This window comes from Providencia rettgeri (assembly GCF_041075285.1).
In the GTDB taxonomy this organism is placed as follows: Bacteria; Pseudomonadota; Gammaproteobacteria; order Enterobacterales; family Enterobacteriaceae; genus Providencia; species Providencia rettgeri_G.
The window spans coordinates 1,843,433-1,901,103 of record NZ_CP163512.1; the positions used below are offsets into that span (position 1 = coordinate 1,843,433).

55 protein-coding genes, 1 other RNA gene and 1 other annotated feature (2 of these 57 running past the window's edge) are annotated in these 57,671 nt (G+C 41.5%); of the genes, 14 read left to right on the forward strand and 42 right to left on the reverse strand.

Translation table 11 applies throughout. The annotated features are described in order from the left end of the window. The 9 genes from AB6N04_RS08375 to AB6N04_RS08415 all read right to left on the reverse strand — a co-directional run. Positions 1-235 carry the start of a L,D-transpeptidase family protein gene (locus AB6N04_RS08375; protein ID WP_369311424.1) on the reverse strand. The gene continues 830 nt to the left of window position 1, outside the view, so only the first 235 of its 1,065 coding nucleotides appear in the window; its start codon is at positions 233-235; its stop codon lies beyond the left edge, outside the window. A 218-nt stretch (positions 236-453) separates the two neighbouring features. Continuing rightward, complete coding sequence (gene sufE, locus AB6N04_RS08380) at positions 454-870, reverse strand: cysteine desulfuration protein SufE (RefSeq protein WP_369311425.1); 417 nt, start codon at positions 868-870, stop codon at positions 454-456. A 36-nt stretch (positions 871-906) separates the two neighbouring features. Next, positions 907-2,145, reverse strand: coding sequence for a cysteine desulfurase SufS (gene sufS, locus AB6N04_RS08385; protein ID WP_369311426.1), 1,239 nt, complete (start codon positions 2,143-2,145; stop codon positions 907-909). A gap of 5 nt (positions 2,146-2,150) precedes the next feature. Then, entirely contained in the window at positions 2,151-3,458 is a 1,308-nt protein-coding gene (sufD, locus tag AB6N04_RS08390) for a Fe-S cluster assembly protein SufD (RefSeq protein WP_369311427.1), read from the reverse strand. Then, positions 3,433-4,179, reverse strand: coding sequence for a Fe-S cluster assembly ATPase SufC (gene sufC / locus AB6N04_RS08395; protein ID WP_369311428.1), 747 nt, complete (start codon positions 4,177-4,179; stop codon positions 3,433-3,435). The genes sufD and sufC overlap by 26 nt, the downstream gene beginning before the upstream one ends. Before the next feature lie 45 nt (positions 4,180-4,224). Next, on the reverse strand, positions 4,225-5,724 hold the full coding sequence (sufB, locus tag AB6N04_RS08400) for a Fe-S cluster assembly protein SufB (RefSeq protein WP_369311429.1): 1,500 nt from the start codon (positions 5,722-5,724) through the stop codon (positions 4,225-4,227). Positions 5,725-5,740: 16 nt separating this feature from the next. Beyond that, positions 5,741-6,109: a Fe-S cluster assembly scaffold SufA gene (gene sufA, locus AB6N04_RS08405; protein WP_369311430.1), complete on the reverse strand. Its 369-nt coding sequence runs from the start codon at positions 6,107-6,109 to the stop codon at positions 5,741-5,743. 407 nt (positions 6,110-6,516) lie between these two features. Then, complete coding sequence (locus AB6N04_RS08410; protein WP_369311431.1) at positions 6,517-6,933, reverse strand: hotdog fold thioesterase; 417 nt, start codon at positions 6,931-6,933, stop codon at positions 6,517-6,519. Next, entirely contained in the window at positions 6,933-9,995 is a 3,063-nt protein-coding gene (locus AB6N04_RS08415; RefSeq protein ID WP_369311432.1) for an FAD-binding and (Fe-S)-binding domain-containing protein, read from the reverse strand. The genes AB6N04_RS08410 and AB6N04_RS08415 overlap by 1 nt, the downstream gene beginning before the upstream one ends. A 255-nt stretch (positions 9,996-10,250) precedes the next feature. Here AB6N04_RS08415 and ydiK point away from each other — a divergent pair, with 255 nt between their 5' ends. Both ydiK and rprA read left to right on the forward strand, forming a co-directional pair. Then, positions 10,251-11,366, forward strand: a complete 1,116-nt coding sequence (gene ydiK, locus AB6N04_RS08420; RefSeq protein WP_369311433.1) for an AI-2E family transporter YdiK — start codon at positions 10,251-10,253, stop codon at positions 11,364-11,366. Positions 11,367-11,588: 222 nt separating this feature from the next. Next, an RNA gene (gene rprA / locus AB6N04_RS08425) (antisense sRNA RprA) lies at positions 11,589-11,702 on the forward strand. 403 nt (positions 11,703-12,105) lie between these two features. Here the strand turns inward: rprA and ppsA are convergent. Beyond that, a complete protein-coding gene (ppsA, locus tag AB6N04_RS08430) occupies positions 12,106-14,484 on the reverse strand; it encodes a phosphoenolpyruvate synthase (protein ID WP_369311434.1) in 2,379 nt (792 codons plus the stop codon). A gap of 292 nt (positions 14,485-14,776) precedes the next feature. Between ppsA and AB6N04_RS08435 the strand changes: the two genes are divergently transcribed. The 6 genes from AB6N04_RS08435 (at position 14,777) to AB6N04_RS08460 (ending at position 21,801) form a co-directional block, all read left to right on the forward strand. Next, the gene (locus tag AB6N04_RS08435) at positions 14,777-15,610 is read left to right on the forward strand and encodes a pyruvate, water dikinase regulatory protein (protein ID WP_369312045.1); all 834 of its coding nucleotides are present in this window, start codon (positions 14,777-14,779) and stop codon (positions 15,608-15,610) included. Between the two features lie 124 nt (positions 15,611-15,734). After that, a complete protein-coding gene (locus tag AB6N04_RS08440) occupies positions 15,735-16,784 on the forward strand; it encodes a 3-deoxy-7-phosphoheptulonate synthase (protein ID WP_369311435.1) in 1,050 nt (349 codons plus the stop codon). Positions 16,785-17,016: 232 nt separating this feature from the next. Further along, positions 17,017-17,211 (forward strand): hypothetical protein, encoded by a 195-nt coding sequence (locus tag AB6N04_RS08445; RefSeq protein ID WP_369311436.1) that lies wholly within the window; start codon positions 17,017-17,019, stop codon positions 17,209-17,211. A 125-nt stretch (positions 17,212-17,336) separates the two neighbouring features. Then, positions 17,337-19,487 (forward strand): TonB-dependent receptor, encoded by a 2,151-nt coding sequence (locus AB6N04_RS08450; RefSeq protein WP_369311437.1) that lies wholly within the window; start codon positions 17,337-17,339, stop codon positions 19,485-19,487. 103 nt (positions 19,488-19,590) lie between these two features. After that, on the forward strand, positions 19,591-20,640 hold the full coding sequence (locus AB6N04_RS08455) for a hemin-degrading factor (protein ID WP_369311438.1): 1,050 nt from the start codon (positions 19,591-19,593) through the stop codon (positions 20,638-20,640). Between the two features lie 789 nt (positions 20,641-21,429). Further along, positions 21,430-21,801, forward strand: a complete 372-nt coding sequence (locus AB6N04_RS08460; protein WP_369311439.1) for a helix-turn-helix domain-containing protein — start codon at positions 21,430-21,432, stop codon at positions 21,799-21,801. Positions 21,802-21,886: 85 nt separating this feature from the next. Here AB6N04_RS08460 and AB6N04_RS08465 read toward each other — a convergent pair whose 3' ends face one another. From AB6N04_RS08465 to btuC, 11 genes are all read right to left on the reverse strand, one after another. After that, positions 21,887-22,903 carry a lipoate--protein ligase A gene (locus AB6N04_RS08465; protein WP_369311440.1) on the reverse strand — a complete coding sequence of 339 codons (1,017 nt, stop codon included), beginning with the start codon at positions 22,901-22,903 and terminating at the stop codon, positions 21,887-21,889. A 63-nt stretch (positions 22,904-22,966) separates the two neighbouring features. Then, complete coding sequence (locus AB6N04_RS08470) at positions 22,967-23,455, reverse strand: C40 family peptidase (protein WP_369311441.1); 489 nt, start codon at positions 23,453-23,455, stop codon at positions 22,967-22,969. Between the two features lie 87 nt (positions 23,456-23,542). Further along, the gene (gene arnF / locus AB6N04_RS08475) at positions 23,543-23,944 is read right to left on the reverse strand and encodes a 4-amino-4-deoxy-L-arabinose-phosphoundecaprenol flippase subunit ArnF (protein WP_369311442.1); all 402 of its coding nucleotides are present in this window, start codon (positions 23,942-23,944) and stop codon (positions 23,543-23,545) included. Beyond that, positions 23,941-24,288, reverse strand: a complete 348-nt coding sequence (gene arnE, locus AB6N04_RS08480) for a 4-amino-4-deoxy-L-arabinose-phosphoundecaprenol flippase subunit ArnE (protein WP_369311443.1) — start codon at positions 24,286-24,288, stop codon at positions 23,941-23,943. Before arnE ends, arnF begins: the two co-directional genes overlap by 4 nt. Continuing rightward, the gene (gene arnT / locus AB6N04_RS08485; protein ID WP_369311444.1) at positions 24,285-25,943 is read right to left on the reverse strand and encodes a lipid IV(A) 4-amino-4-deoxy-L-arabinosyltransferase; all 1,659 of its coding nucleotides are present in this window, start codon (positions 25,941-25,943) and stop codon (positions 24,285-24,287) included. The genes arnE and arnT overlap by 4 nt, the downstream gene beginning before the upstream one ends. A gap of 7 nt (positions 25,944-25,950) precedes the next feature. Next, entirely contained in the window at positions 25,951-26,844 is an 894-nt protein-coding gene (gene arnD, locus AB6N04_RS08490) for a 4-deoxy-4-formamido-L-arabinose-phosphoundecaprenol deformylase (protein WP_369311445.1), read from the reverse strand. After that, entirely contained in the window at positions 26,844-28,829 is a 1,986-nt protein-coding gene (gene arnA / locus AB6N04_RS08495; protein ID WP_369311446.1) for a bifunctional UDP-4-amino-4-deoxy-L-arabinose formyltransferase/UDP-glucuronic acid oxidase ArnA, read from the reverse strand. The genes arnD and arnA overlap by 1 nt, the downstream gene beginning before the upstream one ends. Beyond that, a complete protein-coding gene (gene arnC / locus AB6N04_RS08500; protein WP_369311447.1) occupies positions 28,829-29,821 on the reverse strand; it encodes an undecaprenyl-phosphate 4-deoxy-4-formamido-L-arabinose transferase in 993 nt (330 codons plus the stop codon). The genes arnA and arnC overlap by 1 nt, the downstream gene beginning before the upstream one ends. Next, complete coding sequence (gene arnB, locus AB6N04_RS08505) at positions 29,821-30,966, reverse strand: UDP-4-amino-4-deoxy-L-arabinose aminotransferase (protein WP_369311448.1); 1,146 nt, start codon at positions 30,964-30,966, stop codon at positions 29,821-29,823. Before arnB ends, arnC begins: the two co-directional genes overlap by 1 nt. Positions 30,967-31,094: 128 nt before the next feature. Continuing rightward, a complete protein-coding gene (btuD, locus tag AB6N04_RS08510; RefSeq protein WP_369311449.1) occupies positions 31,095-31,862 on the reverse strand; it encodes a vitamin B12 ABC transporter ATP-binding protein BtuD in 768 nt (255 codons plus the stop codon). Positions 31,863-31,867: 5 nt separating this feature from the next. Beyond that, entirely contained in the window at positions 31,868-32,869 is a 1,002-nt protein-coding gene (btuC, locus tag AB6N04_RS08515) for a vitamin B12 ABC transporter permease BtuC (RefSeq protein ID WP_369311450.1), read from the reverse strand. Positions 32,870-32,985: 116 nt separating this feature from the next. Between btuC and AB6N04_RS08520 the strand changes: the two genes are divergently transcribed. Then, positions 32,986-34,143, forward strand: a complete 1,158-nt coding sequence (locus AB6N04_RS08520; protein WP_369311451.1) for a hypothetical protein — start codon at positions 32,986-32,988, stop codon at positions 34,141-34,143. 70 nt (positions 34,144-34,213) lie between these two features. Here the strand turns inward: AB6N04_RS08520 and ihfA are convergent, their stop codons facing one another. The 18 genes from ihfA to AB6N04_RS08610 form a co-directional block, all read right to left on the reverse strand. Further along, positions 34,214-34,510: an integration host factor subunit alpha gene (gene ihfA / locus AB6N04_RS08525; RefSeq protein WP_004263721.1), complete on the reverse strand. Its 297-nt coding sequence runs from the start codon at positions 34,508-34,510 to the stop codon at positions 34,214-34,216. 4 nt (positions 34,511-34,514) lie between these two features. After that, on the reverse strand, positions 34,515-36,902 hold the full coding sequence (gene pheT, locus AB6N04_RS08530; RefSeq protein ID WP_369311452.1) for a phenylalanine--tRNA ligase subunit beta: 2,388 nt from the start codon (positions 36,900-36,902) through the stop codon (positions 34,515-34,517). A gap of 14 nt (positions 36,903-36,916) precedes the next feature. Beyond that, complete coding sequence (gene pheS / locus AB6N04_RS08535; RefSeq protein ID WP_048606990.1) at positions 36,917-37,900, reverse strand: phenylalanine--tRNA ligase subunit alpha; 984 nt, start codon at positions 37,898-37,900, stop codon at positions 36,917-36,919. Positions 37,901-38,021: 121 nt separating this feature from the next. Continuing rightward, positions 38,022-38,149 (reverse strand) — a sequence feature (Phe leader region). Further along, on the reverse strand, positions 38,099-38,143 hold the full coding sequence (pheM, locus tag AB6N04_RS08540; protein WP_369312047.1) for a pheST operon leader peptide PheM: 45 nt from the start codon (positions 38,141-38,143) through the stop codon (positions 38,099-38,101). It overlaps the preceding feature by 45 nt. Before the next feature lie 88 nt (positions 38,150-38,237). Continuing rightward, on the reverse strand, positions 38,238-38,594 hold the full coding sequence (gene rplT, locus AB6N04_RS08545; RefSeq protein WP_004263714.1) for a 50S ribosomal protein L20: 357 nt from the start codon (positions 38,592-38,594) through the stop codon (positions 38,238-38,240). 45 nt (positions 38,595-38,639) lie between these two features. Next, positions 38,640-38,837: a 50S ribosomal protein L35 gene (rpmI, locus tag AB6N04_RS08550; RefSeq protein WP_004263702.1), complete on the reverse strand. Its 198-nt coding sequence runs from the start codon at positions 38,835-38,837 to the stop codon at positions 38,640-38,642. A 95-nt stretch (positions 38,838-38,932) separates the two neighbouring features. Continuing rightward, positions 38,933-39,472 carry a translation initiation factor IF-3 gene (infC, locus tag AB6N04_RS08555; RefSeq protein ID WP_369312049.1) on the reverse strand — a complete coding sequence of 180 codons (540 nt, stop codon included), beginning with the start codon at positions 39,470-39,472 and terminating at the stop codon, positions 38,933-38,935. 371 nt (positions 39,473-39,843) lie between these two features. Beyond that, on the reverse strand, positions 39,844-40,383 hold the full coding sequence (gene infC, locus AB6N04_RS08560; RefSeq protein WP_206084385.1) for a translation initiation factor IF-3: 540 nt from the start codon (positions 40,381-40,383) through the stop codon (positions 39,844-39,846). A 3-nt stretch (positions 40,384-40,386) separates the two neighbouring features. Beyond that, complete coding sequence (thrS, locus tag AB6N04_RS08565) at positions 40,387-42,315, reverse strand: threonine--tRNA ligase (RefSeq protein ID WP_369311453.1); 1,929 nt, start codon at positions 42,313-42,315, stop codon at positions 40,387-40,389. Positions 42,316-42,502: 187 nt separating this feature from the next. Beyond that, entirely contained in the window at positions 42,503-42,715 is a 213-nt protein-coding gene (locus tag AB6N04_RS08570) for a hypothetical protein (protein WP_369311454.1), read from the reverse strand. A 10-nt stretch (positions 42,716-42,725) separates the two neighbouring features. Further along, the gene (locus AB6N04_RS08575; RefSeq protein WP_369311455.1) at positions 42,726-43,040 is read right to left on the reverse strand and encodes a DUF1983 domain-containing protein; all 315 of its coding nucleotides are present in this window, start codon (positions 43,038-43,040) and stop codon (positions 42,726-42,728) included. Then, complete coding sequence (locus AB6N04_RS08580; RefSeq protein WP_369311456.1) at positions 42,970-43,446, reverse strand: tetratricopeptide repeat protein; 477 nt, start codon at positions 43,444-43,446, stop codon at positions 42,970-42,972. Before AB6N04_RS08580 ends, AB6N04_RS08575 begins: the two co-directional genes overlap by 71 nt. A gap of 107 nt (positions 43,447-43,553) precedes the next feature. Next, positions 43,554-43,829, reverse strand: coding sequence for a hypothetical protein (locus AB6N04_RS08585; protein ID WP_369311457.1), 276 nt, complete (start codon positions 43,827-43,829; stop codon positions 43,554-43,556). 82 nt (positions 43,830-43,911) lie between these two features. Continuing rightward, a complete protein-coding gene (locus tag AB6N04_RS08590; protein ID WP_369311458.1) occupies positions 43,912-44,061 on the reverse strand; it encodes a hypothetical protein in 150 nt (49 codons plus the stop codon). Then, positions 44,049-44,282, reverse strand: a complete 234-nt coding sequence (locus AB6N04_RS08595) for a hypothetical protein (protein WP_369311459.1) — start codon at positions 44,280-44,282, stop codon at positions 44,049-44,051. The genes AB6N04_RS08590 and AB6N04_RS08595 overlap by 13 nt, the downstream gene beginning before the upstream one ends. 10 nt (positions 44,283-44,292) lie before the next feature. Continuing rightward, entirely contained in the window at positions 44,293-44,688 is a 396-nt protein-coding gene (locus AB6N04_RS08600) for a hypothetical protein (protein ID WP_369311460.1), read from the reverse strand. 117 nt (positions 44,689-44,805) lie between these two features. Further along, positions 44,806-45,255 (reverse strand): isoprenylcysteine carboxylmethyltransferase family protein, encoded by a 450-nt coding sequence (locus AB6N04_RS08605; protein ID WP_369311461.1) that lies wholly within the window; start codon positions 45,253-45,255, stop codon positions 44,806-44,808. A 98-nt stretch (positions 45,256-45,353) separates the two neighbouring features. Beyond that, a complete protein-coding gene (locus tag AB6N04_RS08610; protein WP_369311462.1) occupies positions 45,354-45,752 on the reverse strand; it encodes a hypothetical protein in 399 nt (132 codons plus the stop codon). 697 nt (positions 45,753-46,449) lie between these two features. Here AB6N04_RS08610 and AB6N04_RS08615 point away from each other — a divergent pair. Further along, a complete protein-coding gene (locus tag AB6N04_RS08615) occupies positions 46,450-47,154 on the forward strand; it encodes a MarC family NAAT transporter (RefSeq protein WP_369311463.1) in 705 nt (234 codons plus the stop codon). On the opposite strand, the gene AB6N04_RS08620 is transcribed toward AB6N04_RS08615, so the two are convergent. Then, on the reverse strand, positions 47,148-47,807 hold the full coding sequence (locus AB6N04_RS08620) for a transglycosylase SLT domain-containing protein (RefSeq protein ID WP_369311464.1): 660 nt from the start codon (positions 47,805-47,807) through the stop codon (positions 47,148-47,150). The genes AB6N04_RS08615 and AB6N04_RS08620 overlap by 7 nt on opposite strands. A gap of 282 nt (positions 47,808-48,089) precedes the next feature. Between AB6N04_RS08620 and AB6N04_RS08625 the strand changes: the two genes are divergently transcribed. Genes AB6N04_RS08625 through AB6N04_RS08640 form a run of 4 tightly spaced genes read left to right on the forward strand, consistent with a single transcriptional unit; the run spans position 48,090 to position 51,639 of the window. After that, positions 48,090-49,001: a metal ABC transporter substrate-binding protein gene (locus AB6N04_RS08625; RefSeq protein ID WP_369311465.1), complete on the forward strand. Its 912-nt coding sequence runs from the start codon at positions 48,090-48,092 to the stop codon at positions 48,999-49,001. A 1-nt stretch (position 49,002) separates the two neighbouring features. Further along, entirely contained in the window at positions 49,003-49,893 is an 891-nt protein-coding gene (locus AB6N04_RS08630; RefSeq protein WP_369311466.1) for a manganese/iron ABC transporter ATP-binding protein, read from the forward strand. Beyond that, a complete protein-coding gene (locus AB6N04_RS08635; RefSeq protein WP_369311467.1) occupies positions 49,890-50,780 on the forward strand; it encodes a metal ABC transporter permease in 891 nt (296 codons plus the stop codon). The genes AB6N04_RS08630 and AB6N04_RS08635 overlap by 4 nt, the downstream gene beginning before the upstream one ends. Beyond that, the gene (locus tag AB6N04_RS08640) at positions 50,773-51,639 is read left to right on the forward strand and encodes a metal ABC transporter permease (RefSeq protein ID WP_369311468.1); all 867 of its coding nucleotides are present in this window, start codon (positions 50,773-50,775) and stop codon (positions 51,637-51,639) included. Before AB6N04_RS08635 ends, AB6N04_RS08640 begins: the two co-directional genes overlap by 8 nt. Positions 51,640-51,722: 83 nt before the next feature. On the opposite strand, the gene AB6N04_RS08645 is transcribed toward AB6N04_RS08640, so the two are convergent. Both AB6N04_RS08645 and AB6N04_RS08650 read right to left on the reverse strand, forming a co-directional pair. Next, positions 51,723-53,072 carry a hypothetical protein gene (locus AB6N04_RS08645; protein ID WP_369311469.1) on the reverse strand — a complete coding sequence of 450 codons (1,350 nt, stop codon included), beginning with the start codon at positions 53,070-53,072 and terminating at the stop codon, positions 51,723-51,725. Beyond that, on the reverse strand, positions 53,069-57,671 hold the 3' portion of the coding sequence (locus tag AB6N04_RS08650; RefSeq protein ID WP_369311470.1) for an AAA domain-containing protein. 1,682 nt of this gene lie beyond the right edge of the window; the window shows 4,603 of its 6,285 coding nt (coding positions 1,683-6,285); its start codon lies beyond the right edge, outside the window; the stop codon is at positions 53,069-53,071. The genes AB6N04_RS08645 and AB6N04_RS08650 overlap by 4 nt, the downstream gene beginning before the upstream one ends.

Sequence of the window (57,671 nt, forward strand, 5' to 3'; positions counted from 1 at the left end):
CCGCTTCAGGTAAGTAAGGATCTGTGCCAGGATTTGCTTCAAGCATCCCTAACAAACCGATTTCGTGTTCACTTGCAATCGCTTCAAGAGGACGACCATCATTTGGCACGATATAGGTGTAATTTTCCCCGATTAGGCGGGTGTTACTGTCAGGTAATGGGTACTCTTTTGCCTGAGCTGGCGATAATAACGCACTCATGACAAATAAACTTGCCACCGTTAAAACTCTCTTCATACCTACTCCAAGGAAAATAGTGTTCTTACAATAACGCATTAATTATTGCTCATAATAGCAACTATTCTTGATATCTTTAATACTTAATGAATATTTTAATTAACTCATATTATTGAGCCAATCTTTATACGATAGTCAGATTTTAACGGACGACTTAATTAAGCGCGAAGTTAAGGCGGGGAAATAGACGAGGGAACAGAATGGTTCCCTCACTAAGGCTAAATTAGCGCGTTTGCACGCCCTAAGATTGTACGGATCATGGCATTTAACCCTTGCGTTCGTGAAGGTGTTAAATGTTGTTCTAATGCTAATTGCTCAAAAAAGGATTTCACGTCTAAGGCTAATATTTGCTGAGCTGTTTTACCTTGAAAGAGAATAATGACAATCGCCACCAGCCCTTTAACGATCGCAGCATCGCTATCCCCTGCAAAAGTAATTGTGCCATCGGATTGTAACTGCATATCAATCCACACTTGGCTTTGGCAGCCCGCAATTAAGTTACTATCATTTTTTTGCTTTTCATTGAGCTCAGGTAAACGCCCACCAAGCTCAATCATATACAAATAGCGTTCTTCCCAATCCTGACAGCGCGCAAAATTACGTAATAGTTTATTTTCATCGGGTAATGCCGGCATACTCACTTCCTTTACCATTGACTTATTTCTTGCTACTTAGCCTAACAATTTTTTAATGCGCTGTAATGCATTGAATAGCGCATCAATATCTTCTTTCGTGGTGTAGATCCCCACAGATGCTCGGCACATAGCAGGAACATGGTAATGTTCCATTAAAGGTAAAGCACAGTGATGCCCTGTTCGAATAGCAATACCATATCTATCTAAAAATGAACCAACATCATAGGCATGGTGCGCACCAAGGTTAAAGGCTAACACACCTTCACGCTGTTCATTGCCATATAACGTGATGGATGGATTATCTTTAAGCTTTTGCGATGCATACGCCATGATTTGTGCTTCATAGGAGAAAACATTGGGTAAATTTAACGCCGTCAAATAGTCAAATGCCGCACCTAACCCAATAATTGCACTCACATTTGGCGTACCTGCTTCAAAACGCCAAGGCGCATCAGCAAAGGTAATTCCTTTCGTTAAGCTCACTTGGCGGATCATCGCCCCACCGCCTTCCCATGGCGGCATCACATCTAAGATAGCCTTTTTACCATACAAGATCCCTATACCGGTTGGGCCGTATAATTTGTGCCCTGAGAACACATAGAAATCACAGTCCAGATCCCGTACATTAACCTGCTGGTGCATCGCACCTTGTGCACCATCCACTAAAATTGCCAGTTCACTGCCTTTTTGTGCGGCAATAGCTCGCGCTTGTTGGATAATTTCTTTAACTGGATTTACAGTACCTAACACATTTGAAATATGCGTGAAGCTCAGTAAACGTGTCCGCTCATCGATGAATTCATTGAGCTTATCTAACTGCAATGTCCCATCATCAGAAATAGGGATAACGCGTACTTCAAAACCGATTTCTTCAGCTAATATAAACCAAGGTACGATATTGGCGTGGTGCTCCATTTCGGTGATAACGATGTTATCACCCTCAAAGAAATGCTTGCGTCCGTAGCTATTTGCAACAAGATTGATGCCTTCAGTTGTGCCTTTGACAAAAACGATTTCTTCATTAGAACCCGCATGGATGAAATTCGCTGCTTTTTGGCGCACGTCTTCCATCATCGTGGTTGCATTGGCACTGAGTGTATGAATGCCGCGATGAACCGCGGCATACTGATGTAACGTAAACTCACTTTCGCGCTCAATAACTTGCAACGGTTTTTGTGCACTCGCCGCACTGTCTAAATAGACTAAGGGATGGTTATTTACTGATTGTGATAAGGCAGGAAAATCCTGCCTGACTAACGTAACATCAAATGACATGGGGATTAAACCTCCGCTAAGCGCTGGCGGATGTTTGCCATCACAGCGTGTTTTAATTCTTCTGACTCAATAGATTCAGTCAACTCTGCCGCAAATGCAATGATGATCATATGCTTAGCCGCTTTACCATCAATTCCCCTTGAGCGCAGATAAAATAGTTGCTCATCATCGATTCGACCCACTGTCGCGCCATGACCACATTTAACATCGTCTGCATAAATCTCAAGCTGTGGCTTAGTATCGATTTCCGCTTTATCACCGAGCAACAAGGTATTATTGGTCATTTGACCATCAGTCTTTAGCGCATTTGGCGCGACTTTAATCATCCCATTAAATACCGCTTTGCTGCTATCCATCGCAATCACTTTATGCAGTTGGCGGCTATTACAATACCCTGTGTTGTGCTCTAAATATGTCCGTGTATCTGCAATTTCGCTATCTTTTGGCAACAATAAACTATTGAGTTCAAGTTCGCTATTTTCGCCATCAAGACGTGCACTGGTGTGGTTACGTGTTAATCCTGCACCTAATAAGAAACTGGTGCTTTTAACACGACCATCACGACCAACCACAATATCGTTATGGGCAAAGTGTTGCGCCTGCGTATTTTCCACATTGAGTTTAAAGTGACTCAACTCTGCGTTATCTCCCACCTCAACGGTTAAACGGCTTCCTGTCATATGCGCTTCACCATTTAAACTGACAAAGTGTTCAATCACTTGGGCTTTACTGTTCGCATCTAGGGTTAAATGGTAACGATATTGGCTAATATTCATCGCCTGGTCGTCACTGATCCCACTAGAGATATTCAGTAAATACAGTGGCTTTTCCGCTATTTTATTCGCGGCTAAGTGGATAACTAGCGGTTGTAGCGCCAAGCTTTCCGTTAAATGCAAAAAAATTTCACTATTCACCGGTGCTGGGAGTAAATCTTGATTATCCAGCAACGAGACTTGAAAAGCCCCGACATCAATGGAGCTTAGGGCTGAACTATACCGCCCATCAATCAAAACAATACGATAAGCATCGATCGGTAATGCTAACTTTTCACATTCACTGGCGGTCACATCTACATGACTAAAACGGTATTGCGTATTTAAGACACTATTCAGTGGCGTATAGTGCCAATCTTCGTGACGAAAAGCAGGTAACCCGACTTGTTTAGCCTGTTCCCAATGGTTTTTGGCATGTTGTGAATTTTCGCCTAAGCGTTGTTCGAACAACGTCCCAAAGCGTGACATTGCTTGCTCATTGAGTGCAGCAACTTCAGCACGCTTTTGCGCTCTTTCACTGTTGGTCAATAAGCCAGCCATAACCCTGCTCCTCCAGTTTTTTCGCTAAACTGAAATCACCTGATTTGATGATTTTCCCTTGATATAAAACGTGGACAAAGTCAGGTTTTACATAATCTAAAATGCGCTGGTAATGCGTAACAATAATGAAAGAACGTTCCGGCGAACGCAATGAATTCACCCCATTAGCAACGATTTTCAAAGCATCGATATCCAGACCAGAGTCTGTTTCATCAAGAATACAAAGTTGTGGTTCTAACGCTGCCATTTGCAAGATATCGTTACGTTTTTTCTCACCACCAGAGAAACCCACATTAACCGAACGTGCTAATAAATCTTCTGGCATTTCCAATAATTTAATTTTATCTTCGATAAAATCTTGGAAATCAAAACGATCTAACGCCTCTTGCTGACGATATTCACGCACCGCGTTCACCGCAGTTTGTAAGAAGAATTGGTTACTCACGCCCGGAATTTCTACCGGGTATTGAAAGGCTAAGAAAACGCCCTCACCAGCACGCTCTTCAGGATCCAATTCAAACAGATCTTTACCTTTGAAAGTCACTGAACCGCTGTCTATTTCATATTCTTCGCGACCCGCAAGGGTTGCCGATAATGTACTTTTACCTGAACCATTTGGGCCCATGATGGCGTGTACTTCCCCTGGTTTCACTTCCAGAGATAAGCCTTTTAAAATTTCATTTCCTTCTACACTCACGTGTAAATCTTTAACACTTAACATATTTACATGCCTTTAGCGCTTACGCGCAAATAAACTCGATAAGGATCAGCCAACGCTGTGTTCTAAGCTGATCGCCAGCAATTTTTGTGCTTCTACGGCAAACTCTAAAGGAAGCTCTGAGAACACATCTTTACAGAAACCATTTACAATCATAGAGATAGCATTATCCTCGCTAATCCCGCGTTGTAAGCAGTAAAACAGCTGGTCTTCGCCAATACGTGAAGTTGTGGCTTCGTGCTCAAGCTGCGCGGTATTATTTTTGACTTCCACATAAGGGAACGTATGCGCCCCACATTGTGTGCCAATTAACATAGAATCGCACTGTGTAAAGTTACGGGCATTGTGCGCACTCGGTAGAATTTTGACTAAACCACGGTAACTGTTTTGGCTTTTACCCGCAGAAATCCCTTTTGAGATAATCGTTGAACGCGTGTTTTTCCCAATGTGGATCATCTTGGTTCCTGTATCCGCTTGCTGATTACCATTTGTTAGTGCAACAGAGAAAAACTCACCCACAGAGTTATCCCCTTTGAGGATCACACTTGGGTATTTCCACGTAATCGCTGAGCCTGTCTCAGACTGAGTCCACGACATTTTTGAGTTTTCACCTTCACACAAAGCACGTTTGGTCACAAAGTTGAGGATACCACCTTCTTTACTATCTCCCCCCGAGAACCAGTTTTGGACAGTGGAGTATTTGACTTCAGCATCTTTGTGGATGATGACTTCAACTACCGCTGCGTGCAGTTGATAGCTATCACGAACGGGGGCAGAACACCCTTCGATATAGCTGACGTAACTGCCCTCGTCGGCGATTAGAATAGTGCGCTCAAATTGGCCTGTTTTGGCGGCATTAATGCGAAAATAAGTAGAAAGCTCCATTGGGCAACGTACCCCTTTCGGGATATACACAAAGGTACCATCAGAAGCAACCGCCGCATTTAACGCCGCAAAAAAGTTATCATGGCTTGAAACGACGCTGCCTAAATATTTCTGAACTAGCTCTGGATATTCTTGGATAGCTTCGCTAAATGAACAGAAAATGATACCGTGTTTCGCAAGGTCTTCACGGTATGTGGTGGACACAGATACGGAGTCAAAAATCGCATCAACAGCCACAGCTTTACCTTCACGAACAGGTACGCCAAGCTGGTTAAAGGCTTCTTCAACTTCAGCAGTTAAGTAATTATTTGTTTCAGCAACACCTGTTGCTTGGGTTGCTCCAGATTGCGAACCACAGGTATCATCACACGAGCCACAAGATGGCGCGGAATAATAGCTGTAATCCTGATAATCAAGATTTGGGTAATGAGCTTTGAGCCAATGAGGCTCTTCCATGCCTTTCCAGTGATTAAAGGCATCAAGGCGGAATTGTAACATCCACTCGGGCTCATTACGTTTTGCTGAAATAGCACGAACAACATCTTCGTTGATCCCTTTCGCCATTTCATCGGTTGCAACTTCCGTAAAGAAGCCCTCTTTATAACGCTGATCATCAAGCCAGCTTTGAACATCATCGCCAACTTCTACATTGCTCTGTGACATAATCTGACTTCACATGTTAAACGCCGAAGCTTTCACCACACCCACAGGCGTGTTGGGCTTTCGGGTTATTAAATTTGAAAATTTGATTCAGCCCTTCTTGGACGTAATCAACGACTGTACCATCAATAAATGGCATTGCTTCTTTTGGCACATAAAGATGTGCGCCATCGAGTTCAAATAACAGGTGCTTATCGGTTGGGTTTTCAATCATTTCAAAAACGTAACCGAAACCCGCGCAGCCAGACTGTTTTACGCCGAGTGAAAGCCCTTTGCTATTTGGGTTTTGCACCATCAATTTTTTGATTTGTTTTGCAGCGCTTTGTGTCAGGCTAACTCCCTGCCAATTGTTTTCATCAAATGAAAATGTCTCTACACCGTCAGTCATATTGACCCCACATTTCTTATGGCTTTTCAGCCTGTTATCAGGAGATTAACTCTGTATATCCTATGGTAATGATTACCTATGCTACTTCAACCATTTGTTTTAAGAGGTTATAGCTATTTTAGCACTTTTTTTATCCAAATTGAGCTTATTTATTAAGCAAAAACAGCCAACAATAAACCTAACAAACTGAAAAATAAAAGATAAATAGAGTTGAGTTTTTTATTGAATTTTGTACTAATGAATACATAAAAATGACACAAATTAACAAAGATGCATTTATTATACATCTTAATTAAATTGATAAAAATGAAAACGCATTCATCAATATAAGTAGATGGGGACAAATAATAAAAACAACAACTCGCTTTCGAGACATTTTCCCGAAAGCGATAGAGATAAAAAAGGATTTACTCAAATAAAACAGCCGTGGTGAGACGTGACGTACAACATAATTTGCCTTGCCCATTGAAAATTTCAATGTTCCACACTTGCTGACGGCGACCTAGATGAATTGGCTTGCACACGCCACGAACAATGCCTGAACGCGCAGCGCGAACATGGTTAGCATTAATTTCGACACCCACCACTCGCTGTTCACCCTCAGTGCACATATAGCCTGCAATAGATCCTAAAGATTCAGCCAGTACTACTGATGCACCACCATGGAGTAAACCAAAAGGCTGTTTAGTGCGTTCATCCACAGGCATCGTTCCTTCTAGATAATCATCACCTACTTTGGTGATTTCGATGCCAATGTGCCCTAACATGCACGTTTTTGACATTTCGGCTAACTGCGCTAAATCAAATTGACGTTTCCAAATCATTAAACAATCTCCAGCAAGGCTTGAATCGGATGTTTTATTAATGTGTTTTCCATACGTTTTACTTGACTTCGACATGAATAACCAGAACTGAGGCAACGCTCTTTGGGGAGTGACGCCATCGCCCCTTTCCAAGATAGGTTGTAGATCCCTTTTGAATTTTCAAGATTAGCAACTTCGTGCCCATAAGTCCCTGCCATTCCACAGCAGCCCACACTCACCTGATTAAGTTGCTGACCAAAACGTGCAAATAAAGATGCCCATTGGTTCCCACTGTTTGGCAGTGCTGTAGATTCGGTACAGTGAGCAAAAAAGTACCATGGCTGCGTTGTGCTAACTTGTGCAGCTTGAGGTTCAGGCAATGTTGGCAATGAAATTAGCCATTCATGAGCTAACATGACCGTAAACTGACACTGTTCTTTACCTAAAATTTCATGGTATTCATCGCGATAACACAGGACTAACGCAGGGTCTACCCCCACCATCGGCAATTGCAATTTTGCCACTCTATTCAAGAAATCTGCCGTTTTGCGGGCAGTTTTCGCAAATTTAGCGAGGAACCCTTTAATATGTTGCGCTTTACCATTTGGTGAGAAAGGTAATAAAACAGGCTTATAACCCAGTTTTTCAATTAAACGCACAAAATCAGCGACAACTTTTGCATCGTAATAACTGGTGAATGGGTCTTGCACCACCAGCACGTAGCTTTCCCGCTGCCCTGTACTCATCCCTTCCAGTTGCTCTAATGTGACAGATAGCGCGCCATGACCAGAAAGCTCTTGCTTTAAGGTCGGTTGTGAAAATAGCGGGAGATCGGTCATCCCAATAGTGCGCTCACTTAGCTTTTGCACCAGCGTTTGACGCAAGAAAAAGTTAAACACGCTAGGGGCTTTTGACAGTAGTGGTGCACTCACTTCAACGTTGGCCACAATATGGTCTCGAACAGGACGCAAATAACGACCGTGATACAGCGCTAAGAATTTAGCCCTAAATGATGGCACATCTATCTTAATTGGGCATTGGGTGGAGCAAGCCTTACATGCCAAACACCCTGACATAGCCGCTTTCACTTCATGGGAGAAATCGTAATCCCCTTGTTTAGCACGCCAAGTATTGCGGGTTTTCTCAATCAACCCACGCAATGAAGGTTGACTTTGAGTGATCCCTTTTTCAAGATGCTCCGGTGTTACACCTTGTTCCGCTAGTAATCTTAACCATTCGCGTACTAACGTCGCTCGCCCTTTTGGTGAATGAATGCGCTGACCACTCACTTTCATTGATGGGCACATTGGGCTTTTCACATCAAAGTTAAAACATAAGCCATTACCATTACAGTCCATTGCCCCACGAAACGCTTGACGCATCTGCACAGGGATTTGCCTGTCGTAAGTGCCACGTTTTACACCATCAACCTGTTTCATTGGTGCATCTAAACCCGCTGGTGGACAAATTTTGCCCGGATTTAGCCGATTATCAGGGTCGAACGCCGCTTTAATGTTACGCAACTCACCGTACAGTATATCTCCAAAAAATTCAGGGCTATATTCAGCACGGAATCCTTTACCATGCTCTCCCCAAAGCAAGCCTCCATATTTTGCAGTTAATGCAACAATTTCATCAGAAATTTGTTTCATCAAAACTTCTTGCTGAGGATCGCACATGTCAAGTGCGGGGCGTACATGTAAAACGCCCGCATCCACATGACCAAACATGCCATAATTAAGGTTATGGCTATCCAATAGTGACCTAAATTCAGTAATATAGTCAGCCAAATGCTCGGGGGGAACACAAGTATCCTCAACAAATGGAATGGGCTTAGCTGCCCCTTTGCTATTGCCCAATAAGCCAACCGCCTTTTTACGCATATTATAAATACGCGTGATATCCTCAAGGTCATAACACGTTTGATAGCCAATCACTCCCGCTTGGTGACTGGCCATGAGTTCATCTAAACGTTGGCACAAGCTTTCAGTTAACTGATTAATTTCATTTTCATCGTCACCACTAAACTCAACGATGTTTAGCCCTAACATCTCTTTATTCGGTACATCCGTGATCAACGACTTAACGGAATGCCAAACAATATCTTCCTTCGCAAGGTTTAACACCTTTGAATCTACCGTTTCAACTGATAGTGCGTTGGCTTGCACCATAAAAGGGGCATTGCGCAGTGCGGACTCAAAAGAATCATATTTCACATTCACTAAACGCCGAACTTTTGGTAACGGCGTAATGTCTAATGTGGCTTCAGTGATAAAAGCAAGGGACCCTTCTGACCCCGTTAGAATACGAGTAAGATCAAACTCGGTTAACTCATCATTAAATACGTGGCGTAAATCATACCCGGTTAAAAACCGATTAAGTTTAGGGAATTTTTCTTCAATTAACTGGCGCTGTTCAAGGCAGCGCTCTAGGACGGTTTTATAGATGCGCCCTACCACTGAGTCTTCAGATGCAATCGTTTGGGCGAGAGCAATAGGCATAGCCCGTGTCTCAAGGCATTCGCCGCCTAATACCATCGCTTTAACACCCAGTACGTGGTCTGAGGTTTTACCGTAGACGAGTGAACCTTGACCCGAAGCATCCGTATTAATCATTCCACCTAACGTGGCACGGTTACTGGTCGATAATTCGGGTGAGAAAAAATAGCCATACGGCTTCAAATATTGATTAAGCTGGTCTTTAACCACCCCAGCTTCAACTTTAACCCATCTCTGCTCAGGGTTAATCTCTAAAATACGGTTCATATAGCGGGACATGTCGACCACAATCCCTTCTGTTAAGGATTGTCCGTTGGTTCCTGTACCACCACCGCGGGGTGTAAAGGTGAGTTCGCGGTACTTTTCTTGTCCTGCTAAGCGTGTGATAATTTGCACGTCAGCACTGGAACGCGGAAAAACAACAGCTTGAGGCAGTAATTGATAGATACTGTTGTCTGTTGCCATTGATAATCTTTCTGAATAACTAGTGCCATTATCACCCGTAAAACCTTGTTCTTGTAGCTCATGCAAGAACGCAATGACGAGTTGGCTGAGATGAGGTGCTTCTGATATACGCGGGATCATTATTAACGATGACTCTTGTTGTTTAGTGTTCGCATTACTCGTTATGTACTATCTTTATTTTAAGTTGCACAATAGTGTCTTAGGTTTATGAAAACTGCATTCACAGCCTGTAAAGACAGTACAGCCGCTGATGACATTGTCATCATGAACCATATCACAATATTGTTTTTTTTAACCGTGAAAATTAATTACATTATTTTCACCTAAAAAAGAGCCACATACGCAGAATTTTCATTTGTTAAGGATCAATCATCAATGGAAAAATCGCAAAAACGTTTGGATCTTCCCAAACTTATATTCGGGCTGTTATCCATCGTTTTAATGATAGCCGCCTGTTTTTGGGTACTTAATCCCTTTATTCTTGGTTTTGTTTGGGCGGGAATGATGGTAATCGCAACTTGGCCACTTTTACTGCGCCTTGAAGCCCGCTTGTGGAATAAAAGATGGCTTGCGGCTTTAGTGATGGTTCTTCTGATTTTGCTACTGTTTGTCATTCCTCTTGGCATTTTAATTGGCAGCATTATCGAAAATAGCTCCCCGTTGATTGAGCTCGCGAAATCGCCATCAAGTCTCACATTACCTGACTTAGCATGGCTAAACACTATTCCTATGGTGGGGGAAAAGATTTATTACGCATGGCACAGCTTAGTGGCAAGCGGCGGTAATGCGCTACTCGCTAAAATCCAGCCTTACTTTGGGCAAGCGGCAGGCTGGTTTGCCACACAAGCCATCAGTGTCGGGCGTTTTGTTTTCCACTTAATGCTAATGCTACTGTTTAGTGGTTTGCTGTACCTAAAAGGTGAATCAGTCATGTTAGGCATCCGCCATTTTGCCGTTCGTTTAGCGGGGATCCGTGGTGATGCTGCGGTTGTTTTAGCCGCACAGTCTATACGAGCCGTCGCTCTTGGGGTGGTGGTAACCGCGTTAATCCAAGCGATTGTTGGTGGTGTTGGTCTCGCCCTATCAGGAATTAGCTATGCGGCTATCTTGACCGTATTACTGTTTATTTGCTGTGTTGCTCAATTAGGGCCACTACTCATCATGATCCCATCGGTATTATGGTTATTTTGGACAGGCGATACCACATGGGGGATTATCTTAGCAGTTTGGGCCGCCGTTGTTGCTACGATGGACGGCGTACTTCGCCCATGGCTAATTAAGATGGGGGCTGACTTACCGATGGTACTGATCCTTGTTGGGGTTATCGGCGGAATTTTATCATTTGGTATGATTGGCTTGTTTATTGGTCCTGTTGTCTTAGCCGTGTCATACAGTTTGTTAAAAGCATGGATGAACGAGGTCACTGTGCCAGACACCGACTTAAGCGAAACAGAAAAGTTTCTTGAAGAAGAGTTTTTGATTAAGAAATAAATCCAGTTAATTTAAACAGATATGTTTAGCTATAAACATATCTGTTGCATTAATGATTCCATTTCCATTAATATTTAGAAACAATATTTAACATTCTAACGTTAGTATTCGGCTTAATTTATGTTAACATAAAGCAACTGAATATTTCTCTTTACGTAACAATAGGTAATATTGATATTGAGAGTGTTCTTAATGATTGTGATATTTAATTAGTTTAATATTCAATTATTGAATAAAACAGATTTAAACATTATGCTAACCTTTTTAGCGTAATGAAAATAACCGAATTGCTGTGTGTAGTCTTTGCCTGTCAGCCCATGATAGGCTTTTTTTTTGCCTAAAAAAATCAATATGAATAATATTCATATCCAAATTAAATCATCTAGTTATAGACATTGATTGATATCTATCTTAAATCTACATTAAATGAGTAAGTACACTTCTTTAGCATTATGCTATTCACATCATTTTTCACTAGTTAAGTAAATAATAAATATTATACCCATTAATATTACACTTATTATGTGTAATATTTCGCGTTCATTTTTAATATGTCATACATATTAAATGCATATTCATTCGTCATTTTTTTATATTTATTTTACAAGGCAATCATTATTATCTATTTCAACAATAGGTATTTCTAATTAAAAAAGGCCGATTGGGTAATGAAGTGTCTAACTTTATAGGTTCACTTCAGTATTTCCCTTTCGGCCTTTTGGACTAATACATCCCCGAATTATTGGTTATCGGCGATGGTTAACCATGTTTGAACCACAGTATCAGGGTTTAATGATAAGCTATCAATACCTTCATCAACTAACCATTGCGCAAAGTCTTGGTGGTCTGATGGGCCTTGTCCGCAAATCCCCACGTATTTATTCTGACGTTTTGCAGCTTTAATCGCCATAGAAAGCATAGCTTTAACCGCATCATTACGCTCATCAAATAGCTCAGAAACCACGCCAGAATCCCTATCTAAGCCTAACGTTAACTGAGTCATATCGTTAGAACCGATCGAAAAGCCATCAAAATGTTCGAGGAATTGGTCAGCTAATAGTGCATTGGATGGAATTTCACACATCATAATCACTTTTAAGCCGTTTTCTCCGCGCTTTAACCCCTGCTTCGCCAGTTCCGCAATGACAGATTCAGCTTGTGCGACAGTACGCACAAACGGGATCATCACTTCAACGTTCGTTAATCCCATGGTGTTACGCACGCGTTTAACCGCTTCACATTCCAACGCAAAGCATGCGCGGAAGCTATCGGAAACATAGCGTCCTGCACCACGGAAACCTAACATTGGGTTCTCTTCTTCTGGCTCGTAAATATCACCACCGACTAAGTTGGCATATTCATTGGATTTAAAGTCAGATAAGCGAACAATGACACGTTTTGGCCAGAATGCGGCGGCTAAGGTTGAAATCCCCTCCGTCAATTTTCCGATATAGAACTCAATAGGATCTTCATAACCGGCCATCATCTCACGAATTTCAGCTTGTAGTTCCGGCGATTGTTTATCAAATTCCAGTAATGCTCTTGGGTGAACCCCAATCATTCGGTTAATGATAAATTCCAAACGCGCTAAACCCACTCCTTCATTTGGTAAGCAGGCAAAATCAAATGCACGGTCAGGGTTACCCACATTCATCATAATTTTGACATTTAGCTCAGGCATATCACTCACTTCTGAGCTGTGGATTTCAAATGCTAATTCGCCGTCATACACAAAACCTGTATCACCTTCGGCACAAGAAACAGAAACACTTTGGCCTTCTTGTAAGCGCTCCGTTGCATCACCACAACCAACAACGGCAGGAATGCCCAGTTCCCGTGCAATAATTGCAGCGTGACATGTACGCCCACCACGATTGGTCACAATAGCAGAGGCTTTTTTCATGATAGGTTCCCAATCAGGATCTGTCATGTCAGTCACCAATACATCACCCGGCTGAATTCTGTCCATCTCGCTGAGGTTATGGATAACTTTTACACAACCCGCACCAATGCGGTGACCAATGGCACGACCTTCCACCAGCACCTGACCTTGCTGTTTTAACTGATAGCGTTCCATCACTTGCTGGTTAGAACGCACAGTTTCTGGTCTTGCCTGAACAATGTACAGACGACCATTATGACCATCTTTTGCCCACTCAATATCCATCGGACGACCATAGTGTTTTTCAATCTGTAACGCTTGGCGAGCCAACTCTTCAACTTCAAGATCGGTTAAAGAGAAACGATTGCGTAACGCTTCTGGCACATCTTCAATTTGCACTTGTTTACCGTGCTCTTTACTGTTGGCATACACCATTTGTAATTTTTTAGAGCCAAGGGTACGGCGCACAATGGCGGGACGATTATTTTTCAGCGTTGGCTTGTGTACATAGAACTCATCTGGGTTCACTGCACCTTGCACGACCATCTCACCTAAACCATAAGCTGAGGTAATGAAGACAACTTGATCAAACCCCGATTCAGTATCTATAGTGAACATAACACCAGAAGACGCTAAATCAGAACGAACCATACGTTGTACACCCGCAGATAATGCGACACCACGATGGTCATAACCTTGGTGTACACGATATGAAATCGCACGGTCATTAAATAACGATGCAAAGACATGTTTAATCGCAACCAGTACAGCATCAATACCTTGGACGTTCAAGAATGTTTCTTGTTGCCCTGCAAACGAAGCATCTGGCATATCTTCTGCGGTAGCAGAAGAACGCACAGCAAATGAAGCTTCCGCCTCACCTTCAGAAAGCTGAGCAAAGGCATCACGAATATCTTGTTCCAACTCCTTCGTCAATGGGGTATCAATCACCCATTGACGGATCTGAGCACCTGCTACAGCCAGTTGGTTCACATCATCAATATCCGTTTCATCTAGCAGGTTATAAATGCGCTGATTTACACCGCTCTGCTCCAGAAAATCATTAAACGCCTGTGCGGTTGTCGCGAAACCGTTAGGTACGGATACACCCAGATCAGATAAGTTTGTGATCATTTCACCGAGCGAGGCATTTTTGCCGCCGACACGGTCAACATCATTCATCCCTAATTGGTTATACCAAAGTACATTACACGGGGTGAGGCCATTTGTGGACATTGAAAGCGATCCTTTTATAGCAATTTAGTGACAGAGTACAAATCGTAAAAAATCTCGTTGGCGAAATTTCGCCTCGTGAAATAGACTAGCACAGACGCTATAAGAAGATGGACAGGTGAATCGTTCCATCAATTAAGAAAACTTTTTTGTTCTAAAAATCGTTCAAAAAATGGCTATAGTTCCCCCTATAAACTAATTTTTAAACTTTAAACAAAGATAATATTTCTCAAAACCCAGTGATAAATACAATAAGAGACGAATAATGATGACCGAATTAGGAGCACCGAATAATATGGCAAGCCAAGTTCAACGCACTGTTTTCTTTATTTCTGATGGCACTGCTATCACAGCAGAAACGTTAGGGCATGCCGTGCTTTCTCAATTTCCTCTTTCATTTACCTCTTACACATTACCCTTTGTCACCACACCAACTCGCGCAGAAGAAATCAAACAGAAAATAGATACACTGTATGCAGAAACGCAAATTCGCCCTTTAGTGTTCTATTCAATTATTTCCCCCGAAGTTAAGGAAATAATCACCCAAAGCGCCGGTTTTTGCCAAGATATTGTCCAAAGCTTAGTTGCACCAATTCAAAAGGAAGTTGGCCTTGAACCTGAGCCAAAATTGAACCGGACACACGGTTTATCCATGCAGAATATGAACCAATATGATGCACGTATTGCGGCAATTGAATATACCCTCGCCCATGACGACGGCATCTCGTTACGCAATCTCGACCAAGCTCAAGTAATTTTAATTGGCGTTTCTCGCTGTGGAAAAACACCGACCAGCCTTTATTTAGCCATGCAGTTTGGCATTCAAGCAGCAAACTATCCCTTCACCGCTGATGATATGGATAATTTGCAATTACCCGCGGCACTTCGCCCTTATACCCACAAATTATTTGGTTTAACGATCAGCCCTGAACGTTTAGCGGCAATTCGTGAAGAGCGACGTGAAAATAGCCGCTATGCATCCATTAGGCAGTGCCGTATTGAAATCGCTGAAGTAGAAGCATTATTTAGACAGAATAAAATCAATTACTTAAATACAACTAACTATTCTGTAGAAGAAATTTCTGCGAAGGTCATTGATACCATGGGGCTACAAAGACGTATATTTTAGTGAAAATGGAATAAGAAGAATTATTCATTCAGTTTATGATAGAGGTTGAAATTAAGCCATATTCGTTTATTGTGATCTTTATCACTTATATGGCAACAACCGATTCAAGTCTTTGAGAACAAAAATGCACAAAACTGATGAGTTACGTACTGTGAGAGTGGACAGTTTAATCACCCCACAAGCTCTCGCTGATGAATATCCTATTTCCGCAGAAGTTGCCCAAAACGTGACAGCGTCACGAAAGCGTATTGAGCAGATTTTATCAGGTCAAGATCCACGTTTACTGGTCATAATAGGTCCTTGCTCTATTCATGATATTGATGCAGCCATTGAGTATGCCAAAAAACTCAATGAATTAAGAGAACGCCATCAAGATCGTTTAGAAATTGTTATGCGCACCTATTTTGAAAAACCGCGCACAGTTGTTGGCTGGAAAGGCTTGATCTCTGACCCGAATTTAGACAATTCGTGCCAAGTCAATATCGGTATTCGCCTTGCTCGTAAATTATTGATTGAAGTTAATCAATTAGGGTTAGCAACAGCGACCGAATTTCTCGATATGGTGACGGGACAATATATTGCAGATTTAATCAGTTGGGGGGCGATTGGTGCGCGTACAACCGAAAGCCAAATCCACCGTGAAATGGCGTCAGCACTGTCTTGCCCTGTTGGTTTTAAAAACGGTACTGATGGCAATATTAACATTGCTATTGACGCTATCAGAGCGGCAAAAGCACAACATATGTTTTTATCTCCGGATAAAAATGGTCAAATGACTATCTATCAAACAAGTGGTAATCCGCACGGTCATATCATTATGCGCGGAGGTAAACAACCAAACTACAGTGCGGGGGATATTGCAGCTGCATGTGACAAACTGCGTAAATTTGAATTACCTGAGCATTTAGTGGTTGATTTTAGCCATGGTAACTGCCAAAAAATCCATCGTCGCCAACTTGAGGTGGCTAGGGATATAGCAGAACAAATCAAAGATGGTTCGACCGCAATTAGCGGCGTGATGGCCGAAAGCTTTTTAATAGAAGGTGCACAAAAAGTCAGTACTGAGCAGCCATTAGTATATGGCCAATCAATTACAGATCCTTGTCTTGGCTGGGATGACACAAAACAATTGATTGAAATTCTCTCACAAGCTGTAGATTATCGTTTTAAATAGCCTAACCTATATTTAATATCTTCTTCGCCTTGGTTGTTTTCCGACCAAGGCAACCACAAATCATCACCCCTAGAAATAAATAAATTAAATTCATATCACTAGCGATATTAATAACTGCCAATTTTAAATTATCATCCCGTTTATTCTAAAAAAGCCTTGACCACCACCTGCTTAACGATAATAATTCTCACTCAAACAAACTATTCGTTAGACGACACATGAGAGAAATATTATGGGCTCATTAACAGTCAAAAACAGCATGGGATCAAAAAGCGTTTTCTTCACCACAGGGGCTCCGTCACTTTCCGTAGCACTCGAGGCAAAGCCCGCCCTAGCGCTCTTTAAAACACCTACTGTGAATAGCCATAAATTACTCAATATAGACGGCAGGGTTTCTATTTTACAGCGTGGTGGATTTTACCCATGAAAAGACACCCGCGCCGGTAAACTGCTCCTAACGAAATAAACATATTTACCGTAAATTTGTAGCACGCCACCCAGATGCAAAATCAAGGCAGCCAGCTTTCACTAAACATAAGGAAAGGATTTCCTATGCCATTTACACTGATACCTGCATCAACGCGCAATACTCACTCTCACCATAAACTGCCTTTTTCACTCCTCGCGACCACTTTGGCTATCTCGAGTACCAGCCATACGGCTCTCGCTCAAAATGAAACTAAAGACATTATGCATGTGTCTCAATCACCATTTGGTCATGAAAATATTCCAGTAGCCCAGCAAGTTGAGGTTATTGATAGCCAAGCCCCCGAATTACAATCTGCGGCTTCCCCGTTAGATTTACTCAAAGGTCAAGCTGGAATACTCGTCACTGGCGCGGGGAGTACATATGGTCAAAGCATTCAAATGCGGGGCTATGATCAGCGAGGGGTGAAAATTACTGTTGATAATGTCACTCAAGATTTCTATTCGGGTTTATTTGATGCCACATTTATCGATCCTACACTGACCAAAAAAATCACTGTACATAAAGGTGGCGGATCACTCCATCATGGTAATGGCGCATTAGCGGGTGTCGTATCCATAAAAACCCTCAATGCATCAGATTTTTTAAAACCAGGGCAGCGCTTTGGTGGTCGTGTCATATCGGGTATAAATAAAAATGACCATAGTTACCACGCAGGCGCCACATTATTCAGCCGTATTGATACCTTCGATACCCTGCTAAGTTACCAGCAACGAAAAATTCAACTTGATAACCCATACAAAGAGCAAGGTCTCGATACGAATGAACAAATTCATAACTGGATGCTAAAAACCACTTGGTTTGCTCAGCCTTCATATCAGGCAGCGATACAACTTAGAGAGTACCATAACAACAGCCTAACGCAGAAACAACCTAGTGAATCTTTTGCTCAAACGCAGTTTCCAAACACGCCTCATGAGCGAAGCACACGACAACGCGATCTCGTTATTCACCAGCATTTTTCCCCCACTAATGCGCTTAATTGGCAAGCAAACTGGGATGTATACTACACAAGTATCGCACTTAACCAATTAGATTTGGTTAAAATTAAGAAGAGCCCAAACGCGTACAGCGAAGAGGATAGAAAGCAATACACCTATGGAACCAAGTTCACTAATGATTTAGTGCTACCTATACATAATTGGGCTAATAACACCATTCAAAGTGGGTTTGAATATTACCAACAAGAACAAAAGCCGAATGAATATTCAATTAGTTACCCTAAAGCTAAGTTATCAAATGGTTCTGGCTGGTTAAATAACGACCTAACATTACAGCATCTCCCTATTACATTATCAGCCGGAACTCGTTTCACTTATTATAAAACCTCACGCAAAGAAATTGCCGAAAGTAGCCATACAAATTGGTCGTCACGGTTCGCTGTCAGTGCAACACCATCACACTGGCTGAGTCTATTTTCGTCCTACTCCGAAGGCTACCGCACACCTCGTATGGCAGAACTTTATAACAATTCCCTTCACTTCCGTGTTCCGGGTGTTGGTTATACATCAGACTTTATGCCTTCCCCTGATTTAAAACCAGAAAGTAATAAAACGGTTGAAGCCGGTATGAAATTTAGTTTTGATGAATTGGCCTTTGCAGGGGATTCGCTTCAGTTTGGTACAACGTTGTTTCATACCAAAGCTAAAAACCATATCGCTGTTCATGCTAAATATAAGAAGAAAATCGGTCGGGATTTAAGATATTTTTGGTTACCCGAAAAGGTTTATTACATCAATGTTCCTTCCGCCACAATCAAAGGTATTGATAGCTTTATTCATTATAAAACACATTGGTTTGATCTAAACATTAACCATAACTTTACTGTTGGAAAGGAGGATGAAGCACATCATTCTCTTTCTTCACTTCGTCCTAATACGTTAGTTACTCGCTTTAATGCGCCAATAACAAATACAGGGTTCCATCTCGGCTGGGTGGGTGAATTCGCATCGCGAACCCAATTTGATGGGGATGATACTTACTTGTTATCAGATCATAAATCGGTAGAAAAATTAAACCGCTACCGCCGAGAAGTCATTCAGTATTCAGGCTATAGCCTTCATGATTTTTATGTTAGCTACCAAGCAGATCAATTTATTAAAGGGTTAAGCAGTACTTTAGCACTCAAAAATGCATTTGATAGGCAGTACGTTTCTTCAATGGGCGTTCCTCAAGAAGGTCGTAATATTTATTTGAGTGTGAGTTATCAATGGTAGAGAGGGAGTTAAACCAGTGATTTTGGGCCTATCTGCTCATCTTACAATGGTAGATAGGCCAGCTAACATCATGATTATAAAATAGACAATCAAGGAGATGAACATGAATTCAATATGTTTTAAAGACTACCTGCAATTAAAACAGCAATTCCCTGATATGCACGCTCGCGACTTAGCCGTGCAACTGAATACAACAGAGGCTGAACTTTTATATTGCCGTGTGGATCATGATGGGACAAAACGGCTTTCCGGTCATTTAGCTGAATTACTGCATGCCCTCTCAACCATTGGTCAGGCAAAAGCCATTACTCGTAATAATTACGTCGTAAATATACAAACAGGTCGATATGATAATCCACGATTTAGTGATCATGCTGGTCTATTCTTAAATCCTGGACAATTAGATTTAAGAATGTTTTTTGCCCAATGGGATTCGATGTTTGCCCTTGCAGAGCAAGTTGGAAGTCAAATTCAACGAAGCATTCAGTTTTTTGATAAGCATGGCGACGCTATACATAAAGTTTATGCTTGTGAGCATACTGATATGAAAGCATGGCAAGATATTGTTGACCACTATACGTCCACAGACAATCCCCCGTTACAATTAGACGCGATTGCTACCTTTTCAACTCGCGAAATTAGTGACGATATTAAGCAACAAATTGAGCAACAGTGGCGTGATATGTCAGATGTGCATCAATTCTTCACCTTATTAAAAGCACACAATTTAAGTCGCCAACAAGCTTTTCGCATAGTCAGTAATGAGCTTGCTTGGCAAGTTTCCACTGATTCACTTTCACAAATACTCTCCCTTGCACACCAAGCACAAAATGAAATTATGCTTTTTGTTGGCAATCGAGGGTGCGTACAAATTTTTACTGGTGTAATCAATACGCTCTCACCACTTAAAATGGAAAGTAGCGAGATAGACTGGCTTAATGTCTCTAGCACTAATTTTAATTTGCATATTGTCGAAAATGGCATTTCAGAATGTTGGGTAACAAGAAAACCGACACAAGACGGATTCGTAACGAGTTTAGAAGTCTTTGATAACCAAGGTAACCAAATCATACAAGTGTATGGGCGGCGTACTGAAGGGCTCCCTGAACAAACGCAGTGGAATCAACAAATACTTTCGTTACCTCGCATTTAATTAGGGACGCCGCTGTATACAGTATTGGCCTCTAGCATTTTGTATTTGCGCTATTACACATCAAAAGAGGGCATCACTATCTAGTCACTGCGATATCACCGAAATTATTGTTTGCTTAATTTCGGTGATACTATCATAACGCAAAATTAAAGGTATCTAACCCCTAAGCTGCTGGTAGCCGACACTGCAAGTCCAAAAAACAACCTAAAATATTATCGCGACTCAGTCATCTTCCCTATGACTTATTACTGTCATACCGCAAGGGTTTAATTTTTTTATGTCAAATACAGATAATGAAAGTTCACGCTTGAAACTCAGCATTATCACATATCGACCAAGTTAACGTTAATTATTTCAAAATTGTTAAAAAATATAATATTTAATCTTAATTACACTCCATTCCCAGTTATTTTCACTATTATAGTTAACTCGGAATTTCCTGTCTATTGTGCTATAAAATAGACAGCATAATTTTTCAATTATTTACTTGGTTAATAAAATCGAATACCTTAAACAAAAATTTTGAATAACCGATTTTAAGTTGATTTTTATTGCATAAATCATACAATAAAAAAACATAACATTTTGTATTTAAAGAATTTTAAACATACATCAATGTATGTTTAAAATATTGATTTTTTCAATAGCTATCGTACCGATAGCTATTTCCATTAAAAAAAAGCACTTTTAGCCTATCGATATATCGGAAAAAAAGGAAGAATAGACTCTAATTTCGTGAGTTATTATTAGTTATTAATGAACAATAGCCTACTTGAGTAGGAGGTAAATATGTCAGAAAGTGTAGTCAACGATATCGTGAAATGGTTAGAAAGCCAGTTGCAACGCAATGAAGGCATTAAAATCGACACGATAGCCGATAAAAGCGGTTATTCTAAATGGCATTTACAGCGTGTTTTCAAAGAAATGAAGGGATGCACGCTTGGCGAATACGTCCGTAAACGTCGTTTATTAGAAGCTGCGAAATCATTACGTGAAGGCAACTTACCTATTCTTGATATTGCTTTGCAATATGGATTTAGTTCACAAGCGACATTTACACGTATCTTTAAAAAACATTTTGATACCACACCAGCAAAATTCCGCCAAACCGGTGAGCTGCCAGAATGCAAAAGTTTTATGGCATGCAATAGCCATAACTAATTAGTTTTATTACAAAATCATTCCTCCTTATTAGTTTTTAGTACTTTTGAGGTCTATGTCTGAGCCGACAATGTCGGCTCATTTTTTAACTCAATTCATGTACTAACCAATTCTCTAAATCGCTGAGTTGATCTTGTAGAAGAGGCCACAGTTGCTTCATCTCGCGACATAATATTTTAATCGTTTCAGTTTGATAAACCTTCCCCAACAGTTGCTCCCTTAACCACTCAAGAGGTGTTGGCTCTAGGCTATCAGTGAAAAATTGGCAACGGTTAATAACCCCTTTTTCAATGTCAAAGTGAAACTCAACCCCTCCCCAAGGGAAACGAGTATCTAAATAATGGGAAAATGCAGGTGCTTGGCCAAAGTTCCATTCCCAACTACTTTGCTTAGCAAATGTTTCTGTAAAATTAGGTAGATCAGGTAATTTTTCAGGGGAGATGTATTCCGCTTCAACCGTTTCACCAAAATGGTTAAAAAAGCTTTTGATCACACCTTCACAAACAATTTCATGAGTAATGTTAGGAACAAGCTCCGAAAGATTAGCTACGCGAGAACGTACCGATGTAATGCCCTTTGCCTGTAATTTTTTAGGATCTGGATTAAGGTAATTAGCCAGTCGGCTTAAATCGGCATTAATCAATAGCGTACCATGATGAAACCCGCGATCTTTGGTTTCACGATAGGCTGATCCAGAAATTTTGCGCGGACCATTTTCTGTGTTAAGCACTAAATCATTCCGCCCTGAAACTTCAGCGGTGATCCCAACGTTCGCTAGACCATCGACAATAATTTGCGTAGAAACTGTTTTATCATACTCCGGCTTACCTGCCATAAAGGTAAAACAGGTATTTCCTAAATCATGAAACACCGCCCCACCCCCACTGCTACGGCGAGCTAAACGAACATTGTCCTCTTCCATTCGGCGAGTGTTACATTCTTTCCACGGGTTTTGTGCACGACCAATCACCACCGTATCAGCATTACGCCATAAAAACATCACACGCTGCTCGGCAGACATTTGCCTAAAAATAGTTTCTTCAACTGCCAGGTTAAACCAAGGATCAAAAGATTCTGAGATGAGTAAACGTAATGTCGACATGAAGCTATCCTAAAAACAAAACTTGCCCCTAAGATAGCATAATCACTGAAGAAAATAGCGATTTTAAATGCGCCTTGCTTGCCAAAACACTTTTCGCCAATACACATTATCCATGGATGAACGGATCACCCCTTTACTGGTTGAGGCGTGGATAAAGGTATTATCCGTATCATAAATACCAACATGTAATCCATTTTCACCTGAGCCAGTTTTAAAAAAGACTAAGTCTCCCGGCATCAGATCCGTTTTATCAATACGCGTACCGAGTTGTGTTTGGTCTACTGTGGTTCGAGGTAATTGAATGGCAAAGCGATCATGAAAAGTACGATAAACAAAACCTGAGCAATCCACCCCACTTTGGCTCATTCCACCATAGTGATAAGGTGTGCCATACCATTGTTCTAGCTGGTCTTTTAACTGAGCTATCGTCATGATAGGGTCTGATAACTGAGTTTTTAGCGGCGGCGGTGCTGTGCGCTTAACGGAAGTTGACGAACAACCAATTAAAACCAAGCACAATAATAGCGGTAAGTGTTGTATTTTAATCCCCATAAAGCACCCTATTCACCTATCTTTTTGCTATATTTAACTTATAGCATAACCTGAAGCGAATAAAAAACAATTCATCTCATTATGCGATTAATGCGTGCCTTGCGATTTAACTGGGCGGCTGATCAACCAAACCCCGAGCAAGATAAAAGCAATTCCACTCACTTTCAACCATGAGGCTGGCTCATTAAACCAAGGCAAGACAACGGCTAAGATATAAACAAATACATAGCTCAGGCTAATTAATGGGTATGCTTTATTTAATGCAATATATTTTAATGCGAAAAGCCAACATAGCATCGATAAGGCATAACACACTAACCCTAAGAAGATAATGCTTAAACTGGTGATATTTGCTAACAACCAATCAACTTGCAACCAGTGCCATCCCAAAGAAAAAGAGGGGAGCTCAACAACGCCCATCTTTAAACTGAGCTGAGCGACTGTCACCAATAAGGCGCTGCCAATCACCCATAAATAGCCTTTATTCATACACTAATACTCATGAGTAATATCCCAATCATAATGGCAACAACACCGAGCCAGTGGTTTAACCCTGTTTTCTCTTTGTATACGAACTGACCAATCAGGGTAATTAACACAAAGTTAATGCTTAACATTGGGTATGCAATACTAAGGGGCATGACCTCAAGCAGTTTTAACCAAAACAACATGCCCAGCCCTAACATTAACACAGCAAGCACCAGCCACTTAAAGGCTGATGCCGCTTTATTTGCTTTTCCCCTTTGCCAGTTGACGACCGCTTGTTTTTGGGCAACTTGCCCTATACAGGTCAGCACACTGACAAGTAATAGCAGTAATAGTTGTGCAATCATTGTTGATGGTAAACCACAATCGCCATACGTGAATTTTTGATCACTTCATCGGGTTTGGGAATATCGGGAAGATCTTCATTACGCCCCAACAAAAAGACCACGGTGACTTGCCCTTCTTTACGCGCATTTGCTAACCATTGTGCAAATTCCGCAGGTTTAACTAAGCGATGCTGGCTATCTGGATAGTCTAAACCGTAACTGAGCTCACCACTGCTATTGTACAAATAGATATTGGCATTTTGTGTTTCCCACGCTAGCCCCGCCGCGACACCAACATTGCTGGCCATTAGATACCGGCTATTCATTAATAAGTCATGGTTTTGATGAATAAAGTTTTGCGGCAATTTAGAATCAATCGTGTTATTTGGCAAAGCACTACCAATGCATAGACTGATAGCGAGCGAGCATGAGGCCGCCCACAACCAATATTTGGCATTTAGCACCGTACACAAATAACCGATTATCGCCCAAATAGAGAATGCAACCACGCCTAATACCATTTTTGACCATTCATCTGGCTCATATAACGGCTTTTTGATCATCGTGCTCACAACAATCACGGCAATAACCGCAGCTATCCCCAATACAACATTAATAATACCGTTAATTTTCAGTGCTCGCATAGTGCCATTTCTCACACAATCGACACCATACTTCGCCATCAATAACGCCAATGGTGCCATAAATGGCAGCATGTAAGTGGGTAATTTACCACGCGAAATGCTGAAAAATAGCACAGGGACAACAAACCAACAGAGTAAGAAGAACATATCAGGGCTTGACTTACGCTCTTTCCAACCTTTTATTAATGATCCAGGGACGAGTCCAGCCCATGGAAGCGCCCCCAGTAAAATGATTGGAATATAATACCAAAACGGCGCAACGTGCTGTGCATCATCAGCAGTAAAACGCTTAATATGCTCCACCCAGAAGAAGTAATTCCAGTAGTCAGGCTCTTGTTTAGCGATTGCTAAAGCCCAGGGTAAGCTAATGATAACGGCAAAAATAATGGCAAGTGGACCATATTTAATTAGCTCAAGAAAACGTTTTTGATAAATGGTGACGGGTAACATGACAATAACAGGAATAGCGAGGGCTAAAAAGCCTTTGGTCATAAATGCCATGCCACAGGCTAATCCTAAGCAAGCCCATGCCGCAAGCTTGGTCTTAATCTCCCTTGCCTTCATTGCCCATAGGCAACAAAACATACTCGCGGCTATCCACAATGATAACATTGGATCAAGTACACTGTATGTTCCGATTGAAAACACGAGGAACATTGAGATATAAATTAAACTGGCGACATAGGCAACGTGGTTATTACGCCACATCATTTTTGCCATGCGATAGACAAGTAATGCACTAAGAAGAATACAAAAAACAGAGCCAAACCGAACCGCGAAATTGGTTTCGCCAAAAATCATTTGGCTAATGTTATTTATCCAATACCCTGCAACAGGTTTTTCAAAATAACGCACATCTAACATATAAGGGACAATCCAATCCCCACGTTGGAGCATTTCCCGACTAATTTCCGCATAGCGAGTTTCATCCGGTTGCCAAAGTAAACGGCTATTCAACGGCAACAAATAGGTTAGGATAAAAAAAAGAGCCAGCAGAGAGGCTCCAACTTTGCTCGCTCGATTATTTAACATAGCGTGTTTATTCCTCTTCTTGGCAACCTAGCCAACCTTCACGCCCTGGGAATGGTGCTCTAACCACTCGCCCTTTTGGTAATGAATTCAGATCGTCAGGTAGCAATTCGCTTAATGTACAGAATTGGATTTCTTCTTGTGAAATTCGTTCCAATAATTGTGAAAATTGTGCTGACTTGGACATTCCTTCCACTTCGGTGTGAATAGTATAGACTGGAACGCCGCTATCATCCTTAATGGCCTGAAGAATATAATCATTAAACGCTTCATCACTGACAATTGTACCAACGACTTCGTCATAAGTGGGTAATGTCACCGGAATTTGCACTGTTCCTAACGAACCATCACGCAAGATAGGCCTAAAAGGGTACTTTCCACGGCAGTCACTGTTATAGTCAAAATTAAACGTTTGTTTAACTTCTAAAACGCGCTCATCACCTCGCCATCCCGCAACCGCAGAGCATTTAACGCGCTGCCCAATTGCACATTCAAGCGCATCCACACCTAACTTCACCTGTTCAGCTAGCTGCGTTTCACTCCATTTAGCCACCTTGGCTTGCCACCCCTGATGATCCCATGCATGTAAGCCAACTTCATGACCTGCATCCAAAGTTTGTTTCATCAAGTAGCCTAAATCTTTAGCAATTTTTTTGCCCGGCCATGCCGTGCCGGCTAATAAAATATCTAACCCATAGAGGGATGCCGCATTAGACCTGAGCATTTTCCACAGAAATTTAGGACGCAAAAGGCGCCATAAATGGCGCCCCATATTATCGGGTCCTACACTGAAGAAAAAGCTGGCCTGAATGTTGTGCTCTTTAAGCACTTTGAGTAACTGTGGAACCCCTTTTAATGTACCTTGGTAGGTATCCACATCAATTCTCAAGCCAACTTTTTTCATTAGTCTTTGTTACCTAACTCTTCTACAGCACCTTGTAAGAAGAAATCTAATGTTTCTTCGATGGTATCTTTCATGTCGATAGTCGGCACCCAGTCAAGTAAACGACGCGCGTTTTCAACACTTGGTTTGCGATGTTCAACATCTTGATAGCCTTGGCCGTAGTAGCTGCTGCTTTCAATTTCACGGAAGCCTGCAAATGGTGGGAATTTGCTACGCTGCGGGTGATTTTCAAAACTTTCTAGTAACATTTCCGCCAGTTCACGAATACTGGCTTCATTTGTTGGGTTACCGATATTGATGATTTGTCCATCACATTTGCCATCTTTGTTTTCGATAATACGGAACAATGCTTCGATACCGTCTTTAATATCAGTAAAGCAACGTTTTTGTGCACCACCGTCAACCAATTTGATTGGCGAACCTTCAACTAAGTTTAAAATCAGCTGAGTAATCGCACGTGAACTACCGATACGCGCTGAGTTCAGGCTGTCTAAACGTGGCCCCATCCAGTTGAATGGACGGAATAAGGTAAATTTCAGACCTTCTTTCGCACCGTATGCCCAAATAACTCGGTCAAGTAACTGTTTAGATACAGAGTAAATCCAACGTTGTTTGTTGATTGGTCCCACGATTAAACGTGATTCATCTTCATCAAACTCTTTATCGTCACACATACCGTAAACTTCTGAGGTAGATGGGAAAATAATACGTTTGTTGTATTTCACGCAGTAACGAACTATCTTCAGGTTTTCCTCGAAGTCTAATTCAAAGACACGCAGCGGATTACGGGTATATTCAATTGGTGTCGCAATGGCCACCAGAGGTAAAATAACATCACATTTTTTGATGTGGTACTCAATCCACTCAGTGTGAATGCTGACGTCACCTTCGATAAAGTGGAAACGTGGGTTACCAATGAAACGCTCAATAGCGGATGAACCGATATCCATACCATAGATATCATAGTTGCCATCTTTTAGCAGACGTTCAGTTAAATGGTTACCAATAAACCCATTCACACCTAAAATTAATACGCGAGTACGGCGTTTAACTTGTGCTGTTGGTTTAGCGCCAACGCGAACATCGGTGACGATGCCCATTTCGTTTGCAAGACGGTTACCTTGCATGTATAGGCCCGTTTCGCTTTGACCGCTAATGACTTCAATTGCACCTTCTCCACACGCAATACGCAGTGGATCATTAGACAGAACAGTACCCGCCGTTTTGCCTTGGTTATCGTCTAACACGCGAGCGCGCCAAATCACCATTTTACGGGCACCTAAATAAGTAAATGCACCTGGGTATGGTTCAGTCACTGCACGGATCAGGCAGTTAATTTCTTTTGCGCTACGGTTCCAATCAATTTGGCCATCTTCCGCCGTACGACGACCAAAGTAAGTTGCTTGGCTTTCGTCTTGAGGAACCGCTTTATAGCTACCTGCTTCAATCAGTGGCAATGTTTTGTCTAATAACACTTCTGCTGCATCACGGACTTTTGCATGTAATGTTAAGCCGGTGTCAGTCTCTGTGATTGCGACTTTCTCTTGAGCCACGATATCGCCAGCGTCTGCTTTCGCAACCATTTTATGTAAGGTTACACCGGTTTCACTTTCACCATTTAACAATGCCCAATTAATTGGCGCACGACCACGGTATTTCGGTAATAATGAACCATGCAAGTTGAATGCGCCTTTCGGTGCGATTGCCAGTAATTCTTCACTTAACATATCGCGATAGTAGAAAGAAAAAATCACATCAGGTTTCATTTCACGAATACGTTCAATCCATAAAGGATGATTGACGTTTTCTGGCGCAAAAACAGGAAGCTCCATGTCAGCGCTAACGCGTGCTACGGAAGAGTAAAAATGGTTTTCATTAGGGTCATCAGTGTGTGTAAATACCGCCTGAATATCAAAACCCGCTTTTTTAAGCGCTTTTAGCCCTACGCAGCCAATATCATGATAGGCAAAAACAATAGCTTTCATTAGTCTTCTTCCTGATTTTTGTCGGATTTAACATCTGCACCGACGACTTTTTGAATAAAATAACGAGGTCTCGCACGTACATCATTGTAAATTCGACCGATGTATTCGCCCAGTAGCCCCATAGCAACAAATTGTGCACCGATAAACATAAATAACACAGCGAATAGAGTAAATACGCCATCTGCGGCCCATTCTGCGCCAAGAATCAAGCGTAATGCAATCAATAGCACCGCAAGTAAGAACCCCCCTACGGCAATCACACTCCCGACAACGCTGAGTAAACGCAACGGTGCTGTCGTTAAACAAGTCAGTAAGTCATACATTAAGTTAATCAGCTTCATAAAGCTGTACTTAGAATCACCAAATTCACGTTCCGCATGCGCTACATCAATTTCGATGGTTCTACGAGCAAATGTATTCGCTAAAATCGGTATAAATGTACTTCTCTCATGGCATTGTAACATCGCTTGAATAATATGACGGCGATATGCGCGTAACATACAGCCATAATCCCCCATTGAGCGACCTGTCGCTTTGGTGATCATGGCGTTGATCATCTTAGACGCTGTTTTACGGAACCAAGAGTCTTGTCGATTCGCACGACGAGTCCCAACAACATCATAACCTTGCATCGCTGTTTGCACTAAGCGAGGAATTTCTTCTGGTGGGTTTTGTAAGTCTGCATCCAAGGTGATGACTAAGTCCCCATCCGCTTGGTTAAACCCAGCCATAATCGCAGAATGTTGACCATAATTGCGATTAAGGATGATCGCAATCACATGATTGTCAGGATTTTCTGCGGCTTGTGTTAGCATTGCGGCTGAACGGTCACTACTACCGTCATCCACTAAAATAAGTTCATAACTTTGCGTTAATTGTTTGCACGATTTAATAGTGCGTTCAAGTAATTGCGGTAAGCTCTGCTCTTCATTATAGACAGGGATTACCACTGAGACTTTTTTAATCTCATCAAATTCATCTGCGTGTGACACTATTTTGACTCCAAAAGAACTGCTTCTACCGCGTTAACTACCCGTTCAACATCTGCATACGTCATATCTGGGAATAAAGGCAACGAACACAAAGTCGCACTATTCCATGTTGATTCTGGCAGCGTTAATTCAGGGTATTTTTCACGGTAATATTTTTGCGTATGTGCTGCACGGAAATGTAGCCCCGTCCCAATATCCCGTGCTTTTAATTTTTCCATGAATGTATCACGGTCAATACCACAAATATCTTTATCTACACGTACCATAAATAAGTGGTTAGCATGCAAATGCGGATAATCAGGGACACTGAGCATTTGTAATGGGGAATTTTTCAGCAATTCGCGATAATGCGCGGTTAATTCAGCGCGACGTTGGTTCAACGTTTCCACTCGGGACAGTTGCACAACGGCTATCGCTGCATGAATATCAGATAAGTTATATTTAAAACCTGGCTCAACAACTTCAGCTTGTGGTTTGCGCCCTTGCATTTGCCTATCAAATGCATCAACCCCTAAACCATGAAATTTAAGTGTACGCACACGTTGAGCAAGCTCGTCATCGTCCGTTGCAACCAAGCCACCTTCTGCACATGTCACATTTTTAATCGCATGAAATGAAAAAATAGACGTGCCTTTTTCGCCGATCCACTCATTTTTATAGCGTGTCCCCACTGCATGAGCGGCATCTTCAATTAATGCAACGCCTGCTTTTTTTGCAATTGAACGCAATGCGTCTAAATCACAAGGGGCACCTGCATAATGAACGGGAATAATCGCTTTTGTTTTTTCTGTTAAGGCCTGTTCTACGGCGTCAGGTTGGATCATAAGTGTATTGCGATCAACATCAATCATGACGGGGGTTGCACCTAGCAACTCAATCATATTAATGGTCGATACCCATGTTTGTGAAGGCGTGATCACTTCATCCCCAGGACCAATCCCTAATGCCATCAAAACTACGTGCATGCCAGCAGTTGCAGAGGACAATGCAATTGCATGTTTACAGCCATAACGTTGGCAAAAATCTTCTTCTAACTGATGGTTCTGAGGACCTGTTGTGATCCAGCCTGAACGCAGAACCTTTTCGACTGCCTTGACCTCTTCATCACCGATAGCGGGTTTTGAAAATGGTAAGAAATTGCTCATATTGTTTATAGCCTAGTTTTCATTGTGAATAGAATATTCTAGTTAATTGTACTTTAACCGAAGCTCAACATCGACAAACATTGCTGCATTATCCCGCATAAAAACGAGTGATTAAAACAACTTTTTGGCTAATCGTCAAAATTTATAATGTGCCATTGTCTATAGGATGTATTCTGACTTAGCTTAATTTCCGTTTTATAAATGCCAGATAAATTATTTTCCGTCATCACATCAGTGGGTTTTCCTGAAGCAAATAATTGCCCTTGCTCTAATAGCCAAATTCGCGATGCATTTTTATAGGAATGATCTAGGTCATGCCCACTCATTATAACGGTTCCTAGGCAATCACAAAAATATTTAATCCATTTATCTAACATTGCCTGTTGAACAATATCCAAATTATTCATCGGTTCATCAAATAAAATAATTTTCCCCGTTAAATCGTTTTCACTCCACAGTTGTAAAAATACCGCACAAACCCTTACACGCTGCCATTCTCCCCCAGAAAGTTGGTAAATCCCTTTATGTAAAAGTGCAGACAATTGAAAGTCACGACATAATCGTTCAAAAATATCCGCAGCAACCGCTGATGATGAAAGAAATAGCTCGAAATATTGAAAAACTTTTAAGATCGGGGTATTACTCGCAAGCTGAGCGAAATAAGCCCGCTTTTTAGCTAACTGTGCAATAGAACAATCATCAATATTTTCTCCATTGAAGCAAATTTCGCCTTTAACGGGAAGGTAACCACTTAACGCAGAAAGTAACGTACTTTTACCAGCACCATTAGCCCCTAAAAGATGAATTTGTTCACCCGCATACACTCGCTCAGTAAAATTTATTAGGCGGTTTTCTGCGCTAATATTTTTAATATCAATAATCATCTGAGTATGCATTCGTTTTACCGCCTTTGTTGATGGCGAATAAGTAACAGAATAAATACTGGTGCGCCTAATGTGGCGGTAATAACACCAATCGGGATTTCTGCATTCGCCATTAATAGCCGTGATAATAGATCTGCCAATAATAGACCTAATGCTCCAGCTATAGCGCATGCGGGTATTAACAAACGATTATTGGTTAAACCACTTAACCGCAAAATATGGGGGATCACTAAGCCAATAAAACTGATAGCCCCAGCAATAGCGACACTCAAACCAATTAAGACACCACTAATAATAATCAGAATAATACGCCATTTATGTACTGATATACCTAATTGATAAGCTTGGAGGGCGCCGAGAGACAGGTAATTTAATACGTTTCCTTGGTAAGTCACCCAAACTAAAAAGGGTATACAAACGACGACTAAACTCATTTGTCGCCAATCAACGCCACTAAAGCTCCCCATCATCCAATATAACAATTGGCGCAAATCGAGGTTGCTGCTCATATACACCATCCATGTCATACAAGCGCCACTCAACACACCGAGAGCCACACCAACGAGTAATAAACTGGCATTATTTAGGTTTTTGCGCTTAGCAAAATAGAGTAATAACGATGTAAGTAACAAAGCCCCAATAATCGCACTGGCACTTAATACTCCATAATGTGTAACACCCGATGACATTAACACGGTGAATACTACCGCAACGCCAGCACCATTACTGATCCCTAATAACCCAGGCTCCGCGAGAGGATTTTCAAATAAGGCCTGCATAATCGCCCCGGTTACCGCCAACCCCGCGCCCACCACGATCACTGCAAGCATTCTTGGCAAACGAATTTGCCAGACAAACAGCCGGGCTGCGTCATCCATCCATTGATTAGGCCAGTACCATGTTTCGCCAGCACACAGAGACACTCCCCCAACAATGCAAAGGGAAAAAAGTAAGAAAGCCATCACGCGGATATCAGATTTATTTTGTTGTTTCTGTAGCTGTTTTAATGAAAAGTGCATGGCATTTATAGTGCTTATTAGTCGATGAAAAAACAAGCTCGTTTTCTATAAGAGAGAGCACAAGGAAAATTTTAAACTACTGCCAATTTTTATTCTAACTATATGAAGGTGTTAACATGGCACAAAACCCAATTAACAATCAACCAAAACCACAACTCTCCCCATACAGCACAAATGAGGCTAACCTAGAGGGAAATAAGACTGGCAGCAATTTTAAAGCATTTCTAAAAAAGATAACGCCATCATTTATTAGCTTTTTTTCGTTACTTTTTAGTTGCCAGAACAAACATTCAGCAGGCAAAAAAAAAGCATTTTCTGAAGAAAGCTTTGTTATTATTCCCCCTATAAACAAAACGATACCCACAAGGACAATATCCTTTAGTGATGACAGTGTCGCCAAAATCCCAGCCACCCAAAATGAAATCATTCCGAAAGAAGGCTTAACCGGGAATCCACGCGTTGATGCTGCGCGAAAGGTTGCATTACAAGTCATAGCCCAACATAAAGCGCAACGGGCAGAAAAATTACGAAAAAATGAAGCCGATAAGCTGCAAAAAAACAATGCAGTGCTGATTGATAACTATGATGGCTTATCAAATATGGATAGAGAAAAAAACCATCTGATTAATCGGTTAGGCTGCATTATTTTAACCCATAAAGAATACACGAATAGTATTGGTCCTTTGCGTATTGAAGGCCTGAAGAATGAGGTCAATCAACTACTCGAAAGAATAAATGTTCCTGACTCTGCCCATGATTTTTTATCGCAACTCCATAACGACTCACTACCAACAATAACGAGCGCCTTTAAAAAGATAGCCGCTGATTTATTGAAAAAAAGCAACAATATCGACTTTAAATCCCCCGTTTCATTTAATGACCTACAAGCATGCGCTGATGCTGTAAAAAACAAAGAAGATATTATTCAGCAAATTAAAAGTAATGAGCAATTGAAAAATAAAGCGCCTGCAATTTTAAAAAATACCGACAATAGGATCTGTAAAGCACTCGATAGGTTGGCTCCCCCTCCATTGGCCTTACAGCTTGTTATCCGCTTCTGTGCCCTTATTGCCAATGATGAAGACACGCATCGAATGTCAGTGAAAAATTTAGCCACTATATTCGCACCACATTTAACGGATACTTCCTCACTGAATATATCAACAACAAAAACTCCATTCTCAATCAACGAGGAGGAAGCAACCAACCAGCTAGCTATAAGTTATATTGCTGCATTAATCCATCGAGAAAGAAGCCCATTTCATCACGCTTAACCCTATTTCTTAGTCAAAAACAAAGACCGCCTAAACGGCGGTCTTTTTATACCAAATTCAATTGATATGATTACTCTTTTGGCGTTGCTTTTTCCACACGGCTTTTTAATTTTTGCCCTGGGCGGAAAGTAACAACACGGCGGGCAGTAATTGGAATATCTTCCCCAGTTTTTGGGTTACGTCCGGGACGTTGATTTTTATCACGTAAATCAAAGTTACCGAATCCAGATAATTTTACTTGCTCACCATTTTCTAAGGAAAGGCGAACCTCTTCAAAGAAAGTTTCGACAAGGTCTTTAGCATCACGTTTGCTAACACCCAGTTTTTCAAACAAATTTTCTGACATTTCAGCTTTAGTAAGCGCCATAGGTTTAGTCCCTCAAGGAGGCTTGGAATCGCTGTTTTAACGCAGCAACACACAGATCAACGGTAGCGGTAATCTCTTCTTCTTCCATCGTACGTTGGGTATCTTGGAAGACGAGACTGATAGCAAGGCTCTTATAGCCCTCAGCTATCCCTTCACCACAATACACATCAAACAAGTTTATGCCAACTATATGATTTATGCCAACTTTTTTGCACTCTGCCAAAACTTCTGCAGCGGCTACATTTTCAGGCACGACCACAGCGATGTCACGGCGGTTCGATGGATAGCGTGAAATCGCCTTAGCTTCAGGGATGACACGTTGTGCTATCGCATCACTACGAACCTCAAACACCACCGTACGACCATTTAAATCGAGTTTACGTTCTAATTCTGGATGAACAACACCAATAAAACCTATATGTTCATTTTCCAGATAAATCCCAGCACTTTGACCTGGATGTAATGCAGGATGTGCCTCAGATTTAAATGTAATTTGATTTAGTTTCCCAGTCAATTCAAAAACAGCTTCAAGATCACCTTTTAAATCAAAGAAGTCAACAACTTGTTTATCTAATGACCAATGTTCTTCAAATCTATTGCCCGTGATCACACCTGCGAGCATAGATTCTTGGCGAATTCCATATTCTGCTTGATTATCAGGAATAAAGCGTAGACCTGTTTCAAATAAACGAATTCGGTTCTGTTGACGATTTTGATTGTAAACCACCGTACCCAATAAACCAGTTAGTAGCGATAAACGCATTGCAGACATATCTGCTGAAATTGGGTTTGGTAACAGCAATGCCTCTTGTGCTGGATGCAATAAAGCCTGAATTTTCGGGTCAACAAAGCTATAGGTAATCGCTTCTTGGTAACCACGGTCAACTAACATCGCTTTAACGCGTTTTAGCGGCAAGTGGGCTTCTTTGTGATCCGTCATAACCAGATCAGCACGTAATGGCACATCAGGAATGCTGTTGTAACCATAAATGCGCGCAACTTCTTCAACTAAATCTTCTTCGATTTGCATATCGAATCGCCAGCTTGGTGCGACGACATCCCACGTGTTTTCCGAGGCAGTCACTTTACAGCCTAAACGCGTTAAAATGTCGGTGACTAAATCATCAGCGATCACATGACCAATCAGACGGTCTAATTTATGCCGTGTCAGTTTAATATTCGCCGCTTTTGGTAAATGCGCTTCGCTAGTGACATCGATAATCTCACCCACTTCGCCACCACAAATTTCCACGATCAACGCGGTTGCTCGCTCAATCGCTTTAAATTGCAGTTGAGGATCTACACCACGTTCAAAACGGTGTGATGCATCGGTATGCAGACCATAGTTACGTGCACGCCCCGTAATGGATAACGGATTAAAGAACGCACACTCTAACAGGATATTTTTTGTCTCAGTATTCACACCTGAGTGCTCACCGCCAAAAATACCGGCAATACCGAGTGCTTTTGATTCATCTGCAATCACTAAAGTGTCTGATTTAAGCGTTGCTTCGCTGCCATCTAACAGCACCAGCTTTTCACCTTCTTTTGCCATACGCGCAATAATTGCACCGTCTAAACGGTCTAAATCATACGCATGCTGCGGCTGACCCATTTCCAGTAAAACATAGTTGGTGATATCAACTACCGCATCGATAGAACGGATACCGCCACGGCGCAGTTTTTCTTTCATCCATAATGGTGTTGGTGCTGAAACATCGATATTTTTGATCACACGACCAACAAATCGTGGACACGCTTCTGGCGCTTCAACACGAATTGGGAAAGTGTCTTTTGTGGTTACTGGAACTGCATTAATGACAGGTTCAGTTAGTGCTAATTTATTGATAACCGCAACATCACGTGCAACACCTAAGATACTTAAGCAATCTGCACGATTGGATGTAATGCTGATTTCAATCGCATTATCATCCAATTTTAAATATTCCCGGATATCAGTACCAATAGTTGCATCAAGTGGCAATTCAATAATACCACTGTGGTCATCGGAAATGCCCAGCTCTGAATAGGAGCACAGCATACCTTCGGATGGCTCACCACGTAGTTTAGCGGCTTTAATTTTAAAATCACCCGGTAATACCGCACCTACGGTTGCAACGGCAACTTTGAGGCCTTGACGGCAGTTAGGCGCACCACAAACGATATCAAGTAAACGCTCACCGCCGACATTGACTTTTGTCACGCGCAGTTTGTCAGCATTTGGATGCTGACCACATTCAACCACTTCACCAACAACAACACCGTGAAATTGCCCCGCAACACCTTCGACGCCATCAACTTCAAGGCCTGCCATGGTGATTTGGTCTGATAATGCTTCGCTACTGATCGCCGGGTTCACCCATTCGCGTAACCAGAGTTCACTGAATTTCATGAGATAAACCCGCCTTATTTAAACTGTTTGAGGAAACGAAGGTCGTTTTCGAAGAATGCACGTAGGTCAGAAACACCGTAACGCAACATTGTCAGACGCTCCATGCCCATACCAAATGCAAACCCAGAATAGACTTCAGGATCAATGCCAACATTACGCAATACATTCGGGTGTACCATTCCGCACCCCAATACTTCCAACCATTTACCATTCTTACCCATTACGTCAACTTCTGCTGAAGGCTCAGTGAACGGGAAATAAGACGGACGGAAACGCACTTGAACTTCTTCTTCAAAGAAATTATTCAGAAAATCATGCAATGTGCCTTTTAAGTTGGTAAAGCTAATGTCTTTATCAACAATCAGACCTTCTGTTTGGTGGAACATTGGTGTATGCGTTTGGTCATAGTCGTTACGATAAACGCGACCCGGTGCAATAATGCGAATTGGCGGTTGCTGGCCGTTCATAGTACGGATTTGTACGCCAGAGGTTTGGGTACGCAATAAACGCTTAGCATCAAACCAAAAGGTATCATGATCCGCACGGGCTGGGTGATGAGCTGGAATATTCAGGGCATCAAAGTTATGGTAATCATCTTCAATTTCAGGCCCCGTTTCCACAGAGAAACCTAACTCGCCAAAAAACTCTTCAATTCGCTGAATTGTACGGGTAACGGGATGTAACCCACCATTTTCCATACGACGCCCAGGTAATGACACATCAACTTTTTCAGATGCGAGACGTGCATTAAGGATCTCAGCTTGCATCGCATCTTTACGCGCGTTCAGCGCATCTTGAACCTGTACCTTAGCTTCATTTATCACAGCCCCTGCTGCTGGACGTTCGTCAGCTGGCAGATCACGCAACGTTTTCATCTGGAGTGTGAAATGGCCGCTTTTGCCTAAAAATTCAACACGCACTGACTCCAACGTAGCAACATCTTGGGCCTGTTCAATGGCTGCTTTTGCCTGTGCAACCAACTCAGCGAGATGTGGCATTGTTTCCCCTTTATGACCACTTGGTCTTTTTGCTAGTATTCATTAAATTTATTAAGCCCCCCACTCCATTAAGTATGGATGAGTACTTAACTGATTTTACTGTATTTAATCTTAAACTAAAAACAAAAAAGCCTCCCTAAGGAGGCTTTAGCGTAACTTTTCGTTTCTTCTTTATTTACGCGAAAAAGCCCCCGAACCTCAGGTGCTAAAGTAAAAAAAGAAACGAAAAATAACAGCATACATGTGATAACTTTCCAATAAAGAACATTATTAAATTAGTAACACAAAACACTATAAATGAAAAGAGGAAGTTACCTTCCTCTTTTCAAGCAAACAATTAAGCTAAAGCGCCTTTCGCTTTTTCAACTAAAGCAGTGAATGCTGCTTTATCGAAAACTGCGATGTCTGCTAAGATCTTACGGTCGATTTCAATTGAAGCTTTTTTCAAGCCATTGATGAAACGGCTGTAAGACAGACCGTTCTGACGAGCCGCAGCGTTGATACGCGCGATCCACAGTTGACGGAACTGACGTTTACGTTGACGGCGGTCACGGTAAGCGTATTGACCAGCTTTGATTACCGCTTGAAACGCTACGCGGTAAACACGTGAACGTGCACCATAGTAGCCTTTCGCCTGCTTCAGAATTTTTTTGTGACGTGCACGTGCGATTACACCACGTTTTGCGCGAGCCATAGCTATCTCCTATCGTCTTTTATCTTAATTAACTAAATTGTCTACTTATGCGTAAGGCAGGCAAGCAACTACCAGACCCAGATCGCCTTTAGATACCATTCCTTTCGGACGTAAATGGCGTTTACGCTTAGTTGATTTTTTAGTCAGGATATGACGAAGGTTTGCATGCTTACGCTTAAAGCCACCGCCTGCAGTTTTTTTAAAGCGCTTTGCTGCGCCACGTACAGTTTTAATCTTTGGCATTTCTTTAATTTCCAACTTCGCATTGTGATTAACTACGAATTAACTAGGCGAATAACCTTCATATTGCTATAAATAGCTATTACTTGTAGGCCTAATTATTTCTTCTTCGGTCCTAGCACCATGATCATCTGACGACCTTCAATTTTTGAAGGGAAAGATTCCACAGATGCCAGTTCTTCAAGATCAGCTTTAATGCGGTTAAGCATTTCCAGACCAATCTGTTGGTGAGCCATTTCACGACCACGAAAACGCAGCGTAACTTTAGCTTTATCACCATCTTCCAGAAAGCGTATCAGGTTGCGTAGTTTGACCTGATAGTCACCTTCATCTGTACCAGGGCGGAATTTAATTTCCTTCACCTGAACAACTTTTTGTTTCTTTTTTTGCTCTTTTTGAGATTTACTCTTCTCATAAAGGAATTTGCCGTAATCCATAATACGACAAACTGGCGGTTCAGCATTTGGGCTGATTTCAACCAGGTCTACACCTGCTTCTTCAGCTTTTTCAAGCGCTTCACGCGCGCTCATAATGCCTAGCTGTTCACCGTCTAAACCTGTTAAACGGACCTCAGGAACACGAATTTCATCATTAATACGATTTGCACGTGTTGTTGGGATTCTTTTTCCGCCTTTAATACTTCATTCCTCCAATTGGATAAAGAGATTTGCATATTCTCTCAAGCAAGTACACCCGTTATTTTGTTAAAGATTAACGTGTATACAATATTCTTTGTTTGCCTGCGTTTATAAATAGCCGACAAATGATTCGACCGCGGATTCTAATGCTTCTTGGCCGATTACTCAAGTAAATCTTGAAATAAATCACACTAAAGTAATTGAATACGTGGCTTTTGCCTATGGGTTGTGGTCATAAATAGGGTAAAACCGTGTAGTTTATCCCCAAAGGGCAGTGTCTAGATGTAAACAACATTCATTCACATTGCGTGAAAACATACGTTAAACAGTGCCCAAATGGGCACTGTTTAACGATTACCATACTGGCTTAATTATTTTTTCTTTGGTGCCAATACCATGATCATCTGGCGTCCTTCAATTCTTGAAGGGAAAGACTCCACTGAAGCCAGTTCATCCAGATCAGTTTTAATGCGGTTAAGCACTTCCAGACCAATCTGTTGGTGTGCCATTTCACGACCACGAAAACGCAGCGTAACTTTAGCTTTGTCACCATCTTCCAAAAAGCGAATTAAACTACGCAGTTTAACTTGGTAGTCTCCTTCATCTGTTCCTGGTCGGAATTTAATTTCCTTCACTTGAACAACTTTTTGTTTTTTCTTCTGTTCTTTCTGAGACTTACTCTTCTCATAAAGATATTTACCGTAGTCCATAATACGGCAAACTGGCGGCTCAGCATTTGGGCTGATTTCGACTAAGTCGACACCTGCTTCCTCTGCTTTAAAGAGTGCTTCTCGCACGCTCATGACACCAAGTTGCTCACCGTCTAAACCAGTGACACGGATTTCAGTCGCACGGATCTCTTCGTTAATACGATTTGGACGTGCTGTTGGGAGTTTTTTTCCGCCTTTAATACCTTATTCCTCCATCTGATTGAGTTGACGACTGCGGATCTCTTTTAGCAGTTCAGTGGTGAATTCGTTGACATCAATGCTGCCTAAATCTTTACCACGACGGGTACGTACAGCAACTTTACCTGACTCAACTTCTTTATCACCACAGACTAACATATAAGGGACGCGGCGCAGCGTGTGTTCGCGGATCTTAAAGCCGATTTTCTCGTTACGTAAGTCCGCTTTTGCACGAATGCCAACACTTTGCAGCTTGCTTACCAATTCTTGAACATAGTCGGCTTGGCCGTCAGTAATGTTCATGACAACGACTTGTTGTGGTGCTAACCATGTTGGGAAGAAACCCGCATATTCTTCAGTCAAGATCCCGATGAAGCGTTCTAATGAACCCAACACCGCACGGTGGATCATAACAGGGACGATGCGTTCGTTATTTTCACCCACATAGGAAGCCGTTAAGCGACCCGGTAAGAAAAAGTCTAACTGAACAGTACCGCATTGCCATGCACGGTCAAGGCAGTCATACAGTGTAAACTCAATTTTCGGGCCATAGAATGCGCCTTCACCCGGTTGATATTCAAACTCAATACCTTTTGATTTCAACGCATTCGCTAAATCTTCCTCTGCCTTATCCCACATCTCATCAGTACCGATGCGTTTTTCAGGGCGAGTTGACAGTTTAACAACGATTTTTTCGAAACCGAAAGTCGCGTAAACATCATAAATCATTTCAATACAGCTAGTGACTTCACTTAAGATTTGCTCTTCAGTACAGAAGATATGTGCATCATCCTGAGTAAAGCCACGCACTCGCATTAAGCCGTGCAGTGCACCCGATGGTTCATTCCGGTGACAGCTACCAAATTCGGCCATACGCAGTGGTAGATCACGGTACGATTTCAAACCTTGGTTGAAAATCTGCACATGACCTGGGCAATTCATTGGTTTAACACAATATTCACGATTTTCAGATGATGTTGTGAACATCGCATCTTTGTAGTTTTCCCAGTGACCGGTTTTTTCCCACAGTACACGGTCCATCATAAATGGCCCTTTCACTTCCTGATAATTATATTCTTTCAGTTTTGTACGTACGAAAGTTTCCAGTTCGCGGAAAATTGTCCAACCGTCGTTATGCCAGAATGCCATACCCGGCGCTTCTTCTTGCATATGGTATAAGTCTAATTGCTTACCAATTTTACGGTGGTCACGTTTCGCAGCTTCTTCTAAACGTAATAAATAAGCCGCTAATTGTTTTTTATCAGCCCATGCTGTGCCGTAAATACGTTGCAGCATTTTATTGTCGCTGTTACCGCGCCAGTAGGCACCTGCCACTTTTTGTAATTTAAAGTGGTGGCAAAAACGCATATTCGGAACGTGCGGACCACGGCACATATCCACATATTCTTGGTGATGATATAAACCAGGGCGGTCATCTTGACTAATATTTTGATCCAAGATTTCGACTTTATAGTCTTCGCCACGAGCAACAAATGTTTCACGTGCCTCAGCCCAAGAAACACGCTTTTTCACCACGTCATAATCTGTTTTGGCAAGCTCAAGCATACGCTTTTCAAGCTTTTCCAAGTCTTCCTGCGTCAGCATATGGTCTAAATCGATATCATAGTAAAAACCGTTATCGATAGTAGGACCAATAGCCATTTTAGTGTTTGGCCATAATTGTTTGATGGCATGCCCTAATAAATGGGCACAAGAGTGACGAATAATTTCGAGTCCGTCATCATCTTTACTCGTAATAATGGACAGGTTTGCATCGTGTTCAATCATTTCACATGCATCAACACGTTCACCATTGATACGACCAGCGATACATGCTTTTGCTAAACCCGCGCCAATATCGCGAGCCACGTCCATCACAGAAACAGGATGGTCAAACTGACGCTGACTTCCATCAGGAAGAGTAATAACAGGCATTAAAAAATCCTTATCAGCAGTGGTGACCCACACGCCAGATCACTTGCTTGATTATTCCAAAGTTTATAAATCAATACGTTACGTTTAATTTCTCGCTTCACAATGCGAGGTATGTACACAAGTATGTACACAAACTTCAAAACTACTATGTACATTAAAAGTAACTCAAACGAAATAATAACACAGACTAGATTATTAGCGATAGAAAAGAGGGGATTATCCAGCGCGATTCAGGTACGTCACACGGTTCGTAGTTTTCGAAGTAAACAGGCACACCTTTTTTATCAAAGTGCTTAATGCGCTTGTTCTGGAAACGTTCTGGCATACCTGCGTTCTGTTGGTGGAAAACAAAGACTTCAATATTACCGTCTGGTCTCACCCCGTAATCAATGAGGACCATGTTTTTACCCTTATGATCTTGAGGAATAAATTTCAACTATTCCGTTGATCATACCTATTCTTGAGCCTACCCGTTTAACAGGGTCATAGTTTTTAGAGCGCAAATCACTCCCCACAATGATTTTTTCAATCGTTGCTTTATTGATAACGGCTTCATTGATAAAGGCTTCATTGATAAACACTTGTCCATTTTCAACAAAGAAAACAGGCTCTAACTTGACGCTTGATGGATTGAAAACACCAAAGGTATCAGCGCTATTTTGAATTGTTATATCTTGAGCAACTAAACGACCTGCCTGCCTCACAGGCTTTTTTAAAGTATTCATATGCCAGCGTTTCATTCTCATCAACTCCACGCCCATCATAATACATGACTCCTAGCATTTCTTTTGCGTAATCATCACCTTGTTTATCTGCCTCGGTAAACCAATGAAATGACTTACTATAGTCTTGCTCAACACCTTTCCCACGATAATACATTTCACCAATCATTGTCTGAGCGTCAACATTTCCACTTAAAGCCGCTTTTTCACCCCAATAAAATGCCTTGTTATAATCTGGTTCGCTATAATCTCCCTCATAATATATTGCAGCCAACTCTATTTGAGATTTTGTAATGCCGTTCTCAGCATAAAAGCATAGCAACTTATCGCTTACATCACAGGATACCTCAGACTCGTAACATCCGGATAAAAGTGAAGTCAATATCCCTATCATTAGTACTCTTTTCATCTCACCATCCCATCAATTAGTTTCAGTAATGTTAGCTTAGCGGGAGTGCAAATTGAAGCAAACAAAAAACCTGCTTCGGCAGGTTCATCTTCTTATCTTTCATAATGCTACTTAGTTAGCCCCATCCAAAAACTAGCGAATCTTCGACACTCTTTAGACAATGAACCGCTTTCTTCCTCTTCTGAGCATTTCGCAAGCATGGCACCATCTAAAAACAAAACTGACTGCATTAATTGATTTAGCTCATCCTCACACTCATCTGGCTCTGAGCTTTTTTCACATATTGCATCCCTTCTATCTAGATAATCAGTGTATCTATCTGAGGAAGCAAAAGTAAACGTACTAATTAAAATCAGTGTTATTGCTATAATTCCCTTTTTCATACATCACCATATTTAAGTTAAGTACATAAATACTAGGATATATGCAAATCTTAGGCAATAAAAAACCCACCGGAGTGGGTTGTTAGCCTTTCTTTTCTTTAAAGTAATAACCTATGATAAAACCTAACGATGTGCCGAGGGCGCTTATAATGATTGATAAAACTTTATCTAGCTCAAGCAAAGAAACCTTACTTGCTGCCTCGACCATTCCTTTTTCACTCAATGACTCCATCCATAAAACCGCACAATAATTATAAAAAAGAACAAAGATACAGCCACCCGCAATTGAAAGAAAAAACCTCGGATAAAAAATGTCGTTAGCTTCCCTCTGGCTTCATTATCTGCTCTAGACATTTCTTTTTGTTGGTCTGCATCCATCTCAGCAAAGTTTGATTCCTTTACATGAATCAATCTATCAAACCCGTCAAGAGCTTTATTAACAGAATCAGTCATCCACCATCCCTCAACTCTTGCCGATTTTCTTCAATGCTTGTCCATAATCTTTTAGTAATGAATCAGCATATTCATTAGAGTGAACAGTTGCCTCCATAACTTTCTCAGCAAATTGATTGATTTTTTCTATAAGCACTCGATCTTCTTCAGTGCCAAGCTGCTTTAGTCTTTGCTCAATCTCTGACATTAGCCTTAACGCTGATGTAGATACATCGTATAAGTCTTTATATAAAACGTCACCTTTTGACCTGTACCGAACTAAGTCTTCAAGTATTTCTTTTTTACTAGCCAGATGTACTTTCCAGAACATCCAAATTGTAATTAATGGAAAAAATATAACATGTAAAAAAAATTTACCCAGATCTTTTATCTGCGACTTTATAACGTTGGGACATGAAACAGCCATAAATCCTTCTACTTCAATTTCCCACAGCGCAACTTATAGCGAACCCTGCCCATGTGGTAGCAGAGTTCGTTACGGGTTGGTGTAATAATTTTGAGAATACATCTCATTAATATCAATTTATAGCCAACGCCGTGTTTGTTTGCGATAGCGTTCCCACTCTTCACTGAATGTTACCGCTAAAAAGCGCTCTTCTTGTGGAATGGTATACAGATCAGTCATCAGCCAAAAAACTAACCCTGACACTAAAAAGTAAGGTGAATGTGTAAAAAAAGCGAATGCTAGGCTCATGGAAGTAAATGCTAAATACATCGGGTTTCGAGATAGCCGATAAGGCCCATTAGTGACAAGGGAAGTTGCTCGAACGTTTGGATTTGGTGAGGTCTTATGTTTATAAAAATAAAATAAACTAGCGGCAATCCAACTAACACTTTCGAGGGCAACTAAAATGCCAAGAAGCCCCATCCACCCCGAAAACTGCCATATAAAAGCATCGTGTTTGAATAGAAAATAAACGGCCAGACTATTAGCAACTAGCCAGTTTAATAATGGATATTTTAAAATTCTCATTATGCTACCTTAAACTCAAAATGAGGTTAATTAGCATATCATAAAACAATACAGGAACTTGATACTATGTATGAAAGGTGAATTAACAGCTTCAATAATTAATTACTGTGCCCTAAAGAGAATACACTTTTTAAACCTTCTAATTTGCTGTACTCCTGCTGGCACACCAAATTACGGACATCTGAAGGCATTGAATCCACCCTAGCTTGTATATTAGCTAATTGCTCATCTAGGCTATTCATTCCTTTTATATCCACAATGTCCTGATTTACTTTTAAATAATCTGCAAAACTTTTTAGATTGTTTTCTAAGCTATCGCAAACATTGTTACTGACAAGCCCTTGGGGTAATACCGTACTTAGTGATTCAGGGAGCAGTTGTGCCAAACTAGGGTAAATACTTTGTTTCCATTGCATAGGAAAAACAATCAGCATTATCGCGATAGCTAAAATAAATAACATTGATGCCCCAGCAAACGTCGCTATCAGCTTTTTCATACCCAATCCTACGATTCAAAATCACCTGAGCATAGGATATACAACTGTGCGTAAAGCAATTTTTAAAATTAAAAATACTTTGTAAAGAAAACTCTAGCGATTTTCGGCTATTTAAAGAAACTTCACTTTCAGGTTTATTTAAACCATTTAAGCGAGCCGCTTATAAAATTTGGCAAAAATAGATACTTTTTTCTAGATGCGTCACAGCCAAAATGAGATGATTAATTCCACTTAACCTATTATTTTTCTCCCTTACTATGTCAAAAAATACCTTTTAATGAATTTACATAAGTTATCAGTAAATCACATTACAAAGAATATAATTTAGAACATATCAACATTAGACAACCAGTTAATAGATGCCCTTAACCTTTTTATACCCCTTATAAGAAGGTTTTTTTTGCCTATCAAAATTGCATACTTTTAGCGCAAGAACCTATCCATCTGTAATTAAAGCATTAATATGGGTTATTCACAAACGAACAGGGCAGTTATCCACAGTTAATGTGAACAACTCTATCTTTTCAGTAATGAATTATAGTGTGCACTTCCCGCTCATATTTATCGCATTAACTCCTATTGAATAATAAAACATTAACCTAATTAAACATGCTAAAATACAGAACAATAACAATTTTCGTTATTATTTAAGATAGGGAAACTTACTTACATTTATAGGAGCTTGGATTTAACTACTATGACAAATTTCCTAGAACTGTTTCAAGCCGTTGGTATTGGTCTTGTTTTGCTCCTCCCTCTTGCTAATCCCTTAACAGCAATTGCAGTCATGCTGAGCATTTCAGCAAATATGACTAAAGAGCAGCGCAATCATCAAGCCTTTCTCGCCTCGATTTATGTTTTCGCCATAATGACTATTGCGTTTTATGCGGGACAGCTCGTGATGAACACATTTGGCATATCAATACCCGGTTTACGTATCGCGGGTGGGTTAATTGTTGCTTTTATTGGTTTTGGCATGCTATTTCCAAATCATGACCCATCGGATGACGCACCAACAACGCCATTAGATGACCCGAATGTTTCCAAAAAACGCCAAGGATCACCCAATATCGCCTTTGTTCCCTTAGCGATGCCAAGCACTGCGGGACCTGGGACAATTGCGATGATTATCAGTTCAACAGCATCTTTGCAAGGTAATGTGACGTTCGCTCCATGGGTGCTCAATGTCGCCCCTATCATTACTTTTTTATTGGCAAGCATGATTGTCTGGGTTGGGTTACGAGGTGCCACTTCCATTATGAGATGGTTAGGAAATAGTGGTATTGATGCAATTGCTCGCGTGATGGGTTTCTTATTAATTTGTATGGGAGTGCAGTTTGTCATCAACGGGATCGTTGAAATTATTGCGCAACTCCCACATTTGTTAATGGAGCATCAATAAGACATCGCTAAGGCATTGTAGGCATTTTTGACTTTCCACAAGTAACGTGGCGCTTGTGGTGCTGGGTGTTTAGCTTGTACATGTTGATAAAACTCTTCAGGTGACAAGTTATTGATCATCGCTATTGCCTTACCTTTATCATTATCAAAAGTCCTTAGCAATGCCCCTGCACCATTCACATATGCAACCACAGTTGCATAATACATTGTTTGGGGATGGGTGATCCCTGCAAGGTGTTGATCACGCAAAATCCGAATGTAGGCCGTACCAATATCAATATTTTTTTGCGGATCTTTTAAATCACTGGAACTGGGTTCCCCTGATTTACCTTGGAAACGATAAGCATCGCGCCCTGCTGTCGACGCTTTAATTTGCATCAAACCAATGGCATTCGATTTGCTCACCACTTCAGGCCTAAAATTAGACTCAACTTCAATAATTGCCCTAATAAGGGTTTCATCAACACTGTAGCGCGCAGCAGAGTCACGAATAAACTCATCAAAAGGTGTGCGTGGAAACGTGGTATTTTGTGCTATCGCTGGTAAAGTATTTCCATTATCTAACATCCGCGTTTTTGTTGTTTGCCTATCTGGCTCACTGGAGCAACCGGCAAGTAACAGTAGCACAAAAGCACCGCTGATTATTTTTTTCACTATTGTATCCTCTGCTATCAAAGCCTCTGGGAGAATAACTAATCCTAAGAAAAATAAAATAATTTTTACTTAACTTTTACTTCAGGACATGTTTTAGTCTACAAATTAATAATGAGTAATAAAAAATCATAGTCGCTATACCTACAATTCCCCACTTTTTATAATTTTTTCATAAACGATATTGATAATCATTATCGTTTGAGATATAAAGTGAAGTTGTAATAAACCTTAACAACCATACAGTTAAAAATGCTAAGCCAAAAAATGTCAGGGTCAACTTTTATGAAGAAAAATTTATTTCGATTATCTGCACCTCTACTTACCACAGCATTTGCATTAGTTGCAATGCTGTTTATTAGCCAACCGGCGTTCGCTAAAAAGTTTAAAGTGGTCACAACATTTACCATTATTCAAGATATTGCTCAAAATGTAGCCGGAGATGCGGCAATTGTCGAGTCAATTACCAAACCAGGGGCTGAAATTCACGGATATCAACCCACGCCGAAAGATATTATGAAGGCTTATGATGCCGATTTAATCCTATGGAATGGTATGAATTTAGAAGTTTGGTTCCAACGTTTCTTTGAAAACTTTAAAAATGTCCCTGCGGTCGTTGTTACCGAAGGCATTGAGCCGATGCCAATTCGCGAAGGGGAATATAAAGATAACCCAAATCCGCATGCATGGATGTCACCTGCCAATGCCAAAATTTATATTGAAAATATTCGTCAAGCATTAGTTAAATATGATCCGGAAAATGCAGAAATCTATAATACCAATGCCAAAAATTACACACAGCAAATTGAAGACCTTGATGCTCCGCTGCGTGAACGTTTAAACCGTATTCCAGAAAATGAGCGCTGGTTGGTGTCCAGTGAGGGGGCTTTTAGCTACCTGACGAAAGATTATGGCTTTAAAGAAGTCTACTTATGGCCAATCAATGCGGAAGAGCAAGGTTCCCCACAGCAAGTCAAAAAAGTGATTGATACTGTGCGCCAACATAATATCCCTGTGGTCTTTAGTGAAAGCACCATTTCGGATAAGCCTGCTCGTCAAGTCAGTAAAGAAACGGGGGCTAAATATGGTGGGGTTTTATATGTGGATTCACTGTCCACCGCAGATGGTCCCGTACCGACTTATATCGACCTGTTAAAAACGACTGTAGACACGATAGCGAAAGGATTTTCACAGTAATATGAATCACTCTAATCAGTTTAAGCACCCAAATTTGGTCGTTGATAATGCAACTGTAACTTACAACAACGGTCATACCGCAATTTATGATGCTAGTTTTACTATTACCGGAGGGTCTATTTGTGCTCTCGTGGGTGTGAATGGAAGTGGTAAATCGACACTCTTTAAGACCATTATGGGGTTAGTCACCCCATCAGCAGGAAGTGTCACACTAAATGCTCAACCTATTAAGGCCGCCTTAAAAGAGAACGTTATCGCCTATGTTCCTCAAACAGAGGAAGTTGACTGGAACTTCCCTGTTTTGGTATCCGATGTTGTCATGATGGGACGTTATGGAAAAATGGGTTTTTTCCGTATTCCTAAAAAAGAGGACAAAGACGCGGTAAAAATGGCACTCAAGCGTGTAGATCTTGCAGGTCTTGAACACCGGCAAATCGGTGAGCTTTCTGGTGGCCAGAAAAAACGGGTGTTTTTAGCACGCGCCCTTGCCCAACAAGGCAGAGTTTTACTTTTAGATGAGCCTTTTACGGGCGTTGACGTGAAAACAGAGAATGCCATCATTGACCTACTTCGCAGCTTGCGTGATGAAGGTCATCTCATTTTGGTTTCCACCCATAACTTAGGAAGCGTTCCTGAGTTTTGCGACCACGTTATTTTGATTAACCGTACCGTATTAGCCAGTGGACCAACTGAAACGACTTTTACACAAAAAAATCTTCAGAAAGCCTTTGGGGGTGTTTTGCGCCACATTAATCTGTCAGGGCAAGAACTGCATGACGATGATGATCCACGTTCCATTACGGTGATTACTGATGATGAAAGAGCTGCCGTTTTCTATGGTCATGACCACGATGCACCAGTGAGAAAAAATCAGCCTAAGGGTGAAGAATGATTGATTTGTTATTAGAGCCCTTTAAATACGATTTTATGATAAAAGCCATTTGGGTGAGCGCCATTGTCGGTGCTGTCTGTGCGTTTTTATCGGCGTATTTAATGTTAAAAGGCTGGTCATTAATGGGGGACGCCCTTTCCCACTCCGTCGTACCTGGCGTCGCTGGGGCTTATGCTTTGGGGTTACCTTATGCTGCGGGGGCTTTTTTTACCGGGATCCTCGCTGCATTTGCCATGACATTAATAAAACATTTAACTCGCCTGCGTGAAGATGCCGTTATTGGCTTTATCTTTTCCACTTTCTTTGCTGCGGGCCTATTAATTGTTTCACTAAATCCCACTTCCGTGAATGTACAAAGTATTATCTTCGGTAATATTTTAGGTATTGCGGATGCGGATGTCCTTCAAGTCGAAATTATTATCGGTGTGACATTTATCGTTTTATTATGCTTATGGAAAGATCTATTAGCGGTCTTTTTCGATGAGAGCCACGCGCGGTCAATTGGTTTGAATCCATTACGCTTAAAAATCATTTTCTTTACGTTATTAAGCGCATGTACCGTTGCAGCATTGCAAACTGTTGGTGCGATTTTAGTTATTGCAATGGTCGTGACGCCTGGCGCCACCGCATATTTATTGACCGACCAATTTAAGCGATTATTAGTCATCTCTGTTAGCATTGGTACGGTGACTAGCGCTGTTGGGGCCTATATCAGCTACTACCTAAATGGTGCAACGGGTGGACTGATCGTGACGTTACAGACCATTATTTTCTTATTGGCTTTCTTCTTTGCACCGAAACACGGTTTTTTTGCCTCACGCCGTAAAGGCAAAAAAGACGTTGCTCAGTTGCAGCAGTCACACCAACAAGGAGCATCCCATGAGTGATTTCATTGACTTATTGATGGCTCCCTTTGCGTTTCCTTTTATGCAAAAGGCACTGATCACCGCCATCGTAACGGGTACTGTATGCGCGATTTTGTCTTGTTTTTTGGTTCTAAAAGGTTGGTCCCTCATGGGGGATGCGATTTCCCATGCAGTCTTACCGGGGATCATTATTGCCTCATTACTTGGTATTCCTTTAGCGATTGGCGCATTCGCATCAGGGCTATTTTGTGCTGTCGCTACGGGGTATCTCAAAGAAAATAGCCGGATAAAAGAAGATACCGTCATGGGGATTGTATTTTCAGGGATGTTTGCTATCGGTTTAGTCATGTTTGCCAAAATCGATACAGAGCAACATCTCACACACATTTTATTTGGCGATATTTTAGGGATCACCGACAACGAGTTTAAGCAAATTTTGCTGTTCGCGGGGATCACTATTGCGATTATTTTACTGAAGCGAAAAGACTTTATGTTGTATTGCTTCGACCCAAATCAAGCACGTGTAATTGGTTTACCCGTTAAGTTACTTCACTATGGGCTGCTGTCACTACTGGCTTTAACCATTGTGGCATCATTACAAGCCGTTGGGATCATACTTGTCATTGCCATGCTAATTTCACCAGGGATTATTGCGTTTGTTCTCTGTCGTAGTTTTGGCAAAATGCTCTTGGTTGCCATTATTGCATCGGTCACCTCAAGTGTGATTGGTACCATTCTTAGCTTTCACATTAATGCAACTACAGGGCCAACCATCGTTGTCACTCAAGCTGTTTATTTTGTTATTGCGTTAATCTATAGCAAGTGGGTGTTGGCGCGCAAACGGAACCAGATTAATCCACAAAGTATGCATACCGCTTAATAAACTAGCCGCATTTTTATCAAAAAAGCTGAATTAACTCATGGTTAATCCAGCTTTTTATTTACAGCTAATTATACTATTCGTTATTTTTGTAAAGTCCGGGGTTGCTGGTGCACCGTGGTATTACGCTGTTGCCCTGCTTCTTCCATATCATAAACTTTCATTTCACTGCTACCTGCGGGTAAAGCCCGTTCTACCAACAGTTCTGCCCCCGATTGCGCAATTAAATCTTGCAGTTGCTGATGCTGGCTACACCAAATGGCATCAATATCTTTGTCTCGTTGAAGATCTCTATTTGCAGATAGTGCCACTGTCCGTGTTTGAAAACGGGATTGTTTTCCACCCAATTCTAAGCCATAACCGGGCGTTGCCGGATGCCTGACCACGACTTTGCCTTCATCCATCCATGCTTGAACATCTGTTTCTTGAACTTGATACCCCAGTTTACTTAAACCATCTAACACGGTTGTTCTTTGTGCTTTTGCAACAACAGTTTGTTCCGCCAAATTAATCTGTGCTGCTAATTGCTCAACCAATGACATTAACTCAGTCACTGAACTGGAATGCATGGCAGCGAGTGCCTTATCAACCATGACACTATTTTCATTATCTGTAAAAATAGCCAGTTGCGCGCACAATTGTTCAACTTTATCCATCAGCTCAATATGTTGCTGAGTTGATTTCAATTGTTGTGCCATGGTGAGGAGCAATGAATCCGCTCGCAAATGGCGCTGTGAGCTTTCATCCATAGCTTGAATTTCAACGAGTTGTTGCTGCGCACTCTGCGCCTCTGCCAAGCATCCCAACAACTTAAGCTTTTCAATCATCAGTAAAATTTGCTCGCATTGCTTGGCAAACGGCGATTGTGGAATGCCCTGCTGCCAAAATTGAGGGACATCTTCCGATTGTGCCTTTAGCTGACTCAATAATTGATTTGCAAACGGTGAAAGTGGGTTTTGAAGGTGGTTTAATGCCTCTAATGCACGGAAAATTAATAAGTTTTCGGCCTTTTCTGTCATTAAATCGGTATTTTCCAACTCTGCGATTAGCTGCTTTTCAAGGGGCAGTTTTTCTCGCACTAACGCCGCTAATGACTCAATATTATGTTGACGATGGGCTTTTGTGCGAGCCACCAGCGCCTGCTGTTCAAGTTGTTGTTCACGAACCGTTTGAATTTCTTGCTTTACTATTTCATTAAACTCAGCTAACTCACGCTGTAACGAGGTTAAGCGGCTCGCTGATAATGTGGTGATATCATGCGCCGATAGTTGCTGAAACAATGTCGCAATTTGCTCAACACGGGATTGGTGATATTGCGTTGTATTGGCTATTTTTTGCCATTGTTGGAATATCTTACTGCTAACCGCTAGTTGCCGACGGCACTGGATCTCATTCATTTCTCTAACATTAATACGATGAACGGATGAACTCATAATTCGCCTTCTTGGTTGGTCGTCACGCTCAGAGAGCCATTTAAACGTAATGATGCATCAACAATCGCATCCTGTAACCGCTGCTGCGCTAACGCTTTGTCATTGTACCATTCAATAATAGAAACACGGTGACGTTGTGGTATTACACGGCTTAAGATATGGCTGCGCCATAACTCCCGTGATCTGGCCGTTTGCAAAAGAGGGTGTGATGGCATATCGCATTCAATCCCCATTAATAATTGTCCGGTTACTTCATCTTCAATAATACAATCAAAATGAAACACTTCTTTTTGGGTTGATTTAGTGACTTGCCAGCCATTTTTTTCAATAAATTCAACCACTGACGCCACAAAAGCACTTTGCTCTTTATCTGCCTCTTGCAGGGCAAATTGTGTCTGGCACATACGATGAAGCAATTTTTGGTTCTCTTTTTGTTTTGTTGGGTCACACGCGTCCTTTGCATAGGCGAGATAACCTTGTAGATAATCTCGTGGGATCTCAGGCTTGCGGTAGGTCGTTAATAAATCTGATATTTCTTCCACAGGCATTGATGTCATGATCACAACTTGTTGCTTTGCACGGGTGATAGCCACATTGAGACGGCGTTCCCCACCCGTTTGCCCTAGTACACCAAAGTTACGCCTAAACGTCCCTTGTGCATTGCGACCAAATGTGGTGGAAAACAAGATAATATCGCGCTCATCTCCTTGCACATTTTCCACATTTTTGACAAAGAAGGACATATCCTCTTCATCATGCATACGTTGGTTTTCTTCAATATAGGCAGCCAAAAAGTGGGCATCCTGTTCTGCTCGCAAACGGATATGCTGGTTAATCAGTGTGGTTTGTTTTTGGTTAAATGTCACAACCCCCACCGATGGACGCAGGGTAAATGGCAATTGCCACAATGTTGCGAGGTGGTCAACAACCGCAGCGGCTTCGGCCTCATTACTTTGGTTCACGTACACACCATTCACTGTTACAAGCTGCAACGGCTTAATTTTACTCACTAATTTTGCGGAGAACTGCGCTGGAATATTTAAGCGGTTTTCATAGAAGGCAAAATTTGAAAAGTTGATCAGCTCTCGATAAGCTGAACGGTAGTGAATATCAAGGGTATGTATAGGCAACACGGTACGCGCCAAATGCAACAAGTCAGGGCAATCAGTAATCTGCCGATAGTCCCACACTTCATCAGCTTCTTCTTGCTGTTCATCCACATCATCATTATTGTCTTCTTCAACTGGTTTCCCTGTGAAGAACTTCGATGGCGGCATTTGTTTCTCATCGCCGCTAACAATCGCCTGCTTCGCTCTAAATAACGTCGATAATGCAAATTCAATCGGCATTTGTGATGCTTCATCATAAATCACACTATCAAACATCGCCGCTTGTAATGGCAGCACTTGGCTTGCTACATCCGGTGTCATCAGCCAGATAGGACGCAATTGCATTAAACCAATTTCACGCCCTTCATTAATAAATTCCCTCAGTCGACGTGCCCTTGGCCCCGTAAGCCGTGTGATTTCTTCCCATTCACGACGACTTCCTATTTGAGTCAAGTCATAGTTACAGGTCAGCGCTTGGCGGTTAAACAGTTGCAGTTGTTTTTGTGCCTGTTCAAGTTCGGCTAAATCCGCCATAAATTGTGTGCTATTGGCTGAAAGTGCAGGTAATTTGATATCAAATTGTTTTTTGACAAAACGATAAAAGCCATAGTTAATCGTCTGGATCAACACCGTAACCCAATCTTTTTGGTGACTGTTGTCGTGAATATATTGCGTAACGGTAGGATGCAGTGTCGCTAATATTTGCCAATGTTGCTGAGTAAAATGCGCAGTAATTTCTCTAAATAATTGATACTTAAGTAAATTATCTTTCTCTTTAGCAATTTGAATTAATTCATCGCTAAAAGATTGCCCCTGATTAATTGCCTGTTGGAAACGCTCAACAACTTGTACTGAAAAAACGGAACTCATCCGATTTAGTTGGTACGAACTTTCAAGTCTGGCTTTCACCCTCGCGATGGCAGATTGAACCTCATGGCACTGGCGCTCAAACCCAATTTGTTGTTCGTCTACAATAGCAGGTAAAAAATGTGAAATTTCAGGGTATTGAACCAGTAATTGACTCGAACTTTCCACCCATTTTAATTGGGCGATTAATTGTGGTAAGTGGGTTCGCCAATCGGGCTGAAACACTAGGCCAATTTTTTGATAAATAGGCATAATTTCTTGTGCCAGTAACCGCCACTGTTGCTCAACACCGATCGTTTTTTGCAATATCGGCAGACGCTCCTGAGTTAACCCGCTTTCAGCAATCAATTGCTGTAACTGATTATATCGCCTGTAATAAAAAGGGTTGAAGAAACGTAACCACGAACCTTGCATTGACTCAGTAACGGCACGAGATAATTGCGCCAATTTAGTGGTTTCAATACCATCGAATAGCGGGAGCAACAAGGGGTCTATCTGAGCTTCATCAATCAATAATAAACGCTGGTAACACCGTTCTAACGAGTCAATGACTGCTGTTCCCGTCGTAATAGAACCTTGTAAATTGATAAACAACCCTAACCACCGAGATAAGTCTTGCCATTGCTCCTGTGTTTGTTGGCCAAAATGCGCCTTTAGCTGAGCCAATACAGGCTCATGATTTGTCAGCCTATCGAGTGTTATGCTTTGATTCGCGGATTGGTAAAGTTGATCCCGTTGTTTTTCCACCTCAATAAATGAGCTAATAACTTGATTAAATAGCGTATATTGATGGTCGTTCACAGAAAACTGTGCCAGTAGCTTTAGCGCACTATGCTCATAATCTAATTGCCACCATGTTTGAGCATGCTGTTTAATATCATCAATAAGTTGTGCAAATGTAGATTGATTAAATTCAGCAAATACCTGTGCTAACGCCTCATCATTAAGGGGTAAGCGCTCTAAAGGTTCCACCTCAATTAACTTGTCGAGAATATATTTATAGGATAGCTGCCAATGGTCATCAATATCATTGAGTGCGTGGTAATAACCATCGAGTTTTTGTTCAAAAAAGTGTACTCGACTGAGTAAACGAACGCGTTCTGCCTGCCAGTCTTGCCCAAATAGGGCGTTGTTCTCTTTACTCCACAGTTGCTCAATTTGTTCACGCACTGCCAAAATAACATCGCGGCCTTTTTGGTTCTGGTTGATAAGCAATGCTCTGTCCCCTAACCCACTAGCAACCAATCGCTTATATACCACCTCAAGCGCCGCAGGCTTTTGGCATACAACTAATACCGTTTGTTGGCGACCTAACGCGTCCGCAATTAGGCTAACAATTGTTTGACTTTTCCCTGTTCCTGGAGGCCCTTCAATTAATAACCCTGTTTGTTGTTGCGCAGCTTGCACGACCCGCTCTTGAGAAGGATCGGCAAGGGACAGCGCAAATGGGCTTAAGATATTTTCTTGATTAATAATAGGTTTAGGTAAATTCGCTGAATTAACATTTAGTAAAGTAGACAGTGCCGTTTGCGCAATGGAGGTGTGGGCGATTTGCTGTAGATCGCCACTCATCGCCTGACCAATAAATGATGTATGGAACAGCACCGCTGAGCAGACAATCTGCGCGGTGTTTTCTTCAACAGGTTCCGCTAATGAAGGCAACGGAAGCAACTGAGCCCCCTGTATTGGCAGCAAAGCAGACAAACTCTCCATAATCTCGTCGATGCTTAGCCCCGCTTTAGACAATAAAGCCTCTAAAACGCTCTGCCATTTGTTCATCGCAGGGATCCCCGCAAAGCTTGCTAATGCGGGGTTAAGTCGAACAGCCCCGCGCTCATGGTCAAAACCCAATTGGAGAGGACTTTGCTGCGCAATAGCAGATTGTAATGCGATAGGCCATAAAAATAGTGGTGCAATCCGTGGCTTAATTTGGTTTGGCTGGGTATTTAAGACTAAAAAAGGGAACCCTAAATACATACCATTAATACCGGTATCCCGTTGATATAATTGTGTATCTGCTTGTAACATTCTTAAGCGAGTATTGACCCCTTTGCGCTGTAGCAGCATATCGCTATCAATGGTTATCATCCCTTTTTTACGGTTAAGTAGATGCTCCAATAACGCACTTGCACTGCGCGCAACGCTACCACATTCGGTTAAATCAATACGCCCTGTATTGGGTGTTAAGCGCATGCGGACTAAATTCCCCCGCTGCGTCACGGCGGTCAGCTTTTGGTTAAAAAAGCGCAAAACTTCTAAAATATATTTTTGTGACTCTGGAATTTGCCAGTGTTCAAGCGGTACAGCTAACAACACCAATGTTTTCTCAAGAGAAAGCCTACGCATCAGTAAAAACTGGTCAACCCAACTGTCTAATACTGCCAATCCAACCCGTTTGAAATCACTTGTTCGATCACTGAGCTGTAAATATAACGCCTTACGTGGTAATAACAGCTGTTGTTTGGCTACTTCGCAGTCAAAGCTATGAATATCATTTTGTTGTGCAAGGTTAAAAGCTTGTTCAACCAAGGTTGATACCGAAATAAACTGACCAATATCCGCACTTAATAACAGAATATAATCAATTTCTTGTGGGTTTTGTTTATCAAATAGCCCTTGTAAA

What these genes read in the sequence shown, in the direction of transcription:
- arnB (WP_369311448.1), bottom strand. Translation starts at nt 30,966, where the DNA reads ATGAGCAATTTCTTACCATTTTCAAAACCCGCTATCGGTGATGAAGAG.
- AB6N04_RS08470 (WP_369311441.1), bottom strand. Translation starts at nt 23,455, where the DNA reads ATGGGGATTAAAATACAACACTTACCGCTATTATTGTGCTTGGTTTTA.
- sufE (WP_369311425.1), bottom strand. Translation starts at nt 870, where the DNA reads ATGCCGGCATTACCCGATGAAAATAAACTATTACGTAATTTTGCGCGC.
- AB6N04_RS08635 (WP_369311467.1), top strand. Translation starts at nt 49,890, where the DNA reads ATGATTGATTTGTTATTAGAGCCCTTTAAATACGATTTTATGATAAAA.
- AB6N04_RS08575 (WP_369311455.1), bottom strand. Translation starts at nt 43,040, where the DNA reads ATGAATACTTTAAAAAAGCCTGTGAGGCAGGCAGGTCGTTTAGTTGCT.
- AB6N04_RS08645 (WP_369311469.1), bottom strand. Translation starts at nt 53,072, where the DNA reads ATGAGTTCATCCGTTCATCGTATTAATGTTAGAGAAATGAATGAGATC.
- AB6N04_RS08520 (WP_369311451.1), top strand. Translation starts at nt 32,986, where the DNA reads ATGGCACAAAACCCAATTAACAATCAACCAAAACCACAACTCTCCCCA.
- sufS (WP_369311426.1), bottom strand. Translation starts at nt 2,145, where the DNA reads ATGTCATTTGATGTTACGTTAGTCAGGCAGGATTTTCCTGCCTTATCA.
- AB6N04_RS08570 (WP_369311454.1), bottom strand. Translation starts at nt 42,715, where the DNA reads ATGGTCCTCATTGATTACGGGGTGAGACCAGACGGTAATATTGAAGTC.
- ydiK (WP_369311433.1), top strand. Translation starts at nt 10,251, where the DNA reads ATGGAAAAATCGCAAAAACGTTTGGATCTTCCCAAACTTATATTCGGG.
- rpmI (WP_004263702.1), bottom strand. Translation starts at nt 38,837, where the DNA reads ATGCCAAAGATTAAAACTGTACGTGGCGCAGCAAAGCGCTTTAAAAAA.
- arnD (WP_369311445.1), bottom strand. Translation starts at nt 26,844, where the DNA reads ATGAAAAAAGTTGGCTTGAGAATTGATGTGGATACCTACCAAGGTACA.
- AB6N04_RS08445 (WP_369311436.1), top strand. Translation starts at nt 17,017, where the DNA reads ATGGGCTCATTAACAGTCAAAAACAGCATGGGATCAAAAAGCGTTTTC.
- pheS (WP_048606990.1), bottom strand. Translation starts at nt 37,900, where the DNA reads ATGCCACATCTCGCTGAGTTGGTTGCACAGGCAAAAGCAGCCATTGAA.
- AB6N04_RS08630 (WP_369311466.1), top strand. Translation starts at nt 49,003, where the DNA reads ATGAATCACTCTAATCAGTTTAAGCACCCAAATTTGGTCGTTGATAAT.
- AB6N04_RS08465 (WP_369311440.1), bottom strand. Translation starts at nt 22,903, where the DNA reads ATGTCGACATTACGTTTACTCATCTCAGAATCTTTTGATCCTTGGTTT.
- arnA (WP_369311446.1), bottom strand. Translation starts at nt 28,829, where the DNA reads ATGAAAGCTATTGTTTTTGCCTATCATGATATTGGCTGCGTAGGGCTA.
- AB6N04_RS08435 (WP_369312045.1), top strand. Translation starts at nt 14,777, where the DNA reads ATGGCAAGCCAAGTTCAACGCACTGTTTTCTTTATTTCTGATGGCACT.
- sufD (WP_369311427.1), bottom strand. Translation starts at nt 3,458, where the DNA reads ATGGCTGGCTTATTGACCAACAGTGAAAGAGCGCAAAAGCGTGCTGAA.
- AB6N04_RS08455 (WP_369311438.1), top strand. Translation starts at nt 19,591, where the DNA reads ATGAATTCAATATGTTTTAAAGACTACCTGCAATTAAAACAGCAATTC.
- sufB (WP_369311429.1), bottom strand. Translation starts at nt 5,724, where the DNA reads ATGTCACAGAGCAATGTAGAAGTTGGCGATGATGTTCAAAGCTGGCTT.
- AB6N04_RS08590 (WP_369311458.1), bottom strand. Translation starts at nt 44,061, where the DNA reads ATGGAGTCATTGAGTGAAAAAGGAATGGTCGAGGCAGCAAGTAAGGTT.
- AB6N04_RS08460 (WP_369311439.1), top strand. Translation starts at nt 21,430, where the DNA reads ATGTCAGAAAGTGTAGTCAACGATATCGTGAAATGGTTAGAAAGCCAG.
- btuD (WP_369311449.1), bottom strand. Translation starts at nt 31,862, where the DNA reads ATGCATACTCAGATGATTATTGATATTAAAAATATTAGCGCAGAAAAC.
- AB6N04_RS08595 (WP_369311459.1), bottom strand. Translation starts at nt 44,282, where the DNA reads ATGACTGATTCTGTTAATAAAGCTCTTGACGGGTTTGATAGATTGATT.
- pheT (WP_369311452.1), bottom strand. Translation starts at nt 36,902, where the DNA reads ATGAAATTCAGTGAACTCTGGTTACGCGAATGGGTGAACCCGGCGATC.
- AB6N04_RS08415 (WP_369311432.1), bottom strand. Translation starts at nt 9,995, where the DNA reads ATGATCCCGCGTATATCAGAAGCACCTCATCTCAGCCAACTCGTCATT.
- arnE (WP_369311443.1), bottom strand. Translation starts at nt 24,288, where the DNA reads ATGATTGCACAACTATTACTGCTATTACTTGTCAGTGTGCTGACCTGT.
- AB6N04_RS08585 (WP_369311457.1), bottom strand. Translation starts at nt 43,829, where the DNA reads ATGAAAAAGGGAATTATAGCAATAACACTGATTTTAATTAGTACGTTT.
- sufC (WP_369311428.1), bottom strand. Translation starts at nt 4,179, where the DNA reads ATGTTAAGTGTTAAAGATTTACACGTGAGTGTAGAAGGAAATGAAATT.
- btuC (WP_369311450.1), bottom strand. Translation starts at nt 32,869, where the DNA reads ATGCACTTTTCATTAAAACAGCTACAGAAACAACAAAATAAATCTGAT.
- AB6N04_RS08450 (WP_369311437.1), top strand. Translation starts at nt 17,337, where the DNA reads ATGCCATTTACACTGATACCTGCATCAACGCGCAATACTCACTCTCAC.
- arnT (WP_369311444.1), bottom strand. Translation starts at nt 25,943, where the DNA reads ATGTTAAATAATCGAGCGAGCAAAGTTGGAGCCTCTCTGCTGGCTCTT.
- AB6N04_RS08615 (WP_369311463.1), top strand. Translation starts at nt 46,450, where the DNA reads ATGACAAATTTCCTAGAACTGTTTCAAGCCGTTGGTATTGGTCTTGTT.
- AB6N04_RS08605 (WP_369311461.1), bottom strand. Translation starts at nt 45,255, where the DNA reads ATGAGAATTTTAAAATATCCATTATTAAACTGGCTAGTTGCTAATAGT.
- AB6N04_RS08640 (WP_369311468.1), top strand. Translation starts at nt 50,773, where the DNA reads ATGAGTGATTTCATTGACTTATTGATGGCTCCCTTTGCGTTTCCTTTT.
- AB6N04_RS08610 (WP_369311462.1), bottom strand. Translation starts at nt 45,752, where the DNA reads ATGAAAAAGCTGATAGCGACGTTTGCTGGGGCATCAATGTTATTTATT.
- AB6N04_RS08600 (WP_369311460.1), bottom strand. Translation starts at nt 44,688, where the DNA reads ATGGCTGTTTCATGTCCCAACGTTATAAAGTCGCAGATAAAAGATCTG.
- AB6N04_RS08440 (WP_369311435.1), top strand. Translation starts at nt 15,735, where the DNA reads ATGCACAAAACTGATGAGTTACGTACTGTGAGAGTGGACAGTTTAATC.
- sufA (WP_369311430.1), bottom strand. Translation starts at nt 6,109, where the DNA reads ATGACTGACGGTGTAGAGACATTTTCATTTGATGAAAACAATTGGCAG.
- ppsA (WP_369311434.1), bottom strand. Translation starts at nt 14,484, where the DNA reads ATGTCCACAAATGGCCTCACCCCGTGTAATGTACTTTGGTATAACCAA.
- thrS (WP_369311453.1), bottom strand. Translation starts at nt 42,315, where the DNA reads ATGCCTGTTATTACTCTTCCTGATGGAAGTCAGCGTCAGTTTGACCAT.
- AB6N04_RS08580 (WP_369311456.1), bottom strand. Translation starts at nt 43,446, where the DNA reads ATGAAAAGAGTACTAATGATAGGGATATTGACTTCACTTTTATCCGGA.
- ihfA (WP_004263721.1), bottom strand. Translation starts at nt 34,510, where the DNA reads ATGGCGCTTACTAAAGCTGAAATGTCAGAAAATTTGTTTGAAAAACTG.
- rplT (WP_004263714.1), bottom strand. Translation starts at nt 38,594, where the DNA reads ATGGCTCGCGCAAAACGTGGTGTAATCGCACGTGCACGTCACAAAAAA.
- AB6N04_RS08410 (WP_369311431.1), bottom strand. Translation starts at nt 6,933, where the DNA reads ATGATTTGGAAACGTCAATTTGATTTAGCGCAGTTAGCCGAAATGTCA.
- AB6N04_RS08625 (WP_369311465.1), top strand. Translation starts at nt 48,090, where the DNA reads ATGAAGAAAAATTTATTTCGATTATCTGCACCTCTACTTACCACAGCA.
- arnF (WP_369311442.1), bottom strand. Translation starts at nt 23,944, where the DNA reads ATGAATAAAGGCTATTTATGGGTGATTGGCAGCGCCTTATTGGTGACA.